63 protein-coding genes (2 of these 63 only partly in view) are annotated in these 56,615 nt (G+C 38.2%); 37 read left to right on the plus strand and 26 right to left on the minus strand.

From position 1 onward, the window contains the following. A protein-coding gene (locus tag OK025_RS17645; protein ID WP_317665764.1) for a BamA/TamA family outer membrane protein crosses the window boundary here: on the plus strand, positions 1-989 show its 3' end. The gene continues 1,567 nt to the left of window position 1, outside the view; only the last 989 of its 2,556 coding nucleotides appear in the window; the start codon falls outside the window, past its left edge; its stop codon occupies positions 987-989. 35 nt (positions 990-1,024) lie between these two features. Further along, positions 1,025-1,804, plus strand: coding sequence for a helix-turn-helix transcriptional regulator (locus OK025_RS17650; protein WP_317665765.1), 780 nt, complete (start codon positions 1,025-1,027; stop codon positions 1,802-1,804). A gap of 51 nt (positions 1,805-1,855) precedes the next feature. On the opposite strand, the gene OK025_RS17655 is transcribed toward OK025_RS17650, so the two are convergent. After that, positions 1,856-2,512 (minus strand): DUF1349 domain-containing protein, encoded by a 657-nt coding sequence (locus OK025_RS17655; protein ID WP_317665766.1) that lies wholly within the window; start codon positions 2,510-2,512, stop codon positions 1,856-1,858. A gap of 264 nt (positions 2,513-2,776) precedes the next feature. Between OK025_RS17655 and OK025_RS17660 the strand changes: the two genes are divergently transcribed. Then, the gene (locus tag OK025_RS17660) at positions 2,777-3,385 is read left to right on the plus strand and encodes a class I SAM-dependent methyltransferase (RefSeq protein WP_317665767.1); all 609 of its coding nucleotides are present in this window, start codon (positions 2,777-2,779) and stop codon (positions 3,383-3,385) included. Positions 3,386-3,395: 10 nt separating this feature from the next. Next, a complete protein-coding gene (locus OK025_RS17665; protein ID WP_317665768.1) occupies positions 3,396-4,304 on the plus strand; it encodes an NAD(P)/FAD-dependent oxidoreductase in 909 nt (302 codons plus the stop codon). A gap of 107 nt (positions 4,305-4,411) precedes the next feature. Here OK025_RS17665 and OK025_RS17670 read toward each other — a convergent pair whose 3' ends face one another. From OK025_RS17670 to OK025_RS17685, 4 genes are all read right to left on the minus strand, one after another. Next, positions 4,412-4,807 carry a DUF418 domain-containing protein gene (locus OK025_RS17670; protein WP_317665769.1) on the minus strand — a complete coding sequence of 132 codons (396 nt, stop codon included), beginning with the start codon at positions 4,805-4,807 and terminating at the stop codon, positions 4,412-4,414. A gap of 24 nt (positions 4,808-4,831) precedes the next feature. After that, positions 4,832-5,497, minus strand: a complete 666-nt coding sequence (locus OK025_RS17675) for a heparan-alpha-glucosaminide N-acetyltransferase domain-containing protein (RefSeq protein WP_317665770.1) — start codon at positions 5,495-5,497, stop codon at positions 4,832-4,834. A gap of 73 nt (positions 5,498-5,570) precedes the next feature. Continuing rightward, entirely contained in the window at positions 5,571-6,137 is a 567-nt protein-coding gene (locus OK025_RS17680; RefSeq protein ID WP_317665771.1) for a Crp/Fnr family transcriptional regulator, read from the minus strand. Between the two features lie 34 nt (positions 6,138-6,171). Next, complete coding sequence (locus OK025_RS17685) at positions 6,172-6,468, minus strand: winged helix-turn-helix transcriptional regulator (protein WP_317665773.1); 297 nt, start codon at positions 6,466-6,468, stop codon at positions 6,172-6,174. Between the two features lie 142 nt (positions 6,469-6,610). Here OK025_RS17685 and OK025_RS17690 point away from each other — a divergent pair, with 142 nt between their 5' ends. Then, complete coding sequence (locus OK025_RS17690; RefSeq protein ID WP_317665775.1) at positions 6,611-7,210, plus strand: nitroreductase family protein; 600 nt, start codon at positions 6,611-6,613, stop codon at positions 7,208-7,210. Between the two features lie 42 nt (positions 7,211-7,252). On the opposite strand, the gene OK025_RS17695 is transcribed toward OK025_RS17690, so the two are convergent. Both OK025_RS17695 and OK025_RS17700 read right to left on the minus strand, forming a co-directional pair. Continuing rightward, positions 7,253-8,197: a 3',5'-cyclic-nucleotide phosphodiesterase gene (locus OK025_RS17695; protein WP_317665777.1), complete on the minus strand. Its 945-nt coding sequence runs from the start codon at positions 8,195-8,197 to the stop codon at positions 7,253-7,255. Positions 8,198-8,260: 63 nt separating this feature from the next. Beyond that, positions 8,261-9,004: a hypothetical protein gene (locus tag OK025_RS17700; protein ID WP_317665779.1), complete on the minus strand. Its 744-nt coding sequence runs from the start codon at positions 9,002-9,004 to the stop codon at positions 8,261-8,263. Between the two features lie 249 nt (positions 9,005-9,253). On the opposite strand from OK025_RS17700, the gene OK025_RS17705 reads away from it, so the two are divergent. Genes OK025_RS17705 through OK025_RS17715 form a run of 3 tightly spaced genes read left to right on the plus strand, consistent with a single transcriptional unit; the run spans position 9,254 to position 12,713 of the window. Further along, complete coding sequence (locus tag OK025_RS17705; RefSeq protein WP_317665781.1) at positions 9,254-10,801, plus strand: hypothetical protein; 1,548 nt, start codon at positions 9,254-9,256, stop codon at positions 10,799-10,801. 44 nt (positions 10,802-10,845) lie between these two features. Further along, positions 10,846-11,562 carry an outer membrane beta-barrel protein gene (locus OK025_RS17710; protein WP_317665782.1) on the plus strand — a complete coding sequence of 239 codons (717 nt, stop codon included), beginning with the start codon at positions 10,846-10,848 and terminating at the stop codon, positions 11,560-11,562. Next, positions 11,559-12,713 (plus strand): S41 family peptidase, encoded by a 1,155-nt coding sequence (locus OK025_RS17715; RefSeq protein WP_317665783.1) that lies wholly within the window; start codon positions 11,559-11,561, stop codon positions 12,711-12,713. The genes OK025_RS17710 and OK025_RS17715 overlap by 4 nt, the downstream gene beginning before the upstream one ends. Before the next feature lies 1 nt (position 12,714). Here OK025_RS17715 and OK025_RS17720 read toward each other — a convergent pair whose 3' ends face one another. Further along, entirely contained in the window at positions 12,715-13,128 is a 414-nt protein-coding gene (locus OK025_RS17720; protein WP_317665784.1) for a DUF1801 domain-containing protein, read from the minus strand. Positions 13,129-13,251: 123 nt separating this feature from the next. Here OK025_RS17720 and OK025_RS17725 point away from each other — a divergent pair, with 123 nt between their 5' ends. From OK025_RS17725 to OK025_RS17740, 4 genes are all read left to right on the plus strand, one after another. After that, entirely contained in the window at positions 13,252-13,794 is a 543-nt protein-coding gene (locus tag OK025_RS17725) for a DUF4269 domain-containing protein (RefSeq protein ID WP_317665785.1), read from the plus strand. A gap of 17 nt (positions 13,795-13,811) precedes the next feature. Next, positions 13,812-14,369 (plus strand): Crp/Fnr family transcriptional regulator, encoded by a 558-nt coding sequence (locus OK025_RS17730; RefSeq protein WP_317665786.1) that lies wholly within the window; start codon positions 13,812-13,814, stop codon positions 14,367-14,369. A gap of 78 nt (positions 14,370-14,447) precedes the next feature. Further along, on the plus strand, positions 14,448-14,765 hold the full coding sequence (locus OK025_RS17735; RefSeq protein WP_317665788.1) for a DMT family transporter: 318 nt from the start codon (positions 14,448-14,450) through the stop codon (positions 14,763-14,765). Positions 14,766-14,925: 160 nt separating this feature from the next. After that, entirely contained in the window at positions 14,926-15,396 is a 471-nt protein-coding gene (locus OK025_RS17740) for a hypothetical protein (protein WP_317665789.1), read from the plus strand. 74 nt (positions 15,397-15,470) lie between these two features. On the opposite strand, the gene OK025_RS17745 is transcribed toward OK025_RS17740, so the two are convergent. From OK025_RS17745 to OK025_RS17765, 5 genes are all read right to left on the minus strand, one after another. Further along, positions 15,471-15,851 carry a hypothetical protein gene (locus tag OK025_RS17745; RefSeq protein WP_317665791.1) on the minus strand — a complete coding sequence of 127 codons (381 nt, stop codon included), beginning with the start codon at positions 15,849-15,851 and terminating at the stop codon, positions 15,471-15,473. 133 nt (positions 15,852-15,984) lie between these two features. Then, on the minus strand, positions 15,985-16,545 hold the full coding sequence (locus OK025_RS17750; protein ID WP_317665793.1) for a hypothetical protein: 561 nt from the start codon (positions 16,543-16,545) through the stop codon (positions 15,985-15,987). A 400-nt stretch (positions 16,546-16,945) separates the two neighbouring features. Beyond that, a complete protein-coding gene (locus OK025_RS17755) occupies positions 16,946-17,677 on the minus strand; it encodes a DUF1080 domain-containing protein (protein WP_317665795.1) in 732 nt (243 codons plus the stop codon). A 385-nt stretch (positions 17,678-18,062) separates the two neighbouring features. Continuing rightward, positions 18,063-19,064 (minus strand): aldo/keto reductase, encoded by a 1,002-nt coding sequence (locus tag OK025_RS17760; RefSeq protein ID WP_317665797.1) that lies wholly within the window; start codon positions 19,062-19,064, stop codon positions 18,063-18,065. 82 nt (positions 19,065-19,146) lie between these two features. Beyond that, the gene (locus OK025_RS17765; protein ID WP_317665799.1) at positions 19,147-20,055 is read right to left on the minus strand and encodes a helix-turn-helix transcriptional regulator; all 909 of its coding nucleotides are present in this window, start codon (positions 20,053-20,055) and stop codon (positions 19,147-19,149) included. 180 nt (positions 20,056-20,235) lie between these two features. Between OK025_RS17765 and arsC the strand changes: the two genes are divergently transcribed. Beyond that, entirely contained in the window at positions 20,236-20,586 is a 351-nt protein-coding gene (gene arsC / locus OK025_RS17770; protein ID WP_317665801.1) for an arsenate reductase (glutaredoxin), read from the plus strand. Between the two features lie 427 nt (positions 20,587-21,013). Here the strand turns inward: arsC and OK025_RS17775 are convergent, their stop codons facing one another. From OK025_RS17775 to OK025_RS17790, 4 genes are all read right to left on the minus strand, one after another. Continuing rightward, on the minus strand, positions 21,014-21,226 hold the full coding sequence (locus OK025_RS17775; RefSeq protein WP_317665802.1) for a hypothetical protein: 213 nt from the start codon (positions 21,224-21,226) through the stop codon (positions 21,014-21,016). A 40-nt stretch (positions 21,227-21,266) separates the two neighbouring features. Next, positions 21,267-21,893, minus strand: coding sequence for a hypothetical protein (locus tag OK025_RS17780; protein ID WP_317665804.1), 627 nt, complete (start codon positions 21,891-21,893; stop codon positions 21,267-21,269). 167 nt (positions 21,894-22,060) lie between these two features. Further along, a complete protein-coding gene (locus tag OK025_RS17785; RefSeq protein ID WP_317665805.1) occupies positions 22,061-22,618 on the minus strand; it encodes a DinB family protein in 558 nt (185 codons plus the stop codon). Positions 22,619-22,669: 51 nt separating this feature from the next. Continuing rightward, the gene (locus OK025_RS17790) at positions 22,670-23,194 is read right to left on the minus strand and encodes a Crp/Fnr family transcriptional regulator (protein WP_317665807.1); all 525 of its coding nucleotides are present in this window, start codon (positions 23,192-23,194) and stop codon (positions 22,670-22,672) included. Between the two features lie 224 nt (positions 23,195-23,418). Here OK025_RS17790 and OK025_RS17795 point away from each other — a divergent pair, with 224 nt between their 5' ends. The 6 genes from OK025_RS17795 (at position 23,419) to OK025_RS17820 (ending at position 27,521) form a co-directional block, all read left to right on the plus strand. Continuing rightward, a complete protein-coding gene (locus OK025_RS17795) occupies positions 23,419-24,072 on the plus strand; it encodes a hypothetical protein (RefSeq protein WP_317665809.1) in 654 nt (217 codons plus the stop codon). A 33-nt stretch (positions 24,073-24,105) separates the two neighbouring features. Then, the gene (locus OK025_RS17800) at positions 24,106-24,864 is read left to right on the plus strand and encodes a DUF1266 domain-containing protein (RefSeq protein WP_317665811.1); all 759 of its coding nucleotides are present in this window, start codon (positions 24,106-24,108) and stop codon (positions 24,862-24,864) included. Beyond that, positions 24,845-25,042, plus strand: coding sequence for a hypothetical protein (locus tag OK025_RS17805; protein WP_317665813.1), 198 nt, complete (start codon positions 24,845-24,847; stop codon positions 25,040-25,042). Before OK025_RS17800 ends, OK025_RS17805 begins: the two co-directional genes overlap by 20 nt. Positions 25,043-25,059: 17 nt before the next feature. After that, positions 25,060-25,554, plus strand: coding sequence for a hypothetical protein (locus OK025_RS17810; protein WP_317665815.1), 495 nt, complete (start codon positions 25,060-25,062; stop codon positions 25,552-25,554). 211 nt (positions 25,555-25,765) lie between these two features. Next, a complete protein-coding gene (locus tag OK025_RS17815; RefSeq protein WP_317665817.1) occupies positions 25,766-26,968 on the plus strand; it encodes a PHB depolymerase family esterase in 1,203 nt (400 codons plus the stop codon). 112 nt (positions 26,969-27,080) lie between these two features. Continuing rightward, positions 27,081-27,521 (plus strand): hypothetical protein, encoded by a 441-nt coding sequence (locus OK025_RS17820; protein ID WP_317665819.1) that lies wholly within the window; start codon positions 27,081-27,083, stop codon positions 27,519-27,521. A gap of 134 nt (positions 27,522-27,655) precedes the next feature. Here OK025_RS17820 and OK025_RS17825 read toward each other — a convergent pair whose 3' ends face one another. After that, positions 27,656-28,102, minus strand: a complete 447-nt coding sequence (locus OK025_RS17825; protein ID WP_317665820.1) for a hypothetical protein — start codon at positions 28,100-28,102, stop codon at positions 27,656-27,658. A 307-nt stretch (positions 28,103-28,409) separates the two neighbouring features. Here OK025_RS17825 and OK025_RS17830 point away from each other — a divergent pair, with 307 nt between their 5' ends. Beyond that, on the plus strand, positions 28,410-28,844 hold the full coding sequence (locus OK025_RS17830) for an SRPBCC domain-containing protein (protein ID WP_317665822.1): 435 nt from the start codon (positions 28,410-28,412) through the stop codon (positions 28,842-28,844). 45 nt (positions 28,845-28,889) lie between these two features. Beyond that, positions 28,890-29,675 carry an alpha/beta hydrolase gene (locus OK025_RS17835; protein WP_317665823.1) on the plus strand — a complete coding sequence of 262 codons (786 nt, stop codon included), beginning with the start codon at positions 28,890-28,892 and terminating at the stop codon, positions 29,673-29,675. Between the two features lie 34 nt (positions 29,676-29,709). Here the strand turns inward: OK025_RS17835 and OK025_RS17840 are convergent, their stop codons facing one another. Next, positions 29,710-29,910 carry a YqaE/Pmp3 family membrane protein gene (locus tag OK025_RS17840; protein ID WP_075994862.1) on the minus strand — a complete coding sequence of 67 codons (201 nt, stop codon included), beginning with the start codon at positions 29,908-29,910 and terminating at the stop codon, positions 29,710-29,712. Between the two features lie 286 nt (positions 29,911-30,196). Here OK025_RS17840 and OK025_RS17845 point away from each other — a divergent pair, with 286 nt between their 5' ends. Beyond that, complete coding sequence (locus tag OK025_RS17845) at positions 30,197-30,400, plus strand: hypothetical protein (RefSeq protein ID WP_317665825.1); 204 nt, start codon at positions 30,197-30,199, stop codon at positions 30,398-30,400. 111 nt (positions 30,401-30,511) lie between these two features. On the opposite strand, the gene OK025_RS17850 is transcribed toward OK025_RS17845, so the two are convergent. Next, entirely contained in the window at positions 30,512-31,057 is a 546-nt protein-coding gene (locus OK025_RS17850; RefSeq protein ID WP_317665827.1) for a hypothetical protein, read from the minus strand. 247 nt (positions 31,058-31,304) lie between these two features. Here OK025_RS17850 and OK025_RS17855 point away from each other — a divergent pair, with 247 nt between their 5' ends. Further along, positions 31,305-31,751, plus strand: a complete 447-nt coding sequence (locus OK025_RS17855; RefSeq protein ID WP_088162061.1) for a GNAT family N-acetyltransferase — start codon at positions 31,305-31,307, stop codon at positions 31,749-31,751. Between the two features lie 232 nt (positions 31,752-31,983). On the opposite strand, the gene OK025_RS17860 is transcribed toward OK025_RS17855, so the two are convergent. Beyond that, positions 31,984-33,183, minus strand: coding sequence for a transglutaminase-like domain-containing protein (locus tag OK025_RS17860; RefSeq protein WP_317665829.1), 1,200 nt, complete (start codon positions 33,181-33,183; stop codon positions 31,984-31,986). Positions 33,184-33,628: 445 nt separating this feature from the next. Here OK025_RS17860 and OK025_RS17865 point away from each other — a divergent pair, with 445 nt between their 5' ends. Together OK025_RS17865 and OK025_RS17870 are read left to right on the plus strand one after the other, a co-directional pair. Continuing rightward, positions 33,629-34,426, plus strand: coding sequence for a hypothetical protein (locus OK025_RS17865; RefSeq protein WP_317665831.1), 798 nt, complete (start codon positions 33,629-33,631; stop codon positions 34,424-34,426). A 105-nt stretch (positions 34,427-34,531) separates the two neighbouring features. Next, the gene (locus OK025_RS17870; RefSeq protein ID WP_317665833.1) at positions 34,532-35,671 is read left to right on the plus strand and encodes an acyltransferase; all 1,140 of its coding nucleotides are present in this window, start codon (positions 34,532-34,534) and stop codon (positions 35,669-35,671) included. A 738-nt stretch (positions 35,672-36,409) separates the two neighbouring features. Here OK025_RS17870 and OK025_RS17875 read toward each other — a convergent pair. Continuing rightward, positions 36,410-37,093, minus strand: a complete 684-nt coding sequence (locus OK025_RS17875) for a dihydrodipicolinate reductase C-terminal domain-containing protein (RefSeq protein WP_317665835.1) — start codon at positions 37,091-37,093, stop codon at positions 36,410-36,412. Between the two features lie 140 nt (positions 37,094-37,233). Beyond that, on the minus strand, positions 37,234-38,289 hold the full coding sequence (locus OK025_RS17880; RefSeq protein WP_317665836.1) for an SDR family oxidoreductase: 1,056 nt from the start codon (positions 38,287-38,289) through the stop codon (positions 37,234-37,236). Positions 38,290-38,362: 73 nt separating this feature from the next. Here OK025_RS17880 and OK025_RS17885 point away from each other — a divergent pair, with 73 nt between their 5' ends. The 7 genes from OK025_RS17885 to OK025_RS17915 all read left to right on the plus strand — a co-directional run bounded on the left by OK025_RS17885 (position 38,363) and on the right by OK025_RS17915 (position 43,913). Continuing rightward, on the plus strand, positions 38,363-39,166 hold the full coding sequence (locus tag OK025_RS17885) for an AraC family transcriptional regulator (protein WP_317665837.1): 804 nt from the start codon (positions 38,363-38,365) through the stop codon (positions 39,164-39,166). A gap of 118 nt (positions 39,167-39,284) precedes the next feature. After that, on the plus strand, positions 39,285-39,851 hold the full coding sequence (locus OK025_RS17890; protein WP_317665838.1) for a DUF6624 domain-containing protein: 567 nt from the start codon (positions 39,285-39,287) through the stop codon (positions 39,849-39,851). 32 nt (positions 39,852-39,883) lie between these two features. Further along, positions 39,884-40,471: a helix-turn-helix domain-containing protein gene (locus tag OK025_RS17895; protein ID WP_313182448.1), complete on the plus strand. Its 588-nt coding sequence runs from the start codon at positions 39,884-39,886 to the stop codon at positions 40,469-40,471. A gap of 152 nt (positions 40,472-40,623) precedes the next feature. Further along, positions 40,624-40,917: a hypothetical protein gene (locus tag OK025_RS17900; protein ID WP_317665843.1), complete on the plus strand. Its 294-nt coding sequence runs from the start codon at positions 40,624-40,626 to the stop codon at positions 40,915-40,917. A 7-nt stretch (positions 40,918-40,924) separates the two neighbouring features. Beyond that, positions 40,925-41,155 (plus strand): hypothetical protein, encoded by a 231-nt coding sequence (locus OK025_RS17905; RefSeq protein WP_046674596.1) that lies wholly within the window; start codon positions 40,925-40,927, stop codon positions 41,153-41,155. 242 nt (positions 41,156-41,397) lie between these two features. After that, positions 41,398-42,453, plus strand: a complete 1,056-nt coding sequence (locus OK025_RS17910) for an NAD(P)-dependent alcohol dehydrogenase (protein ID WP_317665847.1) — start codon at positions 41,398-41,400, stop codon at positions 42,451-42,453. Between the two features lie 161 nt (positions 42,454-42,614). Further along, a complete protein-coding gene (locus tag OK025_RS17915) occupies positions 42,615-43,913 on the plus strand; it encodes a deoxyribodipyrimidine photo-lyase (RefSeq protein ID WP_317665849.1) in 1,299 nt (432 codons plus the stop codon). 76 nt (positions 43,914-43,989) lie between these two features. Here the strand turns inward: OK025_RS17915 and OK025_RS17920 are convergent, their stop codons facing one another. Both OK025_RS17920 and map read right to left on the minus strand, forming a co-directional pair. Beyond that, positions 43,990-44,775, minus strand: coding sequence for an alpha/beta fold hydrolase (locus tag OK025_RS17920; RefSeq protein WP_317665850.1), 786 nt, complete (start codon positions 44,773-44,775; stop codon positions 43,990-43,992). A 705-nt stretch (positions 44,776-45,480) separates the two neighbouring features. Continuing rightward, positions 45,481-46,242 (minus strand): type I methionyl aminopeptidase, encoded by a 762-nt coding sequence (gene map, locus OK025_RS17925; RefSeq protein ID WP_317665852.1) that lies wholly within the window; start codon positions 46,240-46,242, stop codon positions 45,481-45,483. Positions 46,243-46,578: 336 nt separating this feature from the next. Between map and OK025_RS17930 the strand changes: the two genes are divergently transcribed. Then, entirely contained in the window at positions 46,579-47,214 is a 636-nt protein-coding gene (locus tag OK025_RS17930) for an NAD(P)H-dependent oxidoreductase (protein ID WP_317665853.1), read from the plus strand. 117 nt (positions 47,215-47,331) lie between these two features. Here OK025_RS17930 and OK025_RS17935 read toward each other — a convergent pair whose 3' ends face one another. Beyond that, a complete protein-coding gene (locus OK025_RS17935; protein ID WP_317665854.1) occupies positions 47,332-49,569 on the minus strand; it encodes a glycosyl hydrolase family 95 catalytic domain-containing protein in 2,238 nt (745 codons plus the stop codon). A 518-nt stretch (positions 49,570-50,087) separates the two neighbouring features. Here OK025_RS17935 and OK025_RS17940 point away from each other — a divergent pair. The 4 genes from OK025_RS17940 to OK025_RS17955 form a co-directional block, all read left to right on the plus strand. Then, positions 50,088-52,844 (plus strand): DUF1553 domain-containing protein, encoded by a 2,757-nt coding sequence (locus OK025_RS17940; protein WP_317665855.1) that lies wholly within the window; start codon positions 50,088-50,090, stop codon positions 52,842-52,844. 176 nt (positions 52,845-53,020) lie between these two features. Then, complete coding sequence (locus OK025_RS17945) at positions 53,021-54,520, plus strand: DUF1501 domain-containing protein (RefSeq protein ID WP_317665857.1); 1,500 nt, start codon at positions 53,021-53,023, stop codon at positions 54,518-54,520. Between the two features lie 4 nt (positions 54,521-54,524). Then, positions 54,525-55,397 (plus strand): sugar phosphate isomerase/epimerase family protein, encoded by an 873-nt coding sequence (locus OK025_RS17950; protein ID WP_317665859.1) that lies wholly within the window; start codon positions 54,525-54,527, stop codon positions 55,395-55,397. Further along, positions 55,394-56,615: the 5' portion of a c-type cytochrome domain-containing protein gene (locus tag OK025_RS17955; protein WP_317665860.1), read on the plus strand. The gene runs 191 nt beyond the window's last position; only the first 1,222 of its 1,413 coding nucleotides appear in the window; it begins with the start codon at positions 55,394-55,396; the stop codon falls past the right edge of the window. The genes OK025_RS17950 and OK025_RS17955 overlap by 4 nt, the downstream gene beginning before the upstream one ends.

Genomic DNA, 56,615 nt, shown 5'->3' on the forward strand with positions numbered 1-56,615 from the left:
GGTATATGATCGAGAATCAGGGGTTCAGAAAGAAGCCTTATGCTTATCGGCATCAGTTTCTTGGCAGTTATTTGACCGGTCGCGAATCATTTATGTTTGATTACAAAGGGAATTATAAAGATCTCATTGCAGGGCATGATCTTTATATTCATCTTTCGTCCCTTGGTCCCAAAAACCTGAGTAATTTCTTTGGATATGGAAACAATACTATTTTCGATAAATCGGATTCAAAGCGCATTTCGTATTACCGAAATCGATTTGACCTTGTGAGCGGTGACATTTTTTTGGAAAAGTACCTAGCGCCTAAATTCAAGGTGTTCTATGGATCTTCTTCCGAATATTATACGAGTAAAGAATCGAATAATGTTGGACGTTATTTTGAGGAATTCCATCAAAGATATCCATCGGAACCTATCTATGGAAGTAATTTCTTCACTGGGCTTACTGGCGGGATAGATTATGATACACGTGATAATATGGCCAATCCTAAATCTGGAGTACATGTACATACCAGGCTTGGCTGGAATGCTGAAATTGGAGGGGAGGGCCGCAACTATACAAAATTGCAGCATTCCATGAGTTTTTATAAAACGGTTGCCGATAACTATATTACTTTCGCAAACCGTCTGGGATTTGATGCGGTATGGGGAGATCCCTATTTTTATCAGCATGCGCAAATTGGAGGTGAAATGAGCTTAAGAGGGTATAATTCCCGACGGTTCACTGGGAAAACAGCGCTATATAATAATTTTGACATGCGATTAAAATTATTTAGCTACTCTTCTTATATCGTTCCTGGAACAGTCGGGGCAATTGGTTTTTATGATGTCGGAAGGGTTTGGATGAGTCATGAAAATTCCAATGACTGGCATATGGGGTATGGCGGTGGAATTTATTTTATGCCTGGAGACCTGCTCACGATTCAGGGGGTAGTCGGTTTTAGTAAAGAAGCAACCTTGCCTTATCTTCGCGTTGGACTTTCTTTTTAAAGGCCTAAAGTGAAGCTTTTTAAGTGTGAAATGAAATGAAATCGGAGATCAAAAAAAAATTAGATAAGAATTTTTCGGAGCGTAGACTACGAAATAGCAGCATTGATTTATCTGTGCTAAAACACTATAAGAGTTACGCAAAAACTTTTGCCGACATTCATAATGGTATAGCCGTACTGAGTGACCTGACAGCGAACTGGAGTTATACCTATATCGGAACAATTGCTGAGCGACTTTATCTTCCTGCAGGTGAAAAGAAAATGGAGATAAATGGAATTTGGGAAGATTTTCTTCTCGAACGTGTTTACCCCGATGATTTGGCCATCAAGCATGCTTTGGAGCTTCAATTTCTCGACTTGGTCAAAAAAACGGATCTGGAGGAGCGATTCAATTATCAAGCAAACAGCATCCTGCGGGTCGAAGGGCGAGAGGGGCAAATCATGCAGCTGTCCCATCAAATTTTTTACTTGGACACCCCAGGACCGGAATTCCCACAGTTGGCTTTATGCTGTTATACCCTATTACCAGAAACTGAAACGTCAATCAATCTCCGAAATTATATCCTCAATCAGGTAACAGGCGTAGTCCATCACTTGGATGGTTATGGTGCGAAAACTTCAATTAGTACACGAGAGAAAGAAATTTTAAGCTGTATCAAGGAGGGGATGATTAGCAAGCGAATTGCCGAAAAACTAGGCCTGAGCATAAATACAGTTAATCGGCATCGGCAAAATATACTCCAAAAGCTTCGCGTGCGAAATTCATATGAAGCAGTGAGTGTGTTTAACAAGATGCAGCAGGACATACTGACTTAAGATAACGCCCGTCTATGCGACTGTCTTAGGCGGGCGTCGGTATTTTTAGTTTCAATTATTCTCTTTCAGCCATTTGCTTCGACGTTGGTCTGCAAGGTGTTTGATCGTAAAATAATCAAATTTGGCCTGAAAGCCATTGCCGTCTGGTGAAGCTGCCATTAGACCGACCATAACAGGGTGATTATCCTGTAGCCAGGCATTTCTCATCATGATATACTGCTTGTCATCAAAGGAATAGAAAAATTCTACAGCATCTAATCGACGTATCGCCTTGATCCAGATGTAGGGGATTTCCTTATCGATCGGAACAATGCTCCAATCACTTGTTTTATGCGTAACGACCGTACTTAAATTGTATTTTCCGTCGACAAATTCGATTCCTGCTTTTATATAGTTTTCATGATCAATGCGCAGCATAATACCTGCTTGATCGAACCGGGTTTGATAGTTCGCAGAGATCTTTGCCTTGACCTCAAACTCTCCCCCGCGTAGCGTATAGAAAAAGGGGGCGTCATCCACTGTAAATCCATAATGAGAGATACGCCAATAATCGCTTTTAGGCGTAACGAACATCGACAGCGAATTGTCTTTAATGTTCCATTCTGTTGGTTCGTTAAACCAAAGCATCTTATCCAACTTTTGTGCGCTGGCCTGTATCGTAAGCAATGGAAATAATGAAGCGGCTAAAAATGTCTTTATAGTTTTCATGTTTTGTTTTTTGATGATATTCATTTTCATCAGCAAAGATATTTAAGCCTAGCGCAGGTTTTCAATACTGATAAATAACCATGATTTCAATAATTCATCCTATTGTAATTTATTTGCAATTTAATTGCATTGAGTCTTTTTGCTACATAGTTGCAATAGCGAAAAATACTATCTTCGCTGAGTAGACTTTTAATCCATTGTAGTACCGAATTGGTATAGCTAACAGGATCGATTTCAATTTTAAACAATATAAGCACCAGTAGTATGGAATTTTGGGAACGTAATTTTATAGAGAAGCAAGAAATGTGGGGGGATGAAGCCGCACAGTCTACAATTTTTGCAGTAGGCTTTTTTTTGGAGCACAACATCAAAAATATACTGATTCCTGGGTTCGGCTACGGTCGCAACGGTCGCCCTTTTTTGGAAAATGGAATAAAAATTACAGGCATTGAGATCTCGAAAACGGCAATAGAGCTCGCCCGGAAATCCTTTGGGGCAGATACGGTTATCCATCATGGTTCAGTTAATGAAATGCCTTTTGATCAGGATATATATGACGGTGTATTTTGTTACGGGCTTATTCATTTATTGGATGCTGAAGAACGTAATGCGTTAATCCAGCATTGTTTTGACCAATTAGCTGAAGGAGGTTATATGATTTTTACGACCGTATCAAAGCAAGCAAGCATCTACGGAAAGGGGGAGGCCATAGGCACTGATCGATTTGCAATGTTTGGTGGAGTACATATGTTCTTTTACGATGTTGATTCCATTCATGCCGAATTCGATCCCTATGGATTAATGGAAATTAGGGAAGTGGAGGAAAATTTTCCATTCTACTTCATCATTTGTCAGAAAAAGATTAATATTTAATAATGTATATATGAAGGATGATAGAAGCTATGAGGTAATTATTGTTGGGGGAAGTTATGCGGGGCTTTCTGCAGCGATGGCATTGGGACGTTCCTTGCGGAATGTGTTGATTATCGATAGTGGGCTGCCATGTAATCGACAGACGCCGCACTCCCATAATTTCATCACGCATGACGGTGAAAAGCCGCTCAGTATAGCGAAAAAAGCAAGGGAAGAAGTCCTGAACTACCCGAGTGTTAAGTTCCAGAAAGGGCTTGCTGTGAGCGGCACGAAGACAGCTACAGGGTATGAAATAACCACCGAAAATGGGGACGTCTTTCAGGCTAAAAAGCTCATTTTTGCGACTGGTGTGGAAGATATTATGCCTAGTATACAGGGATTTTCAGCCTGTTGGGGAATTTCGGTTATCCATTGCCCATATTGTCACGGTTATGAATTTCGAAAAGGAAAAACTGCTATTATGGCCAATGGTGAAAGAGCTCTTCACCTTGCAGGTTTGGTTCACAATCTGTCGTCCGACTTAACGCTATTGACTTTGGGTAAGGCTAGTTTTGATGTTAAGCAGAAAGCAAAACTGAAGTTACACGGTATTTCGATCATTGAAGAAGAAATAAGTAAAATCCAGCACAAGAATGGATGGGTTCAGCAGGTACAATTAAAAGACGGTCGTGAACTTGCCTTCGATGCTGTTTATGCAGCCATCCCTTTTAGGCAACATTCGGCTATTCCTGCCGCCTTGGGTTGTGAAATAACGGAACAGGGGCATATTAAAATAGATAATTTTCAAAAAACTTCACTTGCAGGAGTTTTTGCCTGTGGAGATAATTCTAGTATGATGCGTTCGGTGGCGAATGCTGTTGCTACAGGAAATCTAGCTGGAGCAATGGTTAATAAAGAACTTGTCGAAGAGGTTTTTTAGTGGCCGCATTGATCTGTTTTTCGGCTGTGATCGCATTTTGTTAATTCATCAGGAAGTTTATATCACAAAAACTTCCTGATGTGTAAATGCTGTCTTTAAACGTGTCCCTAGTTCGATGCTTGTCTTAAAAGAAATTCAAATGGACCGTTCTTAAATTTTTTTGTCCAAATTTTGCTGAAATAATAGCTGCCGATAAAATAGGTAGATGATAGGAAGAGAATCATCCCTGGTGATAAGGTTGCTTGCTGGTCGATTACTTGATTAAACACCCCCTTGCTAGCCAAAAAAGAAAATAATAGGATGCCTAATGTTAAATGGGATATATAATGCGTTAATGTCATCTGGCCAGTTTTCGCGAGACAGTTGACAAATGTATTGGGAGTAATAAAGCGGCTAATGTACATGAAGCTGCTAATAAGTAGCAGGCTAAAACCTATTGTACTGACTAAAAATGGAAGTACCGGAGGAAGATAATCCGCGTTTAGAAACGAGTAGGCTGCCATGCCAATGAGGTTTTGAGGGATACATTAAGCAACTTGTACTACAAGGTATAATACCAATCCTATGAGAAACAGTTTTTTTTGAACGATGGCGCTGGTCCAGTCCAGTTTACCCAGGTACATACCGATCATGAAATAAGACATCCACGGAAAAATAGAATTCCAGCCATTATATAAAGAGTTTCTGATAAACCCCTTTAGGCTCCAATTGTCGGTATAAGATAGTGTATCAAAATTCCATCCTGTTTCATAAGGAATTAAAATGAGCAAAAGATGAAAAATGATCGTGAAGAAAACTGCTCCATATATGTAGTATTGTTTATCAACGAATAGCAAGAAGGAGGCGATAAACATGTAAAATCCATAAAAGTGAAGGATATCTGCAGGCCACCAAATAGATAATAATAATCCGAAAACAAATAGAAAACCTGCTTTTTTCTGCACAATAGTCTTTAGTTTAACTTGTTCTTGCGGAGACGCGTAAATAGATTTTTCTGTTCGCAAAGTAAGTCCCATGCCTGATAAGACAACAAATATTGTACTCGAATTACCGCTAAAGAGCGTGAGAAACTGGCCTAGCCAACTGGTATGTTGTGGATTTCCAAGAACGAGATTAAAATTGACGATATACATCCCAAAGATTGCGTAAGCTCTCAGGATATCAAATCCTATAAATCTGATTTTTTCTGCCATGATAGTTGATTTTCAAAATGTACTGCAAATTTTGAAAGATGTACTGGTTTGGCATTTGACTTAAATCAAATAATTAGATTTTTGTACGGACCCTGCTTAATGTTTCCAGGGAAATTCCCAGATAAGAAGCAATATAGGTAAGCGGTATATGGCGTATGAAATCTGGCTGTTCCTTAAGGAGTAGCTTATACTTTTCCATGGCGCTGAGGGTGTGAAATTCAAATAGACGCTTTTCTAACCACATTGTATAGTATTCTGTCATTAAAAGATCGAGTTGAATGAGTTGAGGATGATTTATTTTGAGATACTGAAAAGCGTGTTTATCCATACACGAGACAGTAACGTCTGTAATTGCCTGAATAAACTCCCTGCTAGGCTGATTCGAAACATAACTGCTAAAGGCGACTGCGAGATCATGTTTAAAAAGTAGCTCAGTCGTTACTTCTTTTTTCTCATTCATATAGTATTTCCTCGTAATACCTTCCTCTATCCAAAAGCTAGACTTGCAGACCTCACCTTGATATAAAAGAAATTCGCCCTTTTTGTATTTTTTGGTTTTGGAAATGGCCTGTAATGCTGAGTTTGTTTCCGCATCAAAACCGTCAATTAAAGCATTGATTTTTTTTAGATGCTCATTCATTATAGCTGATTTGAGTGATCGAAAGTTGCTGAGGTTACATTTGTTGAATCCGTTCGGTCCGACCTGCCGTTTCTCTTCCCCACTCAGCGATCGACTCGAGTAGTGGAATAAGTGTTTTTCCGAATTCTGTCAGTTCGTAATCTACTTTCAAAGGAGCTTTGTCGGTATGTACTGTACGTTTTACTAAACCATCAGCCTCAAGTTCCTTTAATTGTAAGCTTAATGTACGCTCTGTAATTAAGGGGCATTCTTTTCTCAGCTCATTATAGCGTTTTTTTTCAATTAAATGAATCAAAATTACTGCCTTCCACTTGCCGCCTATATATTTCATAGTCAGGCTGGTACTGCATGGATATTGTTTGTTGTCTATCAAATACATCTGTTACTATCAAGTTTGACCGTTATTGCAAATATATAACACTATATTTAAGTTTGCAACTATAAAAAATATAGTTAATTTAATCTTGTATGTTATGGCTTTTTTAGAAACTGCAAAGCAACGTTACACAACGAAAAAGTATAATTCAGAAGCGCTAATTCCGGAGGAGAAAATCGCTGAATTAAAGGAAATAATCCGATTGAGTCCATCTTCCATCAATAGCCAGCCATGGAAGTTTTTCTTTGTTTCTTCTGGGGACATGAAACAAAAACTCGCTGCGGCATCGTATTGGAACGCACAGAAGATAAATGAGGCAAGCCATCTGGTTGTCTTTAGTGCACTTACCGATGTAGATCGCTTTGAAGAGCAAATCGCAAAGACGCTTCCAGAGGGATCGATTAATTACTATAAGCAATTTTTGCAGTCGAAAGGGGAGGTCCATGTTCAATCCTGGATGAAGCAACAGGTGTATCTCTCTTTGGGATTTTTTCTTGCAGCCTGTGCTGCAAATCATATTGACGCAACTCCAATGGAAGGAATTGAAAATTCCGTCTACGATGAAATACTGGAACTCGATGGCTATCAGACGCTGTTTGCAGTTGCTATTGGCTATCGACATGTGGAGGATGCAAATCAGCCTGCCATTACCGCAAAATCACGCTTGACAATTGCAGATATAATTGAAGAATTCTAAGTAAAAAAAGATGAAACCACTATCGGTTTCATCTTTTTTACATTAATTTAAACTTATCTTTTTGCCCTGTTCGGGGAAAATATAATTTACTTTAAGTGGATTATTCTTGAGCAATTCGTTTTTAATGATTTCAGGGTTTTTACCAGTTGGTTTTCGGTGTGTGACCACAATGCTGAGCCCTTCCAAGTTTTTCAGTCCCGTTTTTTCTTTGAGCTTTAGCAGTTCTTCTAGCAACAAATTGGGGGTTAGGTGACCAAAGAGTAAATTTTCCGGTTGATTATTTGGAAAGGAGACTTCAATCAATATACTGTTTAATTGTTTGTTTTTGATCAGTGGGGCAATGTTATTCCAGAGCTTATCTAGTTGATCGGATTTTTCCACCCGATCGGCACCGGTATCACCAAGGTAAAGAAGATAGTGGTTGTCGTAGTGGACGAGAGCAGCACTACTTTTATATGGATTTACATGGCTAAGCTCGTATGCCGTCAAAGATAATGTCGTATTTGGTACTTGCGTTTCCAGCCCCTCTTGTAAACTGTTGTAATGATACTTTCCTAGTATGGGTTTTTGGCCCTGATCCCCAAAATTGATCCAGGTATCCGTTATAAAATAGTGATTTTGTAGAATTTGAAGGACGGGATCAATAGCAAAAATGTTCTTTTTGCTATCGGCAGGAGAATTAATAATAAGACCCGATAAATGATCGAGATGTCCATGGGAAATAAAATATCCCTTTATTTGGTTATGCAAAATTGTTTCGACCGACCCATGTAGACTTTTCAATGCAATGGCTTTTCTGATACCTGTATTTATAGTTCCGGCATCGAGGCAGAGGAAGGCCGTGTCTTTTGGAGTTCCTACTAAATAAGCAGAAAGATTGTCTTCTTGTTCGCCACCATATATGCCCAGCGGGACAAGGTCAAAATGCTGTGCCTGACAGGTCATGGTCACAAGAAATGTAAAAATGGAAAGCGCTAGTTTTTTCATGATTATTAAACTAAAAACCCATCCTTTGTTATAGGATGGGTTCAAATTTACACTATTTTTTGTTTATTGGTTGAATCGGTAACGTACACCCAGCTGAATTCTCCAGCGTGAAGTTTCATCCACACTGTTCGAGAAAGTGTTGGTTAAAGGAATCTGATTTGTTGCATCTAAATAAGGGAATGAGAATGTCGGTTGTCCCTGCGCATTCAATCCTTTGTAATTTAAGATACCGTTTGCTTTGTTGGCAAATTGGGCAACTCCCCAGCTTTTGTTGATCATATTACCGAAATTAAATACATCAAAAGTAATCTGCAATTGATGTTTCTTTCCGCTGGTATTTAAAAACACATCTTGCGCGATACGAATATCCAGTGTTCCGATCATTTTTCCTACCAATGCGTTACGTTTCGCGTATCGGCCTCTGTGTGCATTGAGGTAATTGTCCTGATTAATGTATCCGTTCAATTGAGACCATAGTTGATCAGCTGTCCGAGTGTCTTGCGCATTGTCGCCAACAAGAGCAATTTCAGCTTTACTATTCGGGATATAAATCAAGTCATTGCCCGACAAACCATCATTATTCAGGTCACCGCCATAGGTATAGGAGTAACGAGGCCCATCCTGCAGTTGATAAAATAAGGAGAATGTCGTTCCTAAATGATCCAGGTATTCTTTACGGTAAGAGAAGTTGGCAATAAATCTATTTTTAACCAGATAAGTCGAATAAGAAAGATCAGCACTATTTGGATTGCCCGAAACATAACGATCACGCCACATCGACTGTGCAATAGATCCTCCATCGTTCACCGATCTTGAATCCGTATAGGTATAACCGATATTTGCAAAGAAACCACCTTTGAATTCTTTTTTATATGAAAATAATATTTTTTAATAGGAAAGATGTGCTTTTTTGAGATTGTTTTTACTTTATAAAAAGTTTATGTATAAATTAATGTAAAGTTTGTTTACTTAAATTTAATATTTTATTAATATAATCCCCTTTATTTTTCGTTTAAATATTATTTATTTTATGATATAATCTTAAATGTTGAAATTATGAAAAATTATAATGCTTACTGTAAGTTTATTTTTGTTTTAGCTTTATTTGGATGTGTTAGTTGTAAAAAAGAAAAGTCGAATACACAAATTGTTTCGACGAATAACAAAACTAAAGCCGGTCCAATTTCAGCTTACGATTTCGATTGGGAGGCAAGTACCTATGTGCCTTATAAGCCAAGCAGTGGTACAAATCCATTACCGTTACCCTGGAATTCCGGTACTACAGCGATTGACCCAAATTTGGTTGGTGATTATAAGAAAGCTGATGGATGGAAGCTTGTTTATAATACTTTCTCTCCTTCTATTGTGCTAAATGATGTAAATTATACATACTTTTTTTCATTGTATAATGTATATAGAGGACTTTTAAGAATCTACGTGTGGCAACCAGCTAGTACGATTGCAACCTCTCATGTTGTTCATGGTTTGGGGATTTATGGAGCAGGCGCAACTTCTCCAATGTTGAACTTTAATACACAAGAGAAAATTGACCCGACATATAATCTTCCGAAGTTTCAACAAGTTTTAAATCAACAAATTTCTTCCGCTGGAGGTACTTGGTTAGTGTTTCAATATGAGATGGCCTATGATCCAACAATAAGTCAGCAAGCAAAATCTTTCCCAGGATACGGTTTACAATTTACATCCCAATGGAGTAATGTAACAGGTGTTACCATTAACGGTACGCAGACTGGTACCGTTAAGTCTATTCCTGGGACGCCAAGCGGAGGAATTAACTTCGGGGCTTTACTAATAGGTGGTGTAACAACATTTACTGGAGGGATTAATTTTGTTGAGGCTTTTGACGGCCTTATTGGAAGTCGTCCATATACTAACGCAATTAACAATGCTGCTTCTGGAGTTGTTAAAGGATTTTTGAATGCTATTCTTGGAGGATCTAATGGAGGAACTTCGCTAAATTTGACTCTAAATACAGATATTAAGTTGGACGGTACTATGGTCAACAATGGAACTATCCAAGATCTGAAATTAAAATTGCCGGGACAATATAATAGTCAAACTGGTGATGGCGCCTCTCCAAAATATAATCAAGTGCTCGGAGTGTTTAATGTAAATAGTAAACCTACAGTTAGAATCAATCAAAACTTTGTAACTATAGAATCAGAGGATCCAAGAAGTGGAAGTATGGGCATGGAAACGTATTCAGATGCAAAAGTTTGGTTTGATTCAGATGCTGTTAATATAACTTGGAATCCTGCAATAATTAACTCTACTTCCACAGGTGCTACAATCAAAAACATTAATACTGACTTATTAGTACATAGTGATCAATTTTATACGAATGTATTTGGTATAGGACAAGGTGGAGTTGAAGAAGTTGGAAAACAGCGGTATATAGTTTATCGTAACCCATCTGCGAGCAACCCAGCTAAATTTAGTTATTGGGCCGATGTTATGAGTGGGTTAGGTAAAGCTGGATATCCACCGCCTATATACGTCCGAGTATCATTTGACGTGGTGCCAAATAATGGGGGGGCTAAAGCTACTTTAGTAAAAACATTTTTACCATCTCAGGGCTTGTAGATATATAAAGTTAGTTATTCTGTTATATTCTCTATTCAGATTTCATGTGCAAACCCAGAAATATTTTATTGATTTTTTTAGGTACTCTAGTAGCAACATCATCAAAATCGCAAATATTTTTGGGTTTAAGCTCAGGATATACTAGAAATTATATGATTAATAATTTTAACAAATATTTTATAAAGAAGGTTGCTCCAGGACACGGTTTTGCGTATAGTATCGATGCTGAAATGTATTTAAAAGAAAAAATTTCAATTTCGTTGTCTTTAATTTATGCTCAAAAAAAATACTCTTTAGTTAGTGGTGAGCCGTATGAATATACGACTAAATTTAACAATAATTATTTTATATTACCATTAAAAATGCAGTTTGACATTCCCTTGGGAAACAAATATTATTTTTTATTATCGGGAGGAGCATATATTGGATATTGGATGAATGGTTATGTCATGGGTGTTGTCCCAGATATTTTTAGTATAGACGTATCGAAAAATGAAGATCAAATTGAATACTATCGTTTAGTGAATTATCAAGACGAATATCAGTTTAATATGATGAGAGACAAGAGGAGCGAATTTGGAACGGTACTTGGTACTGGTATTGGATTTTTTGTGTGTAGAAATATAATTATAAAATTAGGTGTTGATTATTTGGGATCCCTGACAGGGCAAGAAAGAGGAATCTTATTAAATCAAAAAAGAAAAGTCAATAAGACATTAGTAACTTCTCTCGGTGTAAAATGTTTTATAAATATTAAATGAAAATTTCTAACTGTTTCTTATTTTTAATAAGCTTAATTGGATGCAAGACTTCCGAATATAATGATAATCCTAATATAGTAAAACAACCAAGAAATTTTGACGAAATTTTTGAAGCTTTTTGGTGTGGAATGAGGACGCATTATATCTATTGGGATATTGATACCACAAATTGGAATATGGCTTATAATAAATATAAACCACTATTTCGAAATCTAAATATAAACCACGCAGATGATATATCTCTATCTGCAGATTATTTTAGAGAAATAACTAAAGGATTGATAGATTCTCATTTCCAAATTGTGTTCGAAGATAGTATTCTTGGAGGAGCAATTATATTTCCAGCTTCAGATAAAAAGGCAAAAGCAAGCGATTTTAGATTGCCATTTGACTATTCAACATTAGATAAAAAGTATTTTGATGCAGATTATTTACAGGGTATAGACGAATTAACAAAGATCAATAATCAATCACAAGAGGTTGTATTAGCAACTATTGATAAAAACATTATATATTTTCACTGTAATCAATTTTCCTTAGAAAGATCCTTTTACTCAAACTCAGAAGGAAATGTCAAACTTATTTTAGACAAGTTCTTCGAAAGGATCTATTTGAATCAATATAAGGGGCTGATTATTGACTTACGATACAACTTTGGGGGAGATTTGGCTGATTTAAAATTTTTTTTAAATCATTTTGTTCAGTCTGAATTAACTATCGGTTTTAGCAAATATAAGAGGAGTAATGGAATGCTTGATTATAGTCCTTGGATTAAAGCTGTCATACCTGCTGGAAAAAAAGAAAAACGTAAATTACTTCCGATCATTATACTCGCAGATAGATTCACAGTTTCCACCGCTGAATTAATAATGTTGTCTCTCCGTCTTTTGCCTAATGTAAAGATAATTGGAGAGACCAGCTGGGGCGCTACTGGACCTATTGGAGCAACTAATCTGTTTCAAGCGGGAACATTTAAAGTGCCGGGCTATTTAACTGTTTATACTTCTTCGGCAGCGTTCAAATATATTGATGGGCGCATATACGAAGGTGTAGGGTTTCCTCCCGATGTGTCAATCCCTTTTAGTAGTGAAAAAATTACAGACAATATTGATATACAATTGGAGTATGCTATTTCCGTTTTAGGTAGATAGTTTAGTGTAAAAATTTAATGTATTTAGATCTAGGTTTCGTTAAACCTATCTTTTTGCTTCTTGATAGTAGGTTTCTGCATAGACTATTCGGCGTAATTAAAATATCTCCGATCGTATTTATCGGAAGATCTTCCTGTGGATCAATAGGCAATGTTTTCATCCGAACACGCTGACCTGCTTCCAGCTCTACCTGGTCCAAATGTTTACCTTCAACCATCAGTAGGTACGGAAATGTAGTCCGTTTGTCGGTCCAAAGGTAACAGAGTGCTTTTTTTCTATAGCAAAAGCAAGGCATACCGTACTTTATGGTTTCACTCACATCCGCATCCTGTTGAAGGATAATATGTCTTAATGCTAAAAGACAGCTTTTATTTGGTTCTTTCTGGTTCAGATAGAAATGTTGGATCTCCTGCATATGAATGATGTGTTGCAAATAAAGATACGAGACTTATCCTTTTTTATAGGATATAGTTACCATTTTCTTTTGTTGTTTAGTATATTCAGACCTATTTTATGCGATCGAATTATCAAATTGCTTATGACCATAAATTTTAGAAATATAGACTATTTGAATAGTGGAAATGAAGTGCAGAAAAAAGCCTATCGGTTACTGATGGATTATCAGATTATTAACCGTCTTGAGGACTACAGTCCGATTGTGGTTGGTACGATACCGATTCAGATAGATGTTGATGGGAGTGATGTAGACATTATTCTTTGTGTAGATGATTTTGATGCGCTTGAAGAAAAGCTGTCTCTTAATTTTTCGCAGCATGCACATTTTCGGTTACAGCGGACTGCCGGTCATGTAATCGTGTGCAGCTTCTCGATTGAAGAGCAGCTTTTTGAAATTTATGCAACGGATAAAGCAACTGAAATTCAGAATGGATATTTACATATGCTTAAAGAGCATGAAATCATTCAATTGAGGGGTGAAGAATTCGCTGAGCAGGTCAGACAGCTCAAAAGGAGCGGGGTAAAAACTGAGCCTGCATTTTGTCAGCTATTGGGAATTGAAGGCGATGCATATACAGAACTTCTAAAGTATAATCCAGCAGATAATTCGATAAACTATGAATGATTTTAATCTAAAATAGTATGAATCCCCTAATTGAACAATTTAAAAAATATGGCTATCTCAACGAAACAATTGAGAAAGCGGTAGAAAATAGGACTCGTTATTTTTTTAAGAAAAAGGGTGAGCATTTTTTGAGGGAGGGGCAGCATTTATCAAGCTATTTTGTTTTGCGTACAGGACTGATTCGTGCTTATTTCTTTAAAAATGGACGTGAAATGAACAGTTGGTTTGGTGAGGAAAACCAGATTTTTGGATCGATTTTGCCCGTTTATACTGAAAAGCCCTCTTTTGAAAATATTCAGTTTTTGGAAGACTCCGAGATCTATGCAATTTCTGTGGACGATTTGAATGAATTGTATCGGATTTATCCTGAACTAAATCTTATAGGCCGAAAGATTGCTGAGGAGGTTTGTATTATTCTTGAAGAACGGATTATGTCCCTGCATACCGAATCTGCAGTAGAACGATATCAATCTCTCATCCGCCTACAGCCCAACTTGTTAAATAGAATTAATCTTGGCCATATTGCATCATATTTAGGAATTACACAGGAAACGCTTAGCCGGATACGACGATAAGTACACGATTTTGATATAAGTCAAAAAATGCCCCTTATATAGCGATTATCTTTGCTTTAGAAATTTAAACTATTGAAAATGAATTGGATTGCATTGATTATTGCTGGCATTTTTGAAATTGGCTGGCCGCTCGGATTAAAAATGGCTCAACAGCCAGATTCCAATAAATTTGGTTGGATTCTATTCGCTATTGTCTCCATGAGCATTAGTGGCGGATTATTATTTTATGCTCAAAAAACTATTCCTATAGGTACAGCATATGCCGTATGGACAGGTTTAGGGGCAGTGGGCACATTAATGGTCGGAATCTTTTTTTTCGGAGATTCGGCCAATGTATTTAGACTCCTGTCTGCAACATTAATCGTCGCAGGAATCATTGGCTTAAAGATTTTTTAAAAATACAGGAAATGTTATTTATCTCAGTGTACATAAAAAAATAGAATGTGCGCTCAATTTTCTTCAATTGGATTGTTAAAAATATATAAAATCTATTTTTTTTAGTCTAAACTCCTTAGAAGTGAGTATGTTGGGATGATTTTTGCTGCGCAATTAAATTATGAGGCAAGAACTAGCTGAAAAAATAGAATTGTATAGTAAAAGGTACGGCCTATTTATGCGACCGGAGTATATTAGCTTTGCTCGGGATACAACAAGGCTGTTGCTTCGCAACGAATGTCTCCGTGAAGGTGATATAAAAGCTTATCAAGATTATATTGCCTCACATTATCCCGAAGATCTTCCCTGGGAAATGAAACAATTTCAGGAAGCGACCAAAGCATTGGAGCGCATGAGTAAGGAGATGGCTATTGCATGGGTGAATACACATCGAATCAATATTTTTGAATCCGACATTTTTATCGATGATGAAGATTCAATTCTGCGCCCCATTCAATCAAAAGATGAAGACATGTTTCGCTATAATTTTAACGCCTTGGAAGAACTTATCTACAATCACCAAAGACCGGACGACTTATTTCGGCGGAATAGAGATTGTTTTTGGATAGATACAAGAATTGACTGGCGGTAGTTTACTGCTAATTGATGTGTTATTTCCCAAGAGCTATCTCGTCTCTGACGAATACCTCTTGGGACACTTTTTTATTATTTGGATTCTACCACAAAAATTTCATTTTCTTGTCCAAGGATCACGGTAGGAAACTTTTTGTTGAAGTCAATCGCAATATCTCCTTTTCCCTTTTCACCGTCTCCGTTGGAATCCCAATCTAATGTTACGTAGTATTTTATGGGCTCAGCGTCACTGACTTTAGGCTGGATGCGCTTAAGGTGATTTTTAGGTAAATCGAGTTTGAGATCAAAAGGTATTTGGTTCGCTGTAAAACTCTTTTCCAGAATCATTGTAGCTGGTACATCTGCTATCTGGGCCGAAACTGCATACAGACGAATCTTGCCCGTTGGATTTTTAACTGCAATAGCATTTGTTGATTGAATTTTTACGGAAAGACCAATTGTATTCGTACTCATTTTTTTCGTATTTAATGTTGTTGAACAACTGCTTGCAGCGAGTGCTACAGCAAGTACTGATATTGTAAGTTTTAACATAATGATTTTTATTTGTATTGTTTTAACTGTTATTGAAGCACCAAGATTGAATAGTTTACAATTTGAAGGATATCCCGACATTTGCAATCCCGAGGTAGCCGAAACCAAATTCGCCATAGATACCTATTTTATTACCGTAACGAATGGCTATCGGCGTAAATTGATAGGATAGCGCACCGAAGCTCGCTCTATCTTCTTTTTGTCTATTGTTAAATTTTGCATAGCCCAAACCTCCTTTTCCATATAGTTTAAGTTTAGTTTTATTCAAATAGCTATATTGCATATTCAAAAGTCCCCCAAAAACATTCCATTTTGAATCCCCAAGATCATCTTTGTAAGAAACCGTATTTTTACCATAAAATCCGTCGATGCCTATAGACAGTCTTTTGTCTAAATTACGTGAATACCCGGCAGTAAATGTGCCAGTTCCGCTGGAATGTTCTACTTCTCGTCCGAGTAAACCCATAAATATTCCCTCGCCGAGCATTGTGCCGATCTCTTGGACCGGAACAAGTCCATAACCCACTCGAATTGCTGATTTTTTCTGCATGTTTTCTTGCCCATATCCTGCGAACGAAATCAAGGAGACTAGGACGATGAATATAATTTTCTTCATTAATATAGTTAAGTCAGGATTTTATGTGACTTACTTTAGGTAACGTTTTTAAAATTTAATTAGCTATAAGTTATTTTATATGGTATTTTATTTCTTTTTTATACCGTATTTTAATTTTAAATTCTTTTAGCCTGCTAAAGTCTTGTGGAGTTTTTGGGCTGTATAAGATGTTTTTTTCAAATCAAGGTACAGGCATTTTTATTAAGGACTAAATGTCTAGCGATGGGATAGCTTAATTCCTGATCTATTTCATTGGCAAAGACAGTGGATGAAAGGCGGGGAATGAAAGCGGGACAGGAAGATAATAGGAGGGTTAAAGCCAGACGACCGGGCTGAGTTCATAAGAGTTAAAGTCCTTGTAACAAAAAAGATCCTTAGCGCAAGCTAAGGATCTTTTTTGTTACAAGGACTTTAGTTTTAGGTTTCTAAATGAAACACCTCTCGACCAATCCTGTAGTGCTAGTTTCCCACTGATATGTTTACCAAACTCTGGATAGTCTTTGAAATTACTATGTTTTACCAAATCTTTCCATTTGTCTGAATTAAAATCCATTTCAGCGGTGATTTTACCATTCAGGTAGAACGTTACCTTTCCGTCTTTCTGAATAATACTCGATTCATTCCAATCATCCTGTGCTTTAATATTGACAAAGTTTTGCTGCGGTAGAAATGTATAAAGACAACCTGAACGCTTTAGAGGTTTATCAAAATCAGGATGAGAATCTGCCAACAATTGGTATTCTGGTCCAGAATGATAGGTCGCATTGATATCCGGTCTTTCCTGTACATTGACAAAAACGCCACTATTTCCCTCTTTTTCGAGCTTCCATTCAAACTTAAACTCATAATTCTTATACTCTTTGTCCGATACTAAGTCATATTTTTGGCTTTCACTGTTTGGATCACAGTAAATAGTTCCATTTTTTACAACCCAGGCTGTAGGAGCATTTTTACTATTATTGTAGGTATGCCAATTGTTAAGCGTGGTACCATCAAATAGAAGTTGCCAGCCGTTACTTTGCTCTTCTTCCGTTAATGTATTCGGACTGCTTTTTTCATTTTGACAGGACAGTAAAACACAGCCCATAAAGACCGATAAGATGATTTTTTTGAAAAGGTTTAAGTTTATCATTGTTTAATTTGTATAAGTGTTTCTTTAGTAGGGTTTTATTTGATTAGATTCCCTCGTGAATCAAGTATGCCCAATTAATAAATATCCTCTAAAATAATTTTTAATGTGAACTTTCGGCGACAATTTCGTGTTCCTTTGCAAATTTGTTACACAATACCAGTGACTATACTTATACTGAGGTTCGCCTATTTACTAGCTTAAATGTCCGGATTAAATATTTGGGCGTCATTTGCCTGTTTTTCCGTTCAAAAAAAGTGGAACAGGACTTGGTGTTCGTCTCTGTTCATACAGCACATCATGACAGCCTAACAAGGACGGATGAGATGAGAACAATATTAGAGATTATAAGTGGTGGCGGCAAGCCACTCATAATCTCAAAAATGGATTAATGGTTGACTAAAGCCATAGCACCTTCACTGTATCGCGCTCCGATATTGGGGTATTTATGAAGTATTTCATCTATTTTTTTTAAATCATCATTCGATAATTGTAAATCAAGGGCACCAACATTTTCCTCCAGGTATTTTCTTTTTTTAGTTCCAGGAATAGGAATGATGTCATTTCCCTGTGCCAGCACCCACGCTAAAGCGAGTTGTATAGGACTACAGTTTTTATCTTTTGCCAGTAGGGAGAAGTCGGCGACTAAATGTGCATTGTTCAATGCATGTTCACCTTGATTACGAGGGAGGGTTCTTCTAAAGTCGTCCGAAGCAAGATCTTCTAAATTTAAAGAATTGGAAAATAATCCACGCGCTAGAGGCGCGTAGGGAATTAAACTTATCCCCAATTGCCGTACGGTCTGTAAGATTTCTTTTTCTACATCACGTGTAAGGAGCGAATACTCACTCTGTAAGGCAGTTATAGGGTGTACCGCATTTGCTTTAATGATTGAGGCGGGAGATGCTTCGCTTAAGCCCAAATACCTTACTTTTCCTTCTTTAACCAATTCTGCCATAGCGCCTACGGTGTCTTCGATCGGAATATTGGGATCTACGCGGTGTGCATAATAAAGGTCTATCGTATCGATTCTAAGGCGTTTTAAACTTTTTTCCACCGCTAGTTTTATCCATTCGGGCGAGCCATCAAAATAGGTGTTTGCCGTACCACTTGGACCTGCTATTTCATCTTTAAAGCGAAACCCAAATTTTGTTGCAATAAAAACTTTGTCACGGTTGGGAACAAGCACCTTTGAAATAAGTTCCTCATTGGCACCGTTGCCGTACATATCCGCGGTATCCCAAAAATTAATGCCGAGGTCCAATGCTCGTTCCAATGTCGCAATACTCTCTTTTTCGTCCGTAGGTCCGTAAGCAAAGCTCATTCCCATACAACCTAACCCAATCGCAGAGAGTTTTTCATTTGTTGTTCCAAGATTTCTATATTTCATAATGATTACATTTTGTTCAATACAAAAATACATATGGAATAAACGAAGCGAGTTAAGACAATCAAACAGATTGTTATACAATTCAAACAGTACTGCTTCGGACTTGGTTTGGAGACATCCCGGTTTGCTTTTTGAAGAAATTGGTAAAATAGGATGGATATTCAAATCCTAGACTGTAGGCAATATCCGATACATTCCAATTGGTATGCAACAACAAAGCTTTGGCTTCTTGGGCCACTCGGTTAGCAATATGTGCACTGGTGGTTTTGCCTGTTGTTTCTTTTACCGACCTGTTGAGGTGATTGATATGAACCGAAAGCGCATGCGCATAATCTGCGGGGCTTTTCAACTGCAGGCTAAGCTGAAGGGTATTGATTGGAAATTGTCTTTCTAATAGCTCAAGAAATAGTCCTGATACCCTGGTTGATGCATTGGTATAAGATCCAAAACTCGCTGCTGGACTTGATTTCATCGTTTCATGAATGAGAAGATGTAGATAACTTCGCAACATATCGTCTTTATGGATATAGCTCGAGTTCATTTCAACCATCATCTTTTGGAAGATGGTTGAAATTTCTGCTAATTGTGTTTCATCTGGAAAATAAATCGGGTTGCTGCCTATTTTGAACAGGGGAGAGTCTTTTAGACTTTCTATCCGTTCACTATGCTGTATAAATTCCTCTGTAAATACACAATACCATCCGGATTGTTCTGAGGATTCGGGTTCCCAAGCATATGGAACAACCGGGTTCGCAAATAACATGGCAGGTCTATCGATTTGTATCCACTTATCTGCGTAATATAGTTTTCCACGGCCTATGATAAGGGAGGTTTTATAAAAATCACGACGATTATATGGAGATACAACGGTACAAGATTCTCTGCTAAAAACATTGAAATGCCCAATTCCCGTATTATTTAATGGCAAATCCAGATGAGTTAAACCTGGTTGTCGTTTGTAAAAATCTGTTACACTTTCGGCTGATTTCATACTACTAAATTAAAAAAAGAGAAACAATCCTACGTCATCAATGGATCAGTTTCTCAAAAATGCAATCCCGTTTTTTATATAACGCACTTTTATTTGAATCGTTTGTGATTTTGTTACTATTTTTGAGGGTATCCAATAATTGATTTTTTATTACAAGGATATCCTTTACATATTGCGACCATGATTAAAATTTATCATAATAAAAATTGTAGTAAGAGTTGTAATGCATTGGAGTTGCTACAGCATCATGCTGTGGATATAGAAGTACAGGAGTATTTAAATGATGTTCCGACGAGAAACCAATTGATTGAATTATTGGGTCAACTTGCTTTAAAACCTTTGGAACTTATCCGAAAAGGTGAATCGGTCTTTCAGGAAAAATTCCAAAATCTTTACTTGACAGATGAGCAATGGATCGATGTGATGCTGGCGTATCCGATCTTGATTGAGCGCCCTATCGTTGTAAAGGACGGTGCAGCAGTAATTGGTCGACCTATTGAAAAAGTTTTAGCACTCATTGATGCTAAGTGATGATGCTGGCTTGATTGTTGTGTTTTCAATTGTATGAAACATTTTTTGAATATAGCTGCAGCCGTGTTGGAGGTACTTAAATTTTTTTTCTAATCACTAATTTTGGCTTTTTTTTGAACGGTTAAAGATATCTCCTATGATATTATTTTAATCGACATGATTTAGTGGGTTATTCTTTTAAAGAGGCTATTTATGCTTACACCGACTTTATCAGGGTCTTGTTGGTGTATCCCATGGCTGTATCCTGGTAAAAGAATCAGTTCACAATTGTTGTTTTGTTTGATTAGATTTGCATAATGTTTGATTCGAAGCTGATCATAGGCATCAAACCAAAATCTATCATTTATTCCCAATTTACTGTTCATTTCTTTTTCATACCGCTCGATAGGTCGATTGTAGGCGATGAAAACGGTAACAGGGACATTTTTTAGCAGCAGTAAATCGGCATATTCTCTAAAAAATTGTTTCCGCTCATGCCGATGCCACTTTCAAAGATGACGATTGGCTCGTTGGCTTTTCTTTTTTCCAACCCCTTTACCAAATAGAATGTTCGAATACCTTTAATATTGGTCATCTCCTGTGCATACGTTTGTATGACCATAATGGAAACAAAGAATAGCATGATCGTCCAGGTTTTCATATTTATTTTAAAGCTCAAATGAAAGGATGAATTTTTGCATTTACCGTTTATTTATTAGCGCTGCAATATGTTCTTTGAGGCCATCGGTTGATTGTAGTCCAATGTCTGAAAATTGATAATCATTGAGCATAAATTGGTGGAAAGTATCCTGTTCCAACAATATGGTTCTACCTTTTGAAAGGTTGTAGATTTTAGTGTTAATTACGCTAATATCATGGTTTTCTTGCGTAAATGCGATAAAATCAATACGATAATCATCCCGTATTAAGGTGCCCTGGCCAAAATAGTCGGGGTGGTTTCTTGAGACATTTCCAGCGTAAATTTTATTCGTTTGAGCTAAAGTCATCATAGATTCCTGCGGGGTTAATTTAACGACAATATTGCAGAAAGAATAATATTCCTTGTCATGAGGAGATTTGGTTACGCTAAATGTGTAAATAATATAATTATCTGCTCCGACCGATAATGAGTCTACGACTACTTTGGTTCCTAAATCCTGATAGGGTTTGACGTGGAAGTTGAAATTTTGTAGCGGTAAAATGTTGGCCTGCGGAGGTACGTTAGTATTATCTTTTTCGAGAAAATAGTTTGAATCTTTTACTTGTCCAAAACTATTTTGAGTAAAGCAAATCAAGAAGACGATCCATATTCCTAAAATTCTATGCATTTTTTTTATTTTATTGGTTATCTGATGCTGTCTAAAATAAATACATAATCTGTATCATGGTACGATTATTCGGTCAATATGGGGTTTGCCTCGGTTAGTCAATATTATTTGTCGGTAAGCCCAAATGCTTTTGGTGTATATGCTGTAGGATTCTTTAGGTCCCTATTTTAATGTGTTGTAGTTAACGACAAGATATTCTTTATTTGTACAATGTGTCTGGTATTATGATGAATAATAAAGCGAAATATATCTCCTAAACGGAGCTGTATCCAGCTGCTAAAAGATAGCCTAATACGAATTTTGGTTAGATCTTTCGACCTTGCCTTACCGAGTAGATGAAGTAGTCTATTTTGCTGTTCTAAAAAAACTGGAATCGGTTCGGTGCTCTGAATAAGATTTCTGGGATCCATTTTTCGAAAAGTTTTCATCTTTTTTTTCTTATCACTTGGTAAAATAGAATTAGCAAAATAATTTCCTAAAAAACCGCTTTTGAAATCAACATTGTAGCCAAGATTGCTTTCGGATATTCTTTTTGTGATTTCAGGTAAATAGAAACTTCCGTACAGATTCAGGTGCTGTATGCATTCGAGGATATTCCAGGACCCTTCATGAGGTCTTTTATGTAATGTCTCCTGAGAAAGGGCTTCTAGGGAATTGACAAATGACATCTGTTCATGTACCTGCTTTTCCAGTTGATCAAGTAGTTCTAATGATTTACATTTCATCTTTTTTTTGATAAAATACTCGAAAATAAATTGGAAAAAAATTGATTTAACTCAAGATTTACTGATTCTTGATAAAGTTTCGGGACTCATTCTAAGATAATTGGCGATATACTTATTCGGAATTAGTTGAAACAATCTAGAATTTCGTTTAATGAGTCTCTCATACCTGTTTTTTGGGGATTCCAGCAATAGATCTTGTTCTCTTTCAAGCTGCTGTAACACCAACTGTTCCAATATAGTGATATATAATTTTGTGTTTTCTGAAGAGGAATAGATAAAATTCATAAAATCTTCCTTTTCGGCGATTAGCATATCTGTTTTCTTTATTGCCTGAATTGCATAATCCGAGTAGCTACCATGAATAAAAGAATCCATAGCTACAATGAGATCTCCATCATATCCAAAGCGAATAATCTGTTCATGATCTTCCTGAAAAATAGAAATTTTGATGCTGCCTTTTTTTATGAAATAAATTTTTGAATCAATCGAACCATTCATTTTGATGTATTCGTTCCTCCTAAAAGAAATTTCCTTTTTAAAGATGCGAGGTGATATGAGATCGAACAGCTTATGCATACACGTTGGATTTAATTGAATCATTAAAGGTCTTCGAAATTAGCGATTGTATTGCTGTTTTCAAATATTGATTATTGAGCTACAAATATCGCCAAGTTTTGACCTAATATGGGTTCCAGATTTACCGGTTGAATAATTATGTGCAGATTTACGGTATTAAATGAAAACATGGAATTTGTTTTCACGATTTTACAGATTTAAATACTTCATTAAATAATTTTAGTTTGAAAAGAGTCTTCGTTATCCTGTCCATTTTGCTGGTTTCATTTTTAATAGCAGCATTTTTTATCAAAGTCAATAAGAGGGAAACCTTGCTCTATAAGATACAGCAGTGGGTTACCTACGATACAGCAGATTGGGAAAATTATGAACACAATAAACTGCTACTTGCCGCTGGGTCTACCGAAGTAACGACGACTGAAGTGGCAGCTGTAGAAGATGAAGATGATCTATACCCGGTTGATACAAATCGCATATCGCCAGAATTTAGGGCTTTAGAAATCGAAAAAATTAGAAAGTCAGATTTTGGACAATTAGTAATAGCGAAGTTACCACCGGATCATGAGGATGCACAAATCGCATTAATTCATCTCACGAATCGTAAATTGACCGATGTGATAATCAATCAGAAGATTAATATCAAAGTTGGAACTTGTTTTGAAAACCCAAAAACAGCAGGTAATTATCGTTGCGTGAGTTGTATGATTTTACTTTACAATCGAGCGAAGAAAAGTTGGGTGGAGGCTCCAAACGGTGAAAATTTCCTGAAAAATGCCTATGATTTTTACCAGGCGTCTGAAGGAGATATTTGGCAAGCACGCGACTTGTCCATGAGAATCCCTTATGATTATGCGCTTGTGGAAAAATATAGTAAGTAAGATTTCTTTTAAGTAGTTAATATCAATACCGTTATGTTTAAATTTTTAAGAGAATTATTGAATACGGCAAAGGAAGGTGTGCATGAAGCCAAAGATGAACTTACTTTGAAAGCCGAAGAGGAAAAAAGGGCGGGGAGTTTAGCAAATGATAACAATATACTTCTGGATATTCCTTATGAAGAACAGTTTGGTAATGCATTAGGAGCTGCATTTAGAGTCATTGTTTTTGGGGACTGGTTTACGGTATTCGGAAGTACGGGAGATGATGGAAGTTATCCGATTCACTTATATCAATTTGGAAATTATCCCAAAATTGATCAATATAGAAGTGATTTTATCAAATTGTTAAAAAGAGATTTTGGTATAATAGATACAGACAGCTGTCTTGAATTGTTGAGTTCATATTTTACATTACTTGGAATAGAAAAGACAGGGACCGCATTGGAAGGAAAAAACAGCAAGATCGATACAGCCGTTTGGGATATCTCCAAAGTAGGGGTAAATGCCTTTGTTGTTGCTGTAGCAAGTCATATTACGACATCCGCAACGGACGTTGGATATCTATCAAAACCTGTGGCATTAGATGTTCTCAAAAAGTTGTCAGTATATGCGAAAAAGCATTTTAGTGATTGGTTGCTATTTTCCGATCAATTTATGGAAGGAGAAGATCAAGTTGGGTTAAATAGTAAAATTGGGAAATCTTACTTGAAAAGGTATATTGGATATCTTAAAGAAAAGAAAGGAAGTCCCTGGAATAATGTCGCATGGTGGAATGGTAATCATTCCGTCTGAGTGTTATCCCATGTGGCCTTCACATCCACTACATTTTACGGCTTTGGATTTGCGCTATCAATTGGAACAACAAATCGCTCAGAAAGAACTCCGAGACCATAGCTATCTCGAAGGATTGGATGCTATCGAGAAAGATGAAGGGGAAATTCCTATGTTCTATCTGATTTGTGTCAGTTAATTTTTTTTGCGAAATAAATGAATTCTAAAGGCATTGTTTTGGTTATCAGTTGTGTGTTGATCGTTGTCGTGTTGACAGAAGTCTATAAGAAAAATGTAGCTGAAAATTATTTATACGGTGTTAAAAAAAGCTATGAGATGAATGATCATTTTGAAACAGATAAATTAAGAAAACTGTCGTCACGACCCTTTCTATTTGGTATAGAAGATAATCTGTTAAGTGACGAAGATTATTTTTTTGATGAAAATTATTTTTATGCTGTCGCTCGAAAAGACGGGGCAGGTAGATCCTTTAGGTTAGTGGATATTATTGAACTTCGTAGGACATCGACTCAAATTAATAATCACTATATCTGGCAAGTTGTCGTTCAATTGGATAGTAAGGGACAGTCCATTTTCAGTTTTACGCATAACTATTCCCTCTGGAATAGAAATTTCTATGTTTTTTATCAAAAAATACGAGAATTAAATCCACATGCAATCAAATCAAAATGGAGTTTGTGGACGATGTAATTTTATGAATTAGGAAACTGGGTGTGCCTTCGCTTATCCCCATCCGATGATTATTCACCGATGATTTTCTTTGTTTCACCGAAATAGATTAAGAGAAGTCCGTATTGCCATCTATATTTAAGACGTTTGAACAATTCGTGTTCGAGATCTAATTAGATTACTTTGGTTCGATATTTAATTTTTATAATTGAGATTTTATAAAGACTTTCAGATGATGAGTACGTTAATTAAGGCTGGTTCCCTTGTGTTTGTGTTTTGTTTCGTAATTGCAATTGGGAGGTCTCAGTCTCAGATTCCACAAGCGAAGATGCATTTGGTTAAAATGTCATCCTATTCACTATTAATGGAAAGTGCGGGGAAAAATTTGAAGGATAAGCGTTACCAGGCCGCTCTAAACGATTTTAAAGCTGCTTTTATACAGAAAGATTCGGTGGGTAAATACGATTATGCGAATGCGATGGTGGCAGCGGCTAATGTAGACAGTGTGGACTTGGCAATAGCGTGGTTTGAGGAAGGAATTAAGCTGGGACTTGGAATAACTGATGATGAGTACCGGTATTTTTCATCGGCCGAGGAATTTCAAAATTTAAAACAACAAAGTGCCTATCAAAATCAATTGGATCGGCTATCATTAAAGGTAGCTCAGTTGAAAAAGCAACAAGCTGAGGCTAAACGTGAGTGGTTAAAAAAGATTCAACACAATAGTTCAAGGGGGGCAGGTGAGGTGGTCAAATCAGGTTTTGCTTTATATTGGAATCAAATGGGCGATAGTCTTGTACCCTATTTGGTCTATCTACCTGCGAAGCTTAAAGATAAAAACAACGTAAGAGCTATCGTCTACTTACATGGTGGCGTCTCAAGTGTCACTGAGTTCCAGTTCGCGGACCCAAGTGTAGCGGACGAGCCGATTTTTAAATTGGCAGATCGTATGGGATTTGTTGTAATTTATCCCTTTGGAAAAAAATCGTACGGTTGGGTACGACAACGTCCTGCCTTTCAACAGGTGTTAGCAATTACCGAAGAAGTCAAACTTAACTATTCACTGGATAGCAAAGAAATTTACCTTGGTGGAATGTCTAATGGTGGTACAGCCGTTTATTGGTTTGCCGCCCAAAGTAATACACCATTTAGTGCCTTCTTCACATTATCTGCCGATTGTGAACTCGTTATTGAGCCGATCGATTGGGAACGGTTACACAGCGATAGACCAATATATTCTTTTCACACGGCTGACGATACAATCTATCCAATAGCGAAGGTCAGTGCTGTCTACGCTAGCCGAAAATCATCGGCTTGGTATCTTCGGACACTGAAGGCTGGTGGCCATGGGTTCATTTACGACCCCGTGAAAGGAAATGAATTATTCATGCAGTGTATTACTGAAATGCTGGAGGGCGTTCATAGGGCAAGATAACCGATAAAGCGGTAGGGTTGTAAAGAATCCAATTTCAACGGTTGGATATATAGAAAAAGAAAAATGGCTAAAACTGTAATCTAATTGCTTTTGTTATCTTAAGTAAAACGTTATGGGTAAATTACGATTATTGATCATGAATGTGTTGATAGTTTTTTTTTACGGAGCTTGTCAATTACCTCAGCGCCCGCCACAATCCAGTACAAATGAATCTAAGCGCAAGGCAGAAGAATTACCTTCTAACGTAACTTTTTTTGGTGGTGGAAGATCTAAGGAAATGAATATGGTATCAGGGAAAACGGATACTATTTTTATTTCAGTCCATCAGGCGGATTCGGTTCTTATCAAAATAAAAACTCCCACGGATACAGCCAATGTACGAATTAGTCAGCTTTTTCTGCCCAATGGTTCGGCTGATGGCCCCTTTGGCCAAGAACTTGCCTATAGATTTAAAGATGTTGGCCAATATCATATTACTGTGAATGAGAATAAAATGGTAGGGAATCATTACTCAGGGCCATATGTAGTGCAAATTGTGCCAATAGTTCAATAGTGCACTTGAAATAATAGAATAGAACAATAGTTATTCCAAGTGAAATGGATTCAGAATAACTATTGTCGCATTCAGAAATTTATTACAGCAGCCCTTCTGCTAGTATAGGATTAAAACGAGATCTTCTTTCTAGGCTACTCAACATCACCTGTGTACTTAATCGTATTATCCACGTAAAGAGCTGATTTTTTAGCATCATATTTATAGTTATCCTTTTGATAAATGTCGTTTTCGACTTTATCCAGGATAATGTTTTTTTTACTGTCATCAGGTAAAAATAATTCTACCTTTGATTTATCCTCGCTAAGGACAACAAAGGCACTAATGACAGCTTTCCCTTCTTCTTTCTCCGTTGGATTCAGGCGTAAGCCAACATTAAAGACCTGGATACATCCTTGTTTGATCTCACTCCAAGTTTGTCCCGCTGCGACTAAACAACCGTGCTCATCCTTGCTGCCGCCGATCGATGGAGTTGCTTCCTTGCTTTGATCAGTTGTTTCTTTTGATTCGCTGTTCTTGGGAGCATTGTTACAGGCTGTAAAAGTAACAAGGCTCATGACTATAAATGCTAATTTTCTCATTTGAATCGGTTTTTTATATGTTCTCTCATGTTCACACAATAAATATACCATAGTCTTCTGTTTATTCATTAATCGACTTATTACGGTAGGCTTTCATCCTTTTCTTAAATATAGAGTGAAGCTCCGCTGTATAGCAGAAAAATGTGTGTAGCGTAAATCAATATTGTCATAGGACAAGTCGAATTTCTGTATAGTTTATTAATATTGTGGTGCCGCTCGATGCAATCATTTATCTCAATATATTGAACGGAATGATTTTAAGCCAGTGTAGATAGACAAAAGTATTCTTATCATTTATAAACATCGTATGAAACATAAAGATCGTCCTGTCAAAAATTTGGTTTCGGTTATTTTAGTTGAAAAGCCACTAGCCCATGTTTGGAAATACTGGAATGATGCTGATGCAATTATGCAATGGAATATTCCATTTGACGATTGGCACTGTCCTGCTGTTCATATTGACTTTAGGGAAGGCGGGATGTTTAATTTTAGAATGGAGCAAAAAAATAGCCGGGAGGGATTTGATTATGTAGGCGTTTACGATGAGATTATTTGGATGGAATACATTGGAAGTATCAGTGGAGGGAGAACCTGTGTTGTTGAATTTCAGGCGATTGATAACAATACGATTATCCGGGAAACTTTCGAGCCTGATACATTTACACCTTTGGAACTACAACAGTCTTTTACCGATGGGGTCTTGTTAAGTTTTAAAAAATTTATAGAAAACAAATCGCTGTAGAAGCGTGTTGCTACTGACAGAAATATAGACTTTATAGGATAAATTATGCGTGAAATAGAATCGAAAAGCGGTTATGCACCTGCAAATGGAATAAAACTTTACTACGAAATATTCGGCACAGGAGAGCCTTTAGTATTGATTCATGGCGGAGGTTCCTCTGGCTACACTGATTTTGAAGAGACAGTAAAAAGATTGCATGATCAGTACCAGTTGATTGTGATAGACCTGCAAAATCATGGAAGATCCGAACACAGAACCACTCCCGAAACCTTCGAGCAGGATGCGAAAGATATTTCGGCTGTTCTTGACTTCTTTTATATTGAAAAAGCTTCATTTTTCGGTTTTAGCAATGGAGCGACAACACTTTTGAAATTTGTGACGATGTATCCGGACAAGGTGGAAAAGCTGATTGCTGCATCGGGAAATACCAAAAGAGAGGGGCTTTTAGATGGTTTTTTTGAAAGTATGGAAGCTTCAACGATCAACGATATACCGCCTTCTCTCAAAGAAAATTTTATGAAGCTGAACCCAGATCCAGAGAAATTTCGAAATATGTATGAAAAAGATAGCCAGCGCATGATAAACTTTAAAGACTTCGAAACGGAATCCTTAAGCCTTTTGACCTGCCCGGTATTTTTGATAGGTGGAGACCAAGATGTTGTAAAAACGACACATCTAGCTGCCATGCAACAGCAGATTCCTCATGCTCGACTACTTATTTTACCGGCTAATCATGGGAACTATATGATGGCTGATTTTAATGGCGATGTAAATGACCAACTGATCGATTTTACACTAGGACAAATACAGCATTTTTTGGCACCCAATTGATCACTGTTCAATCGAATAAGCTCGCGCCCAAGGTTTATCGATAATTACGCATATTACGTTCCATCTTACGTATGCGCTGTTCGTTTTTTCCGTCAACACGAGATGCAACCGCCCAAATGGCTGCGGGTATCCAACCCAGTATAGTCATCTGTAGGATCAAACAGAGAATGCCACTTAGAATCTTACCGCGTAAGAAAAACGATAACCAAGGAAGTAAGACTGCTATTAATATCATAAATAATAGGGTTATAAACATTAAAATACAAAAGTACGGTATTCACCATTAAAAATCGCGAATAATATCAACTAAAGCAAATTAAATTATTTTTTGTCTGTTTGTAATGTATTGATATTTAATGTGTAATGGTTTTTTCGTTGCTAGAATAGGGAAATGTTAAGAAAACTTAAAATATGCCTTCCGACGGATGATTTTTAAAATTTTGAGGAGGTGTGGCACCAATGTTGATGTTCCCCTGTCGAATATTTTAGATGCAGATTACATAGAATAAATGACGGAAAACATGGGAAACAACAATAGTGTTATTGAAAATTTAGACAGCAAATATCGTGGATATCTAGAGGATGAGGGGAAATGGCTCAATGAAGGTTTTAAGAATATTTTCATCGATGGGGTACCGAGTAAAGAAAACCTGAAAACATCGGTTTATCTTATGTTACCACAAGAGATCAGAGAATATGTTGATCAATTGTTACTCAACGATTGATTATAACATTATAGGAATAAGTAATTCAAAGTAAAAGTTTACTAGAATCAGTTTTTTCTGATTTTAGTAAGCTTTACTTGTTTAAACGGGAGAGGGCAGACCACGTCTCCATTAAATGCCATATTCTTTCACGGTTTGGCAAATTTGCTCTTTTTGTTTTCGGCTTAATACGTTCAACATGGTAAGGATTTCTCTACCTTGAAAAGTCTCAAGCTCAAGTCTAGGCCCCAACCAATTGCTTTCAATAATACGGATATTAACGATTTGAATGTAGGGCACGAATACCAGCGCATCCAAATCTGCTAAAGCCCACATACTCCCGGTCTTCTTTTTAATCCGTTTAAAATACAATCCTTTTTTATCTGTCCGGGCTCGGATGACCTTCATGTTGCTCTTTAGAAGAAGGAAGCCGCCGATAATAAAAGATAAGTGGAGTAACAGCATAAATAATGAAACTAAAAAGCGAAATACGTCTTTAAAGTCAAGTACCATGGCACTGAAATTCTCTTTAAATGAATCATTCGGATGATAACCGATGAAACATGTAGATATCCCCATTAAAATCAAGATACTACCGATGATAATGGATCGCCAATTGGGTAGGTAATAATTTATAAAGGTTTCACTGTCTGTGGCTGCTAATTTTCTCCTTTTCATATCTAAATATAGGGGCCTTATAAATTGACCGTATAGAAGACTTACAATTCGTTCAAAAGCATTTATAATTCGATAACTATTGTTATAAAGGCATGAAGTCTGTTTTTGAAATTATTATGAACTTGTTTATTGGTCGCGTCGAAATCCATGTTACCGAAGATTGGACCACTGCACATCTGCGATCTGGATGAGGTCGATACGAAAGAGTTGCGATACATTTGCACTATAAATCAAACTATTTAATGAAATGAATTATAACATTAGAAAGGCAAGTCTTGAGGATCTTGATCAAGCAGCGGCGTTATTCAATCTTTATCGAATTTTCTACAGACAGGAATCGGATTTGGAAAAAGCCAAAGAATTTTTGAGGGAGCGATTTTTGTACGGAGAGTCAGAAATCTTTTTGGCAATTCAGGGCGAACAAGCTGTTGGTTTTGTTCAGCTTTATAAATTGTTTCATTATACTAAATTGCAGCGACAGTGGTTGTTGAGTGATCTATTTGTGCATCCTGATCATCGGAGTAAAGGTCTTTCGGTTCGGCTTATCGATCGTAGTAAAGTCTGGTGCGAAGAGACCGGGGCTTGTGGTCTGATGCTTGAGACCGAGAAAACAAATGTTATCGGTAATAGTCTTTATCCCAGGTGTGGATTTGAATACGACGGCATGCATAACTATTATCATTGGTGGCGATAACCTTAACTGGATCGCCAGGGCACTTCTGCGCCTGGCGATCCAGTTGGCTACTTGGATTCATCAATTCAGTGTGTCCACTGCGTATTTAAATCTGGATTAAGATTTTGAATCCGTGCTATCACTTCATCACTCACTGTTTTGTCAAAAATATTTTTCATAATTTAATGCTAATTGGTTTTCAGGTTGCTGGAACTTTGGTTGGGGATGATAACGTACGAAATAATAATCTATATTAATTGAAGTATAATATCACATTTAAAGGCTCATCTTTTACAGTTACTCTCTTTTCGGTAGGCCCATTTTTATTGCTGTACCTCAAGGTATAAGACTGGTTTTTTTTCACGATAAATGTTAAATAATCATTCGCATCCTGCAGTTTAGTTGCGGTCGAACCACCGCCAATTTGATCATTTCCTTGAAAGATATCCACATTGCATTTTGTTCTGCCTTCCGGTTGACATTGATCGTTACTAAGATACATGGTTACGTTTAGACGGGTGTAAGATTTGTCGTTCAATTGTTGGCTATATTGCTGATTGAATAGATCAATATACCGCTGGGAAACATTATCTGCATATACTTCTGTTTCGCTCCATGCTGGGAATGAGGTAGCTGCCGGTTTGTAGGAAGCCGCATAAATGGAATGTTCCTTGCTATTCGGATCGGCTTTCCCTGCGTCGGCCAAAAACCAGCTGTAATTTAGGTCTTTGTCCGGATAATATTCAGTAAAATACCATTTACCATTCATCCATACCTCGACCCAACTGTGGTTACCACGATTGTCATGCCAGTTTGGTGTACCTGCAATCCGGGCCGGTATACCTACTGATCGCAATGCATCGATCAATAAAATGGATAATCCGGTACAAGATGCCATCCCTTGGCTTATCGATTCAGATGGATTTTGATCTGCTTTTTTTCGTTGGGTATTGTAATCGACTTTTACTTCATCTCTGATATTCTTATTTATGGCTACAATGGCATCTTTTATCGTTTTGCTATTTGTTACATATTTTGAGAAACGATCGTAGAAATCACCACGCCAGTCGTCTAGATCTTCAGAAAATACACGATAGGGCAATACCTCATTTAGAAAAATAGAATCTGGAATTTCCTTAGCCCAGGAAAATGTTGATCTTGCCTGGTAAGCCTTTTCAATATTATGGATAAGATGATCACTCTTAATCGTCGTCAAATCATTCTTAGGCATATAAGCTATGAGAAAAGCCGCACCTTCACGCATTTCTTTTGGCAGTTTCGCTAGTACTTTTTCCAATTCATTACGATTCATGCCGGCAGCTTTTAGTGCATTTTTGACCGGTTTTTGATACTGACCTGGTAAAGAGGAAAGCTTGAAATCTTGTGCAGATGCTTTGAAAAAAATGGCTGTAGATAAACAGCAGAAAACTAAAGAAAATACCTTTTTAAACATAATATACGCTTGCTTGTTCTTTATCTATTTAAATTAACACAATTTGTATATTTCAAACATAGATAAATTGATTTTTATATGCAAAAATACGTTTTATAGTCTGACTCGTAACTTAGAAGCCCAATTTACATAATTTCTTCTTTGACAGCCAATGAGCCTCTGTTCTAGCCCGATAGCTACCTGCATTGGGACAGAGCCGTATCACAGTCCCTGTGAATCCGAGATGAATCCGACATTCTTTTGGAGTGACAGCCCTCTATTAAGGTGGACTCAACGTGGACCCAACGCGAACGAAGTACAACGATGTACTTTTGGATTGCGCTGCACTTCTAAAAAGTCAAAAGGTGTTAATCCCGCACAATTTCATTTGCAAATGAATACAAATTTATTTTAGTTTGAAGATCTTTACGGCAAAGTAAAGATCGTAACCCAAAAAATAATTTGAATGACAATTCCGATGAAGCCGTTTCATTTTCTATATTATAGTGTATGCTGTCTGATCCTTTTATCTGGTATGCTGTATTCCTGTCAATCGCAAAATCCGGATCGGGTGATCCTTGAAAAATTGGATAGAACCTTTAATGCATCCAAATTTTATGGCCCCAAAATAAAAAGGAGCGAAGAGTTGCTGCATGCGGACGTTAAAAGTATGGATAAGAAAGAGTTGAAAGAAGTCTTTGAAACCGCCATATTTAAAAAGGATACGCTTGCTATTTTTAATTCAGAAGGGAGCCTGCCAACGTTATTTTATATCGAGTCTACCGCAGCTTGGGGAACACGGAAATTAAAGCCAGTTAAAGATTTCGGTTATCGTTATACAACTGTTTCTTATAATGAAGAAAAGGATACCGTAGCGATATTATCCGGAGTCTCTTTTCCAGCCTTGACTGTGGCAGAGGATAAAAATGGTGAATTTACTTATCTATATGCACTGAAGTCTTCAAAAAATAAAGATGATTTTCAAAATATTTACAACTATCTACAGAAGACGTTTACAAAATTGATGCTTCAAGATGATGCGGGAAGTGGTATAAAAGGTTGGGAAAATAAAGACTTTTACTATTTTTTGCATAAAAAAAATAGAAGGGAAGAACAGATTTTTTCATTTGGAGAAGATGAAGACGACAAGCCGACGACTACAGACATCACCGATATCCGTTTGGAAATTTATTCTAAAATTTACATCCAAAATATGCAAAAAGAGCAGGTTTACTTACCGGATTATATCCCCATTATCAAATGACAGATGTAGATAATGGGTAACCTGCAAACTTGTTACAAACCTGCATAAGCGAATTTGTTTATATTTACTTCCTTGTAAAAAAATCAATCAAATCGTTTTATTTTTATGTCAGATACTCAAGTACCGACTTCCGCTTATGCAGATACCAAACCACATTATGCTGTACTTGATGGGTTACGAGGGGTCGCAGCTATTACCGTCGTTTGCTTTCATATTTTTGAAGCCTTTGCAACGAGCCATTTAGATCAGCGAATTAATCATGGTTATTTGGCGGTCGACTTTTTCTTTATGCTTTCGGGGTTTGTCGTGGGCTATGCTTATGATGATCGCTGGAAGACGATGACAACAAAAGAATTTATAAAACGAAGAATAATACGTTTACATCCGATGGTTGTTATGGGAGCGATCATTGGAGCAGTTATGTTCTATTTTCAGGGTTGTTCTGTTTGGGATGTGACAAAAGTGACATTTTCTTCGCTGGCAATCGCAACCCTATTGAATGCTTTGTTAATTCCTGCGATTCCGAGGCATGAAGTGAGAGGGCTTGGGGAGATGTTTCCATTAAATGGACCAAGCTGGTCGTTGTTTTTTGAATACATCGGTAATATCTTGTATGCATTGGTCATTCGAAGATTTTCGACCAAAGCATTAGCCGGACTCGTTATTTTATTCGGAATAGGTTTGGCTGCATTTGCGATATTGGGACCCTTGGGAGATATATGTGCTGGTTTTTCACTCACAGGAACAGAATTTACGGCAGGTTCACTTCGTCTTTTATTTTCTTTTACAGCGGGCCTGTTGCTATCGAGGATATTTAAATCTTTACAGATCAAGGGGGCATTTTGGATTTGTAGTTTGATCTTAGTACCTCTTTTGGCTATGCCGCGCATTGGCGGCGCTGAGCATTTATGGATGAATGGTCTGTACGATACATTATGTTGTGTTGTTGTTTTCCCTTTGCTTGTTATTTTAGGAGCATCTGGCAAGGGAGAAAGCGGTATTACAAGTTGGCTTTGCAAGTTTTTAGGCGATATATCCTATCCTTTGTATATGGTACATTATCCTTTTATTTATCTATACTATGCTTGGGTCAAGAATGAAAATCTGAATTTTGAAGAATCTCTGCCGGGAGCAGCAGCTGTTGTCATCGGAAGTATAGTGCTTGCATACGGCTGTTTGAAGTTATACGATATACCCGTACGGCGATATTTGTCAAAACGATTTCTAAGATCAAAAGGGAAATAGCAGTCGGCAAACTAATCCTATATGTATTATAAAATAAAAAGAACACCAATTTATGGTGTTTTTTTGTGCATATTACGTAGGGCAGTAACCTGTACATAGAGAAAATCTTGTCATGTTAAATAACGCTTGAATGTCAGTCTTTTTCAAAAAAAACGTTGTTATATTTCGACGAATAAAATACCAAATAGAAGCCTAAAGGACCTCGGTACACCGTTGGATCTGATTCAAGAATATGATGAGTGGGAGAGTCCATCCACAGCTTTAAGCGTGCGGATTCATAAGGACTAACTGTTTCGATCTTGCCCTTGTAAACTTTGGATACTTTACCTGCACTTACGACGTTGAAATAAATCGAATCGTTATCCTTTATGACAAAATTGTACCTATCGTATTGCCAGTCAGTTTGTTTTCCTGGGAATAGGTCATGTTTTATGTGATAAGTCCCATAATAATCTTCTTTTTTTAAGATTTTTGGGCTAGCGATCCATTGAAAAATTTGAGACAAAGAAAAAAGTAGAAATGCGCCGCCGATGAGAGATAAAATTGCGTAACCAAAGAAGCGTCTTTCTGTGAAAATTCCGCATAACATTAAAATTACCAGCAGTGGTAGAAAAATAAAAACAATGAAAAAATTGGCCCCAAATCCCATTTGATAAATTGTTGTGGCTTCGAAGAAAACCAAATGGATTTTCTTTTACTCCTCTTATAGAAACCTACTATCTAAATTGAAAGTTTTAACTAAAGTAGCCCCATAGCGACCAAATCCAACACCGTATGCCTTCTATTGGCTAATTTATTATTGACACATGCTTCAAGGATTTTTTTGACACCATTTGAATAAGAATCATGTCCGAGGACCTTGGTCTCAATTTTAATTTCATCATTTTTATCTTTGATCACAATCTGATGGTAGGCATGCTTTTCTAAGTAGGCAACGGGAATATTTATTTTATAAGCTTGCGTTTTCGCATCGCGAATGGAGACAACACGCTCATGAGCGACCTGTAAAGAGTTGGCGATATGATAAGCTGTACCTGGTTCAGTATTCTTGGAGGCCTGATGAGACTCTATAATAGATATTTCATAGTCTTTGAAATTATGACCAAATTGTTGAAGCATATGGAGCGTTTTTAGCAAAAGTACGGAGGTATTCGGGCAAATGACAAGTGGAAAAGCAGTCTCAAGCTTTTCGGTCTCTAGCCCCGTCGACAGTTCAATTAATACCGAATCTGTACGTGCACAAAAATCAAGACAATCCTGTAACTCCCGGCCCGATCCGGCATGTATAACAATAGATGGAGATGTCGTTGTAATGGATGGTTGCCAAGGTGAAATTTCAACATTGGGAATGGAATAATCGGCTTCCAGTATTGCGTTTGCAAGTTTTCCTGATCCTACTACAAAGGCTTTTTTTGTATTCATATTGCTTGTTTTATCAAAATATCCGCTATCCTTCTGACTATTAATCAATAAAATGATACCGGATGAATTTGTAATGAAGTAAAGGTTGTGCTTGAGCTAGGTAAGTTACAAAAATAGACGGTAAAATTTAATCTTTGCTATTATGGAATTATTCTTTTTTCACGCATTTCGTCAAAGAGCTGATAAAACATTTGTTCAGTATCGATAAATTCATGGAAACCGAGCCGTCTTGCCTTTGTGCCGTCGGCAAAAAAATCATAATCCCAAGAAAAGACAAAGTCGCCGAAAGGCCAAGCTGAAACCTGCGCATAGTTATAGCTTAATGCATGCTCTTCTTTTAATTTTTGCCATACAGGTTCCTTATCTGCCATCATTGTTTCGAGTGATAGCGGGATCGGGTCAGCACTTTTCATATCAAAATAGGCTGCTAATTTGGGCCATAGTTCCTTCCAGCGGAAGAGATCGCCATTGTTAATGTTGAAGGCTTGATTGGCCGCTTGTGGATTGGTCGAGGCCCATACCGTTGCTTTGGCTAATAGTGTTGAATCGGTCATTTCCATCAATGTCTGAAAAGCGCCAATTTTTCCTGGAAACCGAAGCGGAATACCGAGTTCTTTTGAGATAGAAGCATATACAGCAATGAGCAACGCTAGATTCATCGGATTATTGGGAGCCGTTCCACCAACAACTGACGGACGGATCGCCGACCAAGTCCATTTCTTACCTTGTTGCAGTTGTTCGAGGTATTGCTGTTGGCTGGTATTGAATTCAGGTGGCATATGTCCGGCATCTGATTCTTTGGCCGGCGTCTTGAAAGGACCCAGGTAACCACCGTATACTTTATACCCCTGCATTAAGCTGATGTGTTGAAGATTACCTGCTATTGGTTCCACCACAGTCAAGACATTGCTTAGCATTCTCATATTGGGCTCTACCAGCTCAGCCCAGGTCGGCCTATCCTGATATGCAACATAGTAAATATGAGTCACAGAATCCAAGTTGCCTAGTTTTTTGATACAATCGGCTATATCTAATAAATCTACAGCGATAAAACGAACCTTATTCCGATCATCATTTGTTCGTCGTGATAAACCTATAATTTCCCATTCTTCCGTCTTTTCAAGGTAGTCTATGAGATTGTTGCCTATGACGCCATTGGCGCCCACAACTAAAGCGGTGTTTTTTCTAGTCTTCATCTTTATCTATTATTTATAAGGCCAAAGTTAGTTGGAAGCCTGGTGGGGTTTAATGTAAAAATCCAACATAATTATGTATATTTCTGAAATGAAACGTTATCGTCAGTTTGAACCGGTGCTTATTTCAGGATTTAAGATGCTCGAATGGAACCATCCCGAGCATAATCATAATCATTACGAGTTCATTTTTATTCGGGCGGGTTCAGGACGACATATCGTTAATGGACATTCATTTCCTTACGGGGCAGGAGCAATCTTTCTGCTTGGGCCAGATGATCAGCATTATTTTGAAATCGAACAACTCACACATTTTGTTTATCTTAAATTTACCGACGCCTACCTTGGTCGTGACACTTCGGGTGCTACGCCCGCAATACAACAGCTGGAATATATCATAAAAAGTAGAGAAACCCATCAGATGGGGTTTCAATTAGCGGGAGAAGATAAGCTGGTGATAGAACAGATCTTTGATATACTCCTTTTATTAAAGAAAGATCAAACCGGAAATCAGGAGCTTATTTGGTTGCAATTATTCAGCATTGCACATGTTCTGCAGCGAAATATGCCTGAATTGCGTAGTAGTAGTACCAAAAGCCGCGATCTGCAGGCTATGTTTTGCTATATTCATAAAAATATTTACGATCCCAACTGTCTGCGGATACAAATGATGGCGGAGCACTTTAATATTGCCAACGATTATCTTGGTATTTACTTTAAACGTCAGGCAGGGATTACCTTACGGGACTATATTCAAAACTACCGCAGTACCTTGATACGTCAACGAATAGCAGTAGGAAGAGTTACCTTAAAGGAAATTGCTGCTGAATTTGGGCTGACCGATGTCAGTCACCTGACTAAGATTATACATAAAGCGTAGTCTATTCCCGTCGAAAGAAGTTGTTGAGATTAATAGCTTATGAATATAATGGGTTACCGGCCCAGGCGGAAAGGATTTAGAGAAGTAAAATACGTAGTAAAGATTTTAGAAAATTGAGATGTTATATAGAAATATTGCGGAAGAGATTATCCGATTAGCGCAGGACGACGAATCAATGCGGGAAAAGTTATTACAGAGGGGAGAGCTTCATGGTGGATATCATGCGGAGATGGAAACAATTCACCAACGGAATGCAGAAAGACTACGTGAAATCATTGCCGAAATAGGTTATCCAACTATTTCAAAAGTCGGCGAAGCGGCTAGCAATTCAGCTTGGCTGATTGTTCAGCATGCGATAGGAGAACCTCAGTTTATGCAAGATTGTTATCAGTTGCTTCTTGATAATATTATGGACATCAATCGCGCAAATCTGGCTTATTTGCACGATCGAATTCAGGTTTTCAAAAGTAAGCCGCAACGTTATGGGACACAGTTAAGCAGCAGTGGCAGTATTTATCCCGTGGAAGATAAAGGTGCAATAAACAGCTTGAGGAGCAGTATGAACCTTTTACCCCTTAATCCTATAGAAATGAATAAAATTGAACATGTGGAACGAATTCAATTACTGGATCAGGAGAATGACACCTACAATGAGTGGCGAAAAAAAGTTGGCTGGGTGAATTGATTTTTCGACATTTTTTGTAGATTTGTCGAGTAATGACGGGTCAACAAGAAAATATTAAGGAGGAAATTATCTTATCATCCATGAAAGTGTTTGAAACATATGGATTTGCAAGGGTTTCTATGCAGGATATTTCAAAAGCTTGTGGAAAGGGTCGGAGCACGTTATATTACTATTTTACCAGTAAAATGGATGTCTTTGATGCGATTGCGGAGTACTTATGTCAGCAAGTGTTTGAGGTCGCGCGTAGAACTTATAACAGGGACGCTTCACTGGAAGATAATTTAGTCGGTTTTTTACAAGCAAAACTACGTCAGATTAATTTAATTACGAAACGTTTTCATCTCGCGTTCGAAGATATGAAATCCGATCCAGCCTTGATGGTTTCGAAAACACGTTACATGCTGGACGACGAGATTAAGTTGATTCGTGAAATGATTGAATTAGCCGTTAGGAAAAAAGAAATTCAGGCCTTAGAGGAAAAGGATATCCTGTTTTTATCTGAAATGTTAGTGACAACATCACGTTGCTTTGAGCAGGAAGTTTTACTTTTTGATCGTTTTCCAGATTTTGAAGCTAGGCTTTCCTGGTTGACAAGTATATGTGTTAAGGGATTGCGCTAACAATTCGGCAGTGTAGCCGAAGTAACTATTTTGAACAGTAAGGATGTATATTTATTGTTCTTTTTTTTGAAGCTTATTTCGACAAAAATACAAAATATGTCTATTTTGATTGGTCGATTCTTTTTATACAGACAATAAACAGGATTACAACTATGGTGTTAAATGCGAAAGTAGGAAAGTCGGTGGATAGCTTTGCATCAGAAAGATGCGTTTTGGTTATGGTGGAGACAGAGGAAACAATCCGCCCTGAAATGATGGGGTTGTTGGATCCAGATATTGATTGTTATTTATTAATACACAACGATGTGGAGCGCTTGGATAGCCTAGCTCTTGCGCTGGAAAATGAAAATAAAAAGGTTCGACTAGCCCGAGATTTTGAGGAACTGAAACAGATGCGTTTTTTGAACCACCACTTACAACAAATTGCCGTTAAAATTTTGAAATAATCTAAATATGTATAAAGTTGTTTATTCGCTATCTCGTAAGCTGAAGTGGAAAGCCAGCGAGATTTATCATTTTCTCTATCAAAGTTTCCCGGAGATAAAAAATATTGATTTATTGTTGGATGACCAGCAATTTTTGCTTGTTCTGCGGATTAGTACCCGACTGGAATTTTCTATTCTGAATATATGCCAGAAGCAGGGCTTGGCAATGCAATTTGTACAGGTCGAGGATACTGATTAGGTTTTCCGGTTTACAAAGCTAGCCTATTAGAGATGTTCAGGCATGATGCGATGAGCCGTAAAGAAATATCAATTTGAGCTTTATAGCAAAATCATTCTGAAAGTTACTTTTTACTTTTGATATCGTTCCTTCAAAACATTTTTTACATCCATTGGTTAATTTTATCGTGTGGATGGAATCTGTGTTGTATCGTAGGAATTTTATGCATTTATTTAAAACAGAAAACAACAATTTTATCAAGTATGAGTACATTTTCAATTAGAGCTTTTGGAACAAGCGTACCAACGGCTGATCTAAAACAGATGGATATTGAACGCCGTGAAGTGACGGAGAAAGATGTCGAAATTGATATCTTATTTTGTGGAGTTTGCCATTCGGATTTACATACAGCGCGAAATGAATGGGGCGGAACCGTTTATCCGAATGTACCCGGTCATGAAATTGTGGGGCGAATTACTAAAGTTGGATCCGCTGTAACCAAGTTTAAAGTTGGCGATTTGGCCGGTGTAGGCTGTATGGTCGATAGTTGTCGCGAATGTGAAAGTTGTAAGGAAGGGCTGGAACAATATTGTGAAAATGGAAATATCCAAACATACAACGGACACGATAAGCACCTTAATAAACAGACATTTGGTGGTTATTCTGAACGTGTTGTAGTAGATCAGGATTTTGTGCTGCACATTCCTGAAAATTTGGATCTCGCAGCAACAGCACCTCTATTATGTGCTGGAATTACCACTTATTCACCTTTGAGGCATTGGAATGTGGGACCAGGAAAAAAAGTCGGTATAGTGGGTATCGGTGGCTTGGGACACATGGGAGTCAAAATAGCGAAAGCAATGGGAGCGCAGGTCGTTGTCATTACAACGTCTGCTTCTAAAGTTGATGACGCCAAACGTTTGGGTGCTGACGAAGTGATCTTGTCAACTGATGTAGAACAAATGAAGGAACATGCAGGAACATTACATTTCATTTTGGACTGTGTTTCGGCACAACATGACATCAATGCCTATTTAAGTTTATTGAAACGAGATGGTTCCTTGACTCTTGTTGGCGCTCCGGAACATCCACTTCCTGTGGCTCCTTTTAGTCTGATTCCAACACGTAAGAGTTTTTCAGGTTCTATGATCGGAGGGATAGCCGAAACACAGGAGATGCTTGATTTTTGTGGCAAACACAATATTATCTCCGATATAGAGCTGATTAAAATGCAGGATATCAATCATGCTTATGATAGACTATTGAAAAGCGATGTTAAATACAGGTTTGTTATTGACATGGCGAGTTTGAAAAACTAACGCAATAAAATTATTCAATGCTGAACCATCAAGGGGAATTTCGAGTACCTTTGATGGTTCAGTTTGTTTATATAGGTATTTTACACCTAGATTATCGAGCTAACGTTTTGCCCTTTAAAATTGTTAACATGGGGTAGTGAATTCAACTATTAGTCGTTTTTATGGAAAAAGATAAAATTATTGTGTTTTGGTTTCGTCGGGATCTACGTCTGAATGATAATGCTGGGCTTACTCGCGCCTTAGCTTCGGGCTATCCTGTATTACCTATATTCATATTTGACGAGGATATTCTAATGCAATTGGAGGATAAAAAAGATCGACGTCTTCATTACATCCATCAGGCTTTAATCCGTATCAATACCATACTCGGAGAAAGCGGTGCAACTTTGAATACGTTCTACGGTAAACCTATTACTATCTTCAGGGAGCTGATTGAAAAATTTGATGTGCAGGGAATCTATTGTAATCGGGATTATGAACCGAAAGCAATTCGACGGGACAAAGAGATTTTCGAGCTTTGTACAGCTATGGGAATTCCTTTCAAAGCTGTGAAAGATCAGGTTATTTTCGATAAAGGAGATATTTTAAAGAACGATGGAACACCCTATACGGTTTATACGCCGTATGCAAAAAAATGGCGGGAGAAATTACGTCCTGAGGACCATCTTTCCTATACCTACACAACGGGATTTTTCTTTCAGCAAAACCATCAGCATATTATTTCTTTGGCGGATTTGGGGTTTCTGGAGACTGACCTTATTTTTGAAGAACCAGAGCTGAATGCGACGATTATTGACCATTATGATACCACCCGCGATTATCCGGCATTAATGGGCACAACCAAATTGGGGATCGCACTTCGCTTTGGAACAATCAGTGTTCGTCGATGTGTTAGTTTTGCTTTAAAACACAATGCGACCTGGTTGTCTGAATTGATCTGGCGTGAATTTTTTATGCAGATACTCTACCATTATCCGCATGTTGTTACGGAGTCTTTTAGAAAGCAATACGATGACATACAATGGCGCAATGACGAGGTAGAATTCCAGCAATGGTGCAATGGAGACACTGGATATCCTTTGGTAGATGCGGGTATGCGCCAATTGAATAGTTCGGGTTATATGCACAATCGCGTACGAATGGTCGTAGCCAGTTTTCTTTGTAAGCACCTTTTGATCGACTGGAGATGGGGAGAGGCCTACTTTGCACAAAAGCTAAATGATTATGATCTGTCGGCCAACAATGGTAACTGGCAGTGGGCCGCTGGTAGTGGTTGTGACGCAGCCCCGTACTTTAGGGTTTTTAATCCGACGCTTCAGGCTGAGAAGTTCGATAAAAATCAGGAATATATAAAACAATGGGTTCCTGAATTAGACACTTCAGACTATTGTGAGCCTATTGTTGACCATCAGTTTGCCCGTGATCGTGCGATAAAGACCTACGCAAATGCGTTGAAATAATAGTATTGAATGTCTACTCCTAACGAAAGGTGGTAAGAACCAATAGATAGGAGTGGACATTCCATGTAGCTAATTTTTATTGATCTAAAAACTCGGCAACAAATGCGTCAAATGCCTGTGGATTTTCGGCTTGAACCCAGTGACCGGCATTGGGAATTGTCTTAAACACGGCATTTGGAAATTGTTCCCTGATCTTAATTTTATCCTCAGGTAATATATATCTTGATTTCTCTCCAGGTAGAAATAATGTGGGACCGTTGAATATTCCTGATTTTACCCCGACAGTGATGAACTCCGTATATTTATTTTTTAAAACATCCAGATTAAAGCGCCAATCTAATTTCCGATCTTCTCTGATATATACATTTTTTAATAAAAATTGGATCACTCCCGGATCACTCAAATAGTGTTCAATCTTTACTTGTACATCTTTCCTGTTTTCCAGTGTTGTGATATCTACAGCAGATAGCGCATCGAAGATATCCTCGTGATGTGGAGGATAAGCTTTAGGGGCTATATCAGCGATGATCAGTTTTTCAATTTTTCCGGGATGATCAATAGCAAATTGCATCGCTACTTTTCCGCCCAAAGAATGGCCCAATAGGAGTACTTTATCTGCTCCAATGGATGTTATATAGGCCAGCAGATCTTCTACCATAACTTCCACCGACATATCTTCACTATGGAAACTTCGTCCGTGATTACGAAGATCGAGTAAATGTACCTGTCTTTTCTCTCCGAAACTGCGACCAAAGGATCCCCAGTTGTCTGCCATACCAAAAAGCCCATGCAGGACAATTAATGGAGTGCCACCGTTTTCTGCGCCATATATTTTGCTGTGTTGTAATTCTTTCAATGTCATGCTATCTATTATTGCAATTTTAACCTCACTGTGACGTATATATGTAGCGAAGTTAGCTTTTGTTGGTGATTTTTTGATCGAAATTATGTAAAACATTTATATAAATCCCACTTATTCCCATCTTGTCGCTCTTATCAAAATGGTAGCATTTGGTGATTTATTGGTAGTTCATCGCCGTCCTTAATTTTGTGTAAACTTAATTCATAAAATAGATGAGCAATCCCAATGTTTATTAAGACAACTAAGCAAGAAGTAAGGGATGGATGACACATGTTTGGATAGTAAAAGTCTTTCCAATGTTTGGTGTCTCTCAAAATAGTTATCAAAACAGTTAACAGAGAATAGATGAGTTGGAGAGCATGTTAAGAAAGAAGCCGAATTTTGAAAATGGGAATAAAATTTTTGGTAAAAGTGATTTTCATCACTTTTTTGTTGGGAAGAATAAGCTACTTTTACTGCTGTAGCCATTTATCCAGTAAGATTAGTCTTTGGTATTGGTAAAAATTATTAGCCATAAAAATATATTATTTGGGGGTTTTCTCGTTATGAGAGGCCCCTTAATTTTTTTTACAACCTCTAGTTCCGAGATGAAGGGACTATACACTCCACCGCAAGCTTGAAGTCTTGTTTTGAAGAAAATAGGTCTTTTCGATAGCTTTCAATAACTTGTTCGAAAAGACCTATAGGTGCCTTCTTAATTACTGCTTAGTAAATTGCATTCTGCGCCGTTAATATAACAGGAGCGCCATCAGTAACGAGAATTGTATGTTCATGTTGTGCCATGAATCCACCTTTGTCTCCAACCATTGTCCAGCCATCGTTGAGTTCGGTCGCGTATGTGGAGGTCGTTGAAATAAAGGTTTCAATAGCAACAACGGTATTTTTTCGAAATCTCCGTTGGTCGAAGCGATTTTTATAGTTAAGCAATTCATCGGGTTCCTCGTGCAGACTTTTTCCTACACCATGTCCGCCAAGGTTCTTGATGACTTTATAACCTCTTTTTTTCGCTTCAGTTTCTATGAGATGCCCAATATCGGCTATTTTCACACCACCACGAATAGTATTGATTGCCTTTTGAAGAATTTCTTTTGATGCTTTTACCAATTTTTCGTGTTGAAATATGTCCTTTCCTATGACAAAGGAACAACCATTATCGGCCCAATATCCATCCAGTTCGGCAGATACATCGATATTGATCAAATCACCTTCTTGCAATAGTCTTTCCGCAGTAGGTATTCCGTGGCAAAACTCGTTGTTTATACTGATACAGGTGTAACCTGGGAAACCATAGGTAAGAGCAGGAGCAGAATTTGCACCCATGCTTTTTAATATTTCGGCTCCGTATTCGTCAAGCTCTTTCGTGGACATACCCACTTGAGCATGTGCTATCATAGCTTTTAAGGTGATGGCAACGGCATCGCTCGCTTTTTGTATGCCTGTTAGCTCTGTTTCATTCGTTATAGACATCGCTGATGTTTTTATTGTGGAGCAGGTGAGCTCTGTTTTTTATTTAGTTATTTATAACCACCCGAAACAAATGATTGAAGGTCATTTTGTTTTAATCGGATATAAACCAGTACAAAGGTCTTAATAAATTTGAATAAAATAGACATTTGCTTGTGATTAGAAGTAAATATACTTTGTTTGGGCGTTAAAAGTCTAGTAACAAATGTTGAAAGCCATTGTGTTTTTGTCCTAGTTTTTATTGTTTTAGTCTTTTATTTTAATGTTTAGACATTTATTTTTTTATGTATCTTTACATAACTTTATGATGTTGCTATTGATCATTTAAATTAGAATAAAATGGCTTTATTAGATACCCTAGAATGGCGTTATGCCACAAAAAAATACGACCCTACAAAAAAGGTCGCTCAGGAAGATTTGGATAAGATTTTGGAGGCAGCACGTATGGCTCCGAGCTCGTCTGGACTTCAACAGTTCCGTGTGATTGTGATTACGAATCAGGAATTAAAAGAAAAAATTGTACCTGTGGCTTGGGGCCAACAAATTGTTGCTGATAGCTCACATTTATTGGTTTTCGCAGGATGGGATAGCTATACGGACGAACGTATTGATAGTACCTTCGACAAGATGAATGCCTTGAGAGGTTTACCTTTAGACACCACTGACGAGTATAAAAATAGATTGAAAGCACAGTTATCAAGCCTATCCGTTGAGCAACAAGCAGCCCATGCGGCTAAACAAGCCTATATTGCTTTTGGTTTGGCAATCGCTCAGGCAGCTGAATTAGGCGTTGATGCAACCCCTATGGAGGGTTTTTCAAATGCCGAATTGGATGAACTTCTTGGTTTAGATAAACTGGGATTGAAGAGTGCAGTTATGCTTCCTTTAGGCTATCGGATGGAAGAACAAGATTGGTTGCTGAAGCTGAAAAAATTTAGACTTCCGAAAGAGGAATTTTTGATTGAGCTCGCATAAATTGCAGAACTGATTAGTCCTGAAAAATCGATACAGGTTTTCAGTGAAAAAAAAGCGTTTCAACACTTGGTTGAAACGCTTTTTTTGTCGACAGTCCGACTTAGACAGGTTCCGTCTTTAGACACTACATAAGTTTACTGTTTGCCCCTTTTTTAGTTTCACATATTGTATGCTGTTAGCTTTCTGTAAGGTCTTTTTCGTGCTGACATGCATGAGCGTTTTGGGTTCAAAAATTCGAAAGGTACCCTCTTCGGTCGCAGTTATTTTCAGCGTAACGATTTTATCTCCTTTTTTTTCAGCGCTTACGATAAATCCGCCCATCGTCCTTAAATTTTTGAAAGATGCTGTTGTCCATTCAGCAGGTAAGGCTGGAAAGATTTCTACATAGTTATTCTTGCTCTGAATGAGCAATTCGTGTATTCCCTGTGCAAACGCAAAGTTACCTTCCAACGTAAATGGTCGATACGTAAAGTCTGAATATTGCCCACCTTTCTGGTCACCGTTCAGATGAAAGGAATTGGTAGAACAAAAGTTCTGTGCAAATTTTTGAAGATTGCTAACGGCTTCCTTTCCTTGTTTAGCCCGCGCGTGCAAACAAGCCATCCATGCAAAGGAATAACCGACCCACGCCCGTGTACCCAGCTTTTCAATATGATCTAGGGAACTTTCGATGAGCTCTTTTTCCTGCGGATTATTGATGTCTAATAAATCCAATGGATAAATTGCCATATAGGGAGACATATGACGATGGGAATGTTTCATTGGAAGATTTGCAGCAACTTGTAGTCCGGTTTCATCCGTCGCATAATGAGGTAGTTGGGTCTTACATTTTAACCAAGCCTGCGCTTCTTGCGGTTTTCCCATCGCTGTGCTCACCTCAGTAGCAGCCTGGAAAAGAAAATGCGCTAAGCTAAGGTCGAAATTGGTCCAATTGTCAAACCATGCTGACACACTATTATCGTTGTATTCGGGACTGCTGCTCAAAGGCAGGTAACGGAGTCCATTTTTTAATGTGGTTATATTCTTAAGGTAAGTCGCAGACGCAACGATATAGGGATAGGCTTGTTCTCTTAGAAAGGTTTTATCCATACTATATTTCCATTGCCAATAAAAATGTTGGGCCGCCCATGCACCAATCGTTGGAGAAAGAGAATACTGAATCCAACCACCCATAGGGTCTCCATTTAAAGTAAGGACACCGGGTACATTCAGCCCATCGACACCGAAATATTGCTTTGTAAAGTCACTATTCTTTTTACGGATCTTCCAGAGCCAATCTGTATAGCTTTTGGCTTCGGCCAATCTATTCCCCGAATAGGCTGGCCAATAGCTCAATTGGGTGTTAAGGTCATTGTGAAAGTCTCCTTTCCAAGGAGGGAGGCCACCATTATCTGCCGTCCAGACGGCCTGAAGCGTAATTGCTGGAGCACCCTCTCTTGCGACAGCACCTAGCTTGTACATATCAAGATAATATTGCTTTTCAAGATTTTTTTCAGGAATAGTTATACTTGATTTGGACCAATAGTTTGACCACCAGTGCAAATGGCTTGCTTTTTCTTCGGTGTATTTTTTGAGGGAAAGTTCAGAAGGGTTTGCCCTTTGATCGTTGACGATTGTCCAATATCCAATCAGTTTTTTAGCTGATATTTTTTCCCATCTCAATACAACTTCAAAAAAATGATTGTCATAAGTTTTTTGGTGCAGCACTTCGTAATTGCTGGTTCTGGTTATATTTCCTTGCTGATATCCTAATCTTGCTAAATCTTGACCTTCAACAACGCTTTTGTTTTCATCTTTGTTTGCACTATTTTCATATTGATGGGGAATTAATTGAGGGACAAGTTCACTCACGTTGTTTCCTGTAATTTCAAAATAGCCAAAGGGTTTATAGGCGTGTATGAAGGTTCTTAATATCCGACCATCTTTGAATTTAAGAATATTGGTGGCCTGTTCCAGGTCAAGTACGTTCGAAACGACAGGGCCAAATTTCGCTAAGTCAAAGAACAGCGACGCTGCTGGAAGCTTGGTGGGATAGGGGGATCTATCGTAAGGAGCGTCTCCCCACTCCTGTACAATACCATAGCTGTTGTTTTTTATTTGTTGTTGGACCCAATTGAAATTGTGGTTTTCTATTGCAAAGGCCTTTCTTTCATCCCATAGATCTGCGCGATCAAGTGAAAATCGAATCGTATTATCTTTTTTCCAAATCAATGCACCCAATTGACCATTTCCCAACGGAATGGCTTCATCCCACCGCGAAGCCAACTGATCGAAATGGAGGTTGTTGTCCGGTGTCGGTTGACCGAAAGAGAGCACTGTGAACGAACAGAAGAGTATTAAATAAAGATATTTCATAATTTAAAAGGTTTGCTTGTAAATTTAAAACTCTGGAAGGGGAGATACTGACACTATTGTTACTTTTTTGCATACTATTTTATCTATGCGATGGCCTTGAACCTGTTAAAACCAATTTAAAAGCAGTTTTAACGGTGATTGTATGCAGTGCTGAAAACTAAATAAGTTAATTCGTATCGAAATTGTTATACTTTATGATTCGAAGGAATATGTTGCAAAAATGATGTTGTATTGTCTGCAGTTTAACCAAAGAAAGTACGTTATGCTGTCTTAAATCAACCTTTTGAATAGGTGGCTCAATAGTCGACAGCAAATCTGGCAAGGGCAAGGGGTAATATTGTTTATGTTTCTGTTAATCTAGTTTTAGTATAATCCAATGTTGTTCTCTAATTTTATCCTACTCGAAACGAGCACATTTATGGAATAGTTTCGACTCCACTTAACGAAGAAAACAATCATTATTCATTTCGTTTAGTGCATAAACCTAAAATAATAAAGAATAAAGATATCCCAAGGCTATGAAAAAAAAGATTTTGGTGCTAATATTATTGGCGCTTGTGCTTATTGGCACAAGCATTTTGACTTTTGGAAAAAAAGAGCCAGTTGATTTTAGCGCTGATGTTAAACCGATTTTGAATAAACATTGTATCACATGCCATGGTGGGGTTAAGAAAAATGGTGGCTTAAGTTTTCTTTTTGAAAATGAGGCATTCGCCAAAGCTGAGTCGGGCAAATCAGCAATTATTCGTGGCGATGGGGAACACAGTGAACTGGTAAAGAGACTGATTTCCGATGATCCTGAATTGCGTATGCCTTACAATGCCCCTAAACTGAATGACGATGAAATTGATATACTCAAAAGATGGATCGATGAAGGAGCTAAGTGGGGAGAGCATTGGGCCTATACAACACCTAAGGAAGCGGAGGTTCCTAAACCTTTTTCGTTGCTCAGTATATTTGGTGTAAAGCCCAAAGGGGTGAACAATACGATTGATTTTTTTGTTTTGGATAAGATGAAGGAGAAGAAATTGTCCTTTGCAGATGAAGCCGATAAAGCATTGTTGCTCCGAAGAGTGTATTTGGATCTAATTGGTATCCCACCCTCGTTGGCAGAGGTTCAAGCCTTTGAAGCAGACCAGCGTGATGATGCTTATAGCCGGCGGGTAGATAGTCTGCTGGCTTCTCAGAAATATGGCGAAAAGTGGGCGACTTGGTGGTTGGATATGGCGCGATATGCCGATACGAAGGGCTACGAAAAGGATGGCTCGCGCACGATATGGACTTATCGGGATTGGGTCATCAAGGCCTTAAACCAGGATATGCCTTATGATGAATTTACGATAGAACAGCTTGCCGGGGATTTGCTCCCGGAACCAACCAAGGATCAACTTATTGCAACCGCCTTCCATCGCAATACCATGAATAATGATGAAGGCGGGACCGATAGCGAGGAATTTCGGATGGCTGCGGTTTTGGATCGTTTAAATACAACTTATCAGGTATGGTTGAGTACGACCTTTGAATGCGTGCAATGTCATAGTCACACCTATGATCCGTTTAAATTTGAAGAGTATTATAAATCGTTAGCTTTTTTTAACAACACCAGAGATGAAGATACTCAAGGTGATCATCCTAAACTGCGTTTTTACACCGCACAGGATGAAAAACGAATTGACAGTATAAAGAGGTGGTTGTCGACGACAGGAAATGCAAGCTTGGTAAAATCAACAGATCTATTCCTTCACACCCTTGAGCCCAAAGTCCATGCGCATTACAGCGACCAAATAGTAGATGGTGCGCTTTATGATACGAAATGGTTGGGGGTGCGAACTGGAGGATCGGCTCGATTAAGGGCAATAAACCTGGATAATAAACAGCAATTCTTCATGAATTTCTGGACAGGTGCAGTAGGTGGAAAATTGGAAATTCACTTGGATAAACCTAGCGGACCAATACTTGCCGTTATTGATTTACCGAGTACGAATGGAAGACAGGTTATTCAGTCTCCCATAAGTGCGACTCGTGGTGTACATGACTTATATCTGGTTTTCAAGAATCCATCTGTCGCTCATGGACAGCCGATCTGCATGATTGAATGGTTTGCATTTCGCGAGAACTTTCCACATGAAAAGTCACTGGATAATATGAATTTTCAAAAGACTTTTCTCCAGTTGGTCAACATGCAACCTGAGGGAGTACCAATCATGATTGAAAATCCCAAAGACATGCATCGTAAGACAAATGTATTTATACGTGGTAACCGCCTGTCGCTAGGTGCGGAAGTGCAGCCTACAGTTCCGGCATCATTGAATAGTTTCCCTAAGGGGGCTCAACGCAATCGTTTGGGTTTTGCGCAGTGGATTGTCAGTAAGGAAAACCCATTGACAGCGCGAACTTTAGTTAATCGCGTATGGGCTCAACTATTTGGTCGGGGACTAGTTGAACCATTGGGAGATATGGGCACACAGAGTATTCCGCCGATTCATCGAGAATTACTAGATTATCTTGCCCTAGATCTGATGAATACCAAAAAGTGGAGTATTAAAAAATTGATCCGCGAGATGGTATTATCCGGAACTTATAAGCAGTCCTCTAGCCTGAACAATTCCAATTTTGAAAAGGATCCACAGAATTATTATTTGGCAAGGGGACCTCGCTTTAGGTTATCTGCCGAACAGATTCGTGATCAGGCATTAGCCGTGAGTGGATTGCTCAGCAATAAAATGTATGGACCAAGTGTAATGCCATACCAACCGGATGGGGTATGGATGACTGTATACAGCGGTGAGTCCTGGGTGAAAAGTGCTGGAGAAGATCAATACCGAAGGGGCATCTATACGTTTTTAAAGCGTACGAGTCCTTATCCTTCCTTTGTTTCTTTCGATGCTTCTAGTCGGGAGGTTTGTTTGGTCGACCGAATCCGTACCAATACACCGCTACAAGCGCTCGCCACATTAAACGATCCTGTTTATCTCGAAGCAGCTAAACATCTGGGGGCTATTATGGAAAAGGAGGGAAATGGAAACCTTAGAAATAGTATTCGTGTCGGTTATAAACGTGCAATGTTGAAGGATGCCGATGAAAAGAAACTCAAAGAGCTGGAACATCTTTATCAAAAAGCGTTGATTGATTTCAGCAAAAAGCCTGATTCAGCAGCCAAATTTTTGAATGAAGATTTAGCAATAAGCAATGTAAAGGTCCTGCCTTCAAAAGCTGCCTACATGCTTGTTGCCAATGCAGTGTTGAATCTGGACGAGTTTTTAACGAAATCATAAATAATGAAATAATAAATATGGACTGAAACTTCTGGATAAGGGCTTTTCGTATGAAAACGAAGTCTCTTTTTAAGAAGGATAAGGCCTATGAAATAATAAGAATATAAACCGAAATGAGCTAAAGCTGCGGACTAAAAATTTAGTGACACAGACCGTTCATACGTAATGATAGTCAGATGAAAGATCTAAATAAGCTAATAAAAGAAGCGCAACAATTTGAATTGCAGGCTGTCACAAGGAGACATTTTTTAAAGGACTGTGTGGCAGGTATCGGAGGTATTGCTTTAGGGAGTTTGTTGACGAGTTGTAATGGATGGGGACAGTCAAAATCAGCGGAAAAGTTGGATCTGAATGCACTCAATCCGCTGGTACCCAAGCCTCCTCATTTCCCAGGTAAGGCTAAAAGCGTAATTTATCTGCATATGGCCGGCGCTCCGTCGCAATTGGAGTTATTTGATTACAAGCCTGCATTGCAGAAATTACATAATCAACCTTGCCCGGAATCCCTGCTCGCAGGAAAGAAATTTGCCTTTATTCGTGGGATTCCAAAAATGTTAGGACCACAGGCTACTTTTAAACAATATGGAGCAAGTGGGGCTTGGGTATCAGATCATTTGCCTCACTTTAGTAAAGTTGTTGATGAAGTGAGTTTTCTGAAGGCCGTGCATACCGATCAGTTCAATCACGGTCCAGCGCAATTGTTTATGCATACGGGAAGTGCCCGTCTCGGCCGGCCAAGCATTGGTTCATGGGTAACTTACGGTCTGGGATCTGAAAATAGCAATTTACCCGGATTTGTTGTGTTAACATCGGGAGGTAAAACACCGGATGCAGGAAAAAGTGTCTGGGGAAGTGGATTTTTACCGTCCGTATACCAAGGCGTTCAATGTCGTTCAAAGGGTGATCCCGTATTGTATATTGCCGATCCTGAAGGGATGGGAAGGGATATGAAGCGTGATTTGATTGATGCCATAAATAATGTCAACAAAACAGAATACGATACCTTTAAAGACCCAGAAACCTTGTCGCGGATTGCACAATATGAGATGGCTTATAAAATGCAGGTTGCAGTTCCTGAAGTGATGGACATCAATAATGAACCTGCGTATATTCACGAATTGTATGGAACTGAGCCGGGTAAAGAATCGTTTGCCAATAATTGCCTTTTGGCTCGGAAACTTGTAGAACAGGGGGTACGATTCGTGCAGTTATTTGATTGGGGTTGGGACAGTCACGGTACAAATCCCGCAGATTCGATTGATCTTGGCTTTAGAAATAAATGCCGGGAGATAGATCGACCAATGACCGCATTGATTATGGATCTCAAACAACGTGGTTTGCTGGAAGAAACACTAGTTGTGTGGGGCGGGGAATTTGGACGCACACCGATGCAAGAAAATAGGGACAACAGCGATATGCCATTCCTGGGACGCGATCATCATACCGACGCCTATACCATCTGGATGGCAGGCGGGGGAGTTCGTAATGGTATAAGTTACGGTCAAACCGATGATATTGGGTTCGCTGGGGTAGAAGGGCGCAGTTCTGTACACGATGTCCATGCGACCATGCTCCACCTTTTGGGTTTTGATCATGAGAAATTTACATACGATTTTCAAGGAAGGCCATTCCGATTGACAGATGTGGAGGGTGAACTTATTCAAGCTATAATTTAAAAACATGAAACAATTTCTAGTATTAATTTTATTTATGAGCAGTTTTCTATCCATGACTGCCCAGCAGTTACACATCAAATATTATTGCACCAATTGGGGAAATAGCGATTCTTGGGATACATTCTGTCTCCGGGTGAAAAATGCTGGTTACGATGGTGTTGAATCCTGGTTACCCGGTAGTCCAAATGAGCGGAAAGAGATGATCGATGCATTACATAAATATGGATTGAGTTTAGGATTGCTTTCAGGCGGATCGGGCGGAACTTACGAGGAATATAAACAAAGTTTTAATCGTAATTTGGATGAAGCAGCACAGTTGAAACCCGATTATATCAATTGCCATACCGGTAAAGATTATTACTCGTTTGAGCAGAATAAAACATTGATTGAGCTTGCCGATGCGGCTAAAAATAAGTACCACATCCCCGTTTATCATGAGACTCATCGCGGAAGATTTAGTTTTGCAGCTCATGTGACAAAAGAATATTTAGAGAAGATTCCGACCTTACAACTTGCATTGGATATCTCGCATTGGTGCAATGTGCACGAATCAATGCTTTCTGATCAGACGGATGCTGTAACAAAAGCGCTTTCCAGAACGGAACACATTCATGCACGAATTGGGCATCCTGAAGGACCACAAGTCAATGACCCCGCGGCTCCTGAATGGAAGAGTATCGTTGCACAACATTTGACCTGGTGGGATAAAGTTGTTGCTAAGCACAAGGAAAATGGGGTGAAGGTATTGACCATAACGACCGAGTTTGGTCCAGCGGGTTATTTACCCACATTACCATTTACACAACAACCGGTGGCCGATCAATGGTCAATCAATGTTTATATGTTGCATTTACTCAAAGACAGATATAAAGAATGATAGTTTTCTTTGATGAATTATTGGGCTTTTTGGGACGATTTCACCCGCTTTTGGTCCATTTACCGATCGGCATATTATTGTTGGCTTTTGTTATGGCAATTAGGACTCAGTTTAAAGGCGGTGATATGTATTTGCCTGCTATTAAGCTCTCCTTATTCCTAGGGACTATCGCAGCTATAGTAGCTGCTTTATCGGGATATCTGCTTTCACGAAATGGAGGTTATGAGGAGGATGTCCTGAGCTATCACAAATGGCTGGGAATTGCCGTGGCTATCAGTAGTTTATTGCTTTGGTTTCTTTATCGTAAAGAATCTCCTGGTGCATTTCGCTTTTGGCTTTTTTTTATCCTGGTGCTCTTAATTGGGGTGACTGGACACTACGGTGGAACACTGACACATGGAAAGGGTTACTTTGTGGAAGCTATGCCAGTAGCACTTAAAAAGCTGTTTAAAGCGGAAGAGGCTAAAGAGGAGGTTCTTATCGTTCAAAATGCGCAGGAAGCAGAAGCCTATAAGGGAATTATTCAACCTATTCTAAAACAGCGTTGTCAAAGCTGCCACGGGCAAAGAAAGCAGGAAGGGGGGCTGGCACTGGATACAAAAGAGAATTTGTTAAAAGGAGGAGAGAACGGCACAGTACTAAATGCAAATGATTCGAAAAAGAGTGAATTATATGCCCGATTGGTGTTGCCCGAGGGACATAAGAAACGTATGCCACCTAAAGGTCGTACACCGATAACCGCTGATCAGATAAAACTGATTGCCTGGTGGATTGATCAAGGAGCCAATTTTGATAAAAAAGTGCATGAAATACCACAAACGGAGGAAATAGCTCATTTGTTGAAAAAATTGGAAACAGGGGAAAAAGAGGAGTCTGCTGTATTGTATGCTGATCTACCAGCAGCACCAGCTTTGCCAAAAGATAAAGTTGATGCTTGGCAGGCTAAGGGTATTAAGATCATCCAAGTTGCAAGAGATAATAACTTTGTGTTGGTTAATGCGATTAATTATCCTCAATTTAATGATAAGGACCTACAGGAATTGTTAGCCATTAAGGATAATATTGTACAGCTGAAATTAGGAAATACGGCTGTTACAGATCTTGCTTTTTCAACATTTTCGGCAATGCCCATTCTTTCCCGTCTGCATTTGGAAAATACAAAAATTTCCGATGCTGGATTGAGCCAGCTGAAAGGCCTGTCAAAATTAACGTATTTGA

Source organism: Sphingobacterium sp. UGAL515B_05, assembly GCF_033097525.1.
Taxonomy (GTDB): domain Bacteria; phylum Bacteroidota; class Bacteroidia; order Sphingobacteriales; family Sphingobacteriaceae; genus Sphingobacterium.

Excerpts from the sequence above, each read along its gene's own strand:
- OK025_RS17650 (WP_317665765.1), top strand. The coding sequence starts at position 1,025 with ATGAAATCGGAGATCAAAAAAAAATTAGATAAGAATTTTTCGGAGCGT.
- OK025_RS17655 (WP_317665766.1), bottom strand. The coding sequence starts at position 2,512 with ATGAAAACTATAAAGACATTTTTAGCCGCTTCATTATTTCCATTGCTT.
- OK025_RS17660 (WP_317665767.1), top strand. The coding sequence starts at position 2,777 with ATGGAATTTTGGGAACGTAATTTTATAGAGAAGCAAGAAATGTGGGGG.
- OK025_RS17665 (WP_317665768.1), top strand. The coding sequence starts at position 3,396 with ATGAAGGATGATAGAAGCTATGAGGTAATTATTGTTGGGGGAAGTTAT.
- OK025_RS17670 (WP_317665769.1), bottom strand. The coding sequence starts at position 4,807 with ATGGCAGCCTACTCGTTTCTAAACGCGGATTATCTTCCTCCGGTACTT.
- OK025_RS17675 (WP_317665770.1), bottom strand. The coding sequence starts at position 5,497 with ATGGCAGAAAAAATCAGATTTATAGGATTTGATATCCTGAGAGCTTAC.
- OK025_RS17680 (WP_317665771.1), bottom strand. The coding sequence starts at position 6,137 with ATGAATGAGCATCTAAAAAAAATCAATGCTTTAATTGACGGTTTTGAT.
- OK025_RS17685 (WP_317665773.1), bottom strand. The coding sequence starts at position 6,468 with ATGAAATATATAGGCGGCAAGTGGAAGGCAGTAATTTTGATTCATTTA.
- OK025_RS17690 (WP_317665775.1), top strand. The coding sequence starts at position 6,611 with ATGGCTTTTTTAGAAACTGCAAAGCAACGTTACACAACGAAAAAGTAT.
- OK025_RS17695 (WP_317665777.1), bottom strand. The coding sequence starts at position 8,197 with ATGAAAAAACTAGCGCTTTCCATTTTTACATTTCTTGTGACCATGACC.
- OK025_RS17705 (WP_317665781.1), top strand. The coding sequence starts at position 9,254 with ATGAAAAATTATAATGCTTACTGTAAGTTTATTTTTGTTTTAGCTTTA.
- OK025_RS17710 (WP_317665782.1), top strand. The coding sequence starts at position 10,846 with ATGTGCAAACCCAGAAATATTTTATTGATTTTTTTAGGTACTCTAGTA.
- OK025_RS17715 (WP_317665783.1), top strand. The coding sequence starts at position 11,559 with ATGAAAATTTCTAACTGTTTCTTATTTTTAATAAGCTTAATTGGATGC.
- OK025_RS17720 (WP_317665784.1), bottom strand. The coding sequence starts at position 13,128 with ATGCAGGAGATCCAACATTTCTATCTGAACCAGAAAGAACCAAATAAA.
- OK025_RS17725 (WP_317665785.1), top strand. The coding sequence starts at position 13,252 with ATGACCATAAATTTTAGAAATATAGACTATTTGAATAGTGGAAATGAA.
- OK025_RS17730 (WP_317665786.1), top strand. The coding sequence starts at position 13,812 with ATGAATCCCCTAATTGAACAATTTAAAAAATATGGCTATCTCAACGAA.
- OK025_RS17735 (WP_317665788.1), top strand. The coding sequence starts at position 14,448 with ATGAATTGGATTGCATTGATTATTGCTGGCATTTTTGAAATTGGCTGG.
- OK025_RS17740 (WP_317665789.1), top strand. The coding sequence starts at position 14,926 with ATGAGGCAAGAACTAGCTGAAAAAATAGAATTGTATAGTAAAAGGTAC.
- OK025_RS17745 (WP_317665791.1), bottom strand. The coding sequence starts at position 15,851 with ATGAGTACGAATACAATTGGTCTTTCCGTAAAAATTCAATCAACAAAT.
- OK025_RS17750 (WP_317665793.1), bottom strand. The coding sequence starts at position 16,545 with ATGAAGAAAATTATATTCATCGTCCTAGTCTCCTTGATTTCGTTCGCA.
- OK025_RS17755 (WP_317665795.1), bottom strand. The coding sequence starts at position 17,677 with ATGATAAACTTAAACCTTTTCAAAAAAATCATCTTATCGGTCTTTATG.
- OK025_RS17760 (WP_317665797.1), bottom strand. The coding sequence starts at position 19,064 with ATGAAATATAGAAATCTTGGAACAACAAATGAAAAACTCTCTGCGATT.
- OK025_RS17765 (WP_317665799.1), bottom strand. The coding sequence starts at position 20,055 with ATGAAATCAGCCGAAAGTGTAACAGATTTTTACAAACGACAACCAGGT.
- arsC (WP_317665801.1), top strand. The coding sequence starts at position 20,236 with ATGATTAAAATTTATCATAATAAAAATTGTAGTAAGAGTTGTAATGCA.
- OK025_RS17775 (WP_317665802.1), bottom strand. The coding sequence starts at position 21,226 with ATGAAAACCTGGACGATCATGCTATTCTTTGTTTCCATTATGGTCATA.
- OK025_RS17780 (WP_317665804.1), bottom strand. The coding sequence starts at position 21,893 with ATGCATAGAATTTTAGGAATATGGATCGTCTTCTTGATTTGCTTTACT.
- OK025_RS17785 (WP_317665805.1), bottom strand. The coding sequence starts at position 22,618 with ATGAAATGTAAATCATTAGAACTACTTGATCAACTGGAAAAGCAGGTA.
- OK025_RS17790 (WP_317665807.1), bottom strand. The coding sequence starts at position 23,194 with ATGCATAAGCTGTTCGATCTCATATCACCTCGCATCTTTAAAAAGGAA.
- OK025_RS17800 (WP_317665811.1), top strand. The coding sequence starts at position 24,106 with ATGTTTAAATTTTTAAGAGAATTATTGAATACGGCAAAGGAAGGTGTG.
- OK025_RS17805 (WP_317665813.1), top strand. The coding sequence starts at position 24,845 with ATGGTAATCATTCCGTCTGAGTGTTATCCCATGTGGCCTTCACATCCA.
- OK025_RS17810 (WP_317665815.1), top strand. The coding sequence starts at position 25,060 with ATGAATTCTAAAGGCATTGTTTTGGTTATCAGTTGTGTGTTGATCGTT.
- OK025_RS17815 (WP_317665817.1), top strand. The coding sequence starts at position 25,766 with ATGATGAGTACGTTAATTAAGGCTGGTTCCCTTGTGTTTGTGTTTTGT.
- OK025_RS17820 (WP_317665819.1), top strand. The coding sequence starts at position 27,081 with ATGGGTAAATTACGATTATTGATCATGAATGTGTTGATAGTTTTTTTT.
- OK025_RS17825 (WP_317665820.1), bottom strand. The coding sequence starts at position 28,102 with ATGAGAAAATTAGCATTTATAGTCATGAGCCTTGTTACTTTTACAGCC.
- OK025_RS17830 (WP_317665822.1), top strand. The coding sequence starts at position 28,410 with ATGAAACATAAAGATCGTCCTGTCAAAAATTTGGTTTCGGTTATTTTA.
- OK025_RS17835 (WP_317665823.1), top strand. The coding sequence starts at position 28,890 with ATGCGTGAAATAGAATCGAAAAGCGGTTATGCACCTGCAAATGGAATA.
- OK025_RS17840 (WP_075994862.1), bottom strand. The coding sequence starts at position 29,910 with ATGATATTAATAGCAGTCTTACTTCCTTGGTTATCGTTTTTCTTACGC.
- OK025_RS17845 (WP_317665825.1), top strand. The coding sequence starts at position 30,197 with ATGGGAAACAACAATAGTGTTATTGAAAATTTAGACAGCAAATATCGT.
- OK025_RS17850 (WP_317665827.1), bottom strand. The coding sequence starts at position 31,057 with ATGAAAAGGAGAAAATTAGCAGCCACAGACAGTGAAACCTTTATAAAT.
- OK025_RS17855 (WP_088162061.1), top strand. The coding sequence starts at position 31,305 with ATGAATTATAACATTAGAAAGGCAAGTCTTGAGGATCTTGATCAAGCA.
- OK025_RS17860 (WP_317665829.1), bottom strand. The coding sequence starts at position 33,183 with ATGTTTAAAAAGGTATTTTCTTTAGTTTTCTGCTGTTTATCTACAGCC.
- OK025_RS17865 (WP_317665831.1), top strand. The coding sequence starts at position 33,629 with ATGACAATTCCGATGAAGCCGTTTCATTTTCTATATTATAGTGTATGC.
- OK025_RS17870 (WP_317665833.1), top strand. The coding sequence starts at position 34,532 with ATGTCAGATACTCAAGTACCGACTTCCGCTTATGCAGATACCAAACCA.
- OK025_RS17875 (WP_317665835.1), bottom strand. The coding sequence starts at position 37,093 with ATGAATACAAAAAAAGCCTTTGTAGTAGGATCAGGAAAACTTGCAAAC.
- OK025_RS17880 (WP_317665836.1), bottom strand. The coding sequence starts at position 38,289 with ATGAAGACTAGAAAAAACACCGCTTTAGTTGTGGGCGCCAATGGCGTC.
- OK025_RS17885 (WP_317665837.1), top strand. The coding sequence starts at position 38,363 with ATGTATATTTCTGAAATGAAACGTTATCGTCAGTTTGAACCGGTGCTT.
- OK025_RS17890 (WP_317665838.1), top strand. The coding sequence starts at position 39,285 with ATGTTATATAGAAATATTGCGGAAGAGATTATCCGATTAGCGCAGGAC.
- OK025_RS17895 (WP_313182448.1), top strand. The coding sequence starts at position 39,884 with ATGACGGGTCAACAAGAAAATATTAAGGAGGAAATTATCTTATCATCC.
- OK025_RS17900 (WP_317665843.1), top strand. The coding sequence starts at position 40,624 with ATGGTGTTAAATGCGAAAGTAGGAAAGTCGGTGGATAGCTTTGCATCA.
- OK025_RS17905 (WP_046674596.1), top strand. The coding sequence starts at position 40,925 with ATGTATAAAGTTGTTTATTCGCTATCTCGTAAGCTGAAGTGGAAAGCC.
- OK025_RS17910 (WP_317665847.1), top strand. The coding sequence starts at position 41,398 with ATGAGTACATTTTCAATTAGAGCTTTTGGAACAAGCGTACCAACGGCT.
- OK025_RS17915 (WP_317665849.1), top strand. The coding sequence starts at position 42,615 with ATGGAAAAAGATAAAATTATTGTGTTTTGGTTTCGTCGGGATCTACGT.
- OK025_RS17920 (WP_317665850.1), bottom strand. The coding sequence starts at position 44,775 with ATGACATTGAAAGAATTACAACACAGCAAAATATATGGCGCAGAAAAC.
- map (WP_317665852.1), bottom strand. The coding sequence starts at position 46,242 with ATGTCTATAACGAATGAAACAGAGCTAACAGGCATACAAAAAGCGAGC.
- OK025_RS17930 (WP_317665853.1), top strand. The coding sequence starts at position 46,579 with ATGGCTTTATTAGATACCCTAGAATGGCGTTATGCCACAAAAAAATAC.
- OK025_RS17935 (WP_317665854.1), bottom strand. The coding sequence starts at position 49,569 with ATGAAATATCTTTATTTAATACTCTTCTGTTCGTTCACAGTGCTCTCT.
- OK025_RS17940 (WP_317665855.1), top strand. The coding sequence starts at position 50,088 with ATGAAAAAAAAGATTTTGGTGCTAATATTATTGGCGCTTGTGCTTATT.
- OK025_RS17945 (WP_317665857.1), top strand. The coding sequence starts at position 53,021 with ATGAAAGATCTAAATAAGCTAATAAAAGAAGCGCAACAATTTGAATTG.
- OK025_RS17950 (WP_317665859.1), top strand. The coding sequence starts at position 54,525 with ATGAAACAATTTCTAGTATTAATTTTATTTATGAGCAGTTTTCTATCC.